This window comes from Allobosea sp. 2RAB26 (assembly GCF_052115465.1).
Taxonomy (GTDB): Bacteria; Pseudomonadota; Alphaproteobacteria; order Rhizobiales; family Beijerinckiaceae; genus Allobosea.
On the sequence record NZ_JBFRGS010000006.1, the window covers coordinates 113537 to 171207 of the forward strand.

49 protein-coding genes and 1 tRNA gene (2 of these 50 running past the window's edge) are annotated in these 57671 nt (G+C 65.9%); 24 read left to right on the top strand and 26 right to left on the bottom strand.

The genetic code is table 11. The features are described from left to right. The 6 genes from AB4118_RS13055 to murA all read right to left on the bottom strand — a co-directional run. Positions 1-360 carry the 5' portion of a hypothetical protein gene (locus tag AB4118_RS13055; RefSeq protein ID WP_441490132.1) on the bottom strand. It extends 81 nt beyond the left edge of the window, so only the first 360 of its 441 coding nucleotides appear in the window; its start codon is at positions 358-360; its stop codon lies off the left edge, out of view. A gap of 66 nt (positions 361-426) precedes the next feature. Further along, the gene (locus tag AB4118_RS13060) at positions 427-831 is read right to left on the bottom strand and encodes an arsenate reductase/protein-tyrosine-phosphatase family protein (protein ID WP_441490133.1); all 405 of its coding nucleotides are present in this window, start codon (positions 829-831) and stop codon (positions 427-429) included. 47 nt (positions 832-878) lie between these two features. Beyond that, entirely contained in the window at positions 879-1352 is a 474-nt protein-coding gene (locus AB4118_RS13065; protein WP_441490134.1) for a UPF0262 family protein, read from the bottom strand. Positions 1353-1381: 29 nt separating this feature from the next. Next, complete coding sequence (hisD, locus tag AB4118_RS13070; RefSeq protein ID WP_441490135.1) at positions 1382-2674, bottom strand: histidinol dehydrogenase; 1293 nt, start codon at positions 2672-2674, stop codon at positions 1382-1384. Between the two features lie 27 nt (positions 2675-2701). After that, positions 2702-3148, bottom strand: a complete 447-nt coding sequence (locus tag AB4118_RS13075; RefSeq protein WP_069877660.1) for a DUF2948 family protein — start codon at positions 3146-3148, stop codon at positions 2702-2704. A gap of 31 nt (positions 3149-3179) precedes the next feature. Then, on the bottom strand, positions 3180-4469 hold the full coding sequence (gene murA / locus AB4118_RS13080; RefSeq protein WP_441490136.1) for a UDP-N-acetylglucosamine 1-carboxyvinyltransferase: 1290 nt from the start codon (positions 4467-4469) through the stop codon (positions 3180-3182). Positions 4470-5207: 738 nt separating this feature from the next. Between murA and AB4118_RS13085 the strand changes: the two genes are divergently transcribed. The 4 genes from AB4118_RS13085 (at position 5208) to AB4118_RS13100 (ending at position 11727) form a co-directional block, all read left to right on the top strand. Then, positions 5208-6170: an enoyl-CoA hydratase-related protein gene (locus AB4118_RS13085; protein WP_069877662.1), complete on the top strand. Its 963-nt coding sequence runs from the start codon at positions 5208-5210 to the stop codon at positions 6168-6170. Positions 6171-6320: 150 nt separating this feature from the next. Beyond that, positions 6321-8648: a putative bifunctional diguanylate cyclase/phosphodiesterase gene (locus tag AB4118_RS13090; protein WP_441490137.1), complete on the top strand. Its 2328-nt coding sequence runs from the start codon at positions 6321-6323 to the stop codon at positions 8646-8648. Between the two features lie 157 nt (positions 8649-8805). Beyond that, positions 8806-10266, top strand: coding sequence for a dihydrolipoyl dehydrogenase family protein (locus AB4118_RS13095; protein ID WP_441490138.1), 1461 nt, complete (start codon positions 8806-8808; stop codon positions 10264-10266). Positions 10267-10275: 9 nt separating this feature from the next. Beyond that, positions 10276-11727 carry a sensor histidine kinase gene (locus AB4118_RS13100; protein WP_441490139.1) on the top strand — a complete coding sequence of 484 codons (1452 nt, stop codon included), beginning with the start codon at positions 10276-10278 and terminating at the stop codon, positions 11725-11727. Between the two features lie 5 nt (positions 11728-11732). Here AB4118_RS13100 and AB4118_RS13105 read toward each other — a convergent pair whose 3' ends face one another. Next, entirely contained in the window at positions 11733-12362 is a 630-nt protein-coding gene (locus AB4118_RS13105; RefSeq protein WP_441490140.1) for a S24 family peptidase, read from the bottom strand. A gap of 168 nt (positions 12363-12530) precedes the next feature. Between AB4118_RS13105 and AB4118_RS13110 the strand changes: the two genes are divergently transcribed. Both AB4118_RS13110 and AB4118_RS13115 read left to right on the top strand, forming a co-directional pair. Then, complete coding sequence (locus tag AB4118_RS13110) at positions 12531-12875, top strand: DUF952 domain-containing protein (RefSeq protein ID WP_441490141.1); 345 nt, start codon at positions 12531-12533, stop codon at positions 12873-12875. Beyond that, complete coding sequence (locus AB4118_RS13115; RefSeq protein WP_441490142.1) at positions 12872-13963, top strand: quinone-dependent dihydroorotate dehydrogenase; 1092 nt, start codon at positions 12872-12874, stop codon at positions 13961-13963. The genes AB4118_RS13110 and AB4118_RS13115 overlap by 4 nt, the downstream gene beginning before the upstream one ends. Before the next feature lie 126 nt (positions 13964-14089). On the opposite strand, the gene AB4118_RS13120 is transcribed toward AB4118_RS13115, so the two are convergent. From AB4118_RS13120 to AB4118_RS13130, 3 genes are all read right to left on the bottom strand, one after another. Next, positions 14090-14359 carry a DUF6460 domain-containing protein gene (locus AB4118_RS13120; RefSeq protein ID WP_069877667.1) on the bottom strand — a complete coding sequence of 90 codons (270 nt, stop codon included), beginning with the start codon at positions 14357-14359 and terminating at the stop codon, positions 14090-14092. 85 nt (positions 14360-14444) lie between these two features. Continuing rightward, positions 14445-15125, bottom strand: coding sequence for a response regulator (locus AB4118_RS13125; RefSeq protein WP_441490143.1), 681 nt, complete (start codon positions 15123-15125; stop codon positions 14445-14447). A 174-nt stretch (positions 15126-15299) separates the two neighbouring features. Further along, the gene (locus tag AB4118_RS13130) at positions 15300-16934 is read right to left on the bottom strand and encodes a cisplatin damage response ATP-dependent DNA ligase (protein ID WP_441490144.1); all 1635 of its coding nucleotides are present in this window, start codon (positions 16932-16934) and stop codon (positions 15300-15302) included. 155 nt (positions 16935-17089) lie between these two features. On the opposite strand from AB4118_RS13130, the gene AB4118_RS13135 reads away from it, so the two are divergent. Continuing rightward, on the top strand, positions 17090-17872 hold the full coding sequence (locus AB4118_RS13135) for an SGNH/GDSL hydrolase family protein (protein ID WP_441490145.1): 783 nt from the start codon (positions 17090-17092) through the stop codon (positions 17870-17872). Positions 17873-17888: 16 nt separating this feature from the next. Here AB4118_RS13135 and AB4118_RS13140 read toward each other — a convergent pair whose 3' ends face one another. Next, entirely contained in the window at positions 17889-18932 is a 1044-nt protein-coding gene (locus tag AB4118_RS13140) for a ligase-associated DNA damage response exonuclease (protein WP_441490146.1), read from the bottom strand. 42 nt (positions 18933-18974) lie between these two features. On the opposite strand from AB4118_RS13140, the gene AB4118_RS13145 reads away from it, so the two are divergent. From AB4118_RS13145 to AB4118_RS13160, 4 genes are all read left to right on the top strand, one after another. Next, entirely contained in the window at positions 18975-19931 is a 957-nt protein-coding gene (locus AB4118_RS13145) for a class I SAM-dependent DNA methyltransferase (protein WP_441490147.1), read from the top strand. An 80-nt stretch (positions 19932-20011) separates the two neighbouring features. Further along, positions 20012-22501 (top strand): ligase-associated DNA damage response DEXH box helicase, encoded by a 2490-nt coding sequence (locus AB4118_RS13150; protein WP_441490148.1) that lies wholly within the window; start codon positions 20012-20014, stop codon positions 22499-22501. Positions 22502-22548: 47 nt separating this feature from the next. Continuing rightward, positions 22549-23211, top strand: a complete 663-nt coding sequence (pdeM, locus tag AB4118_RS13155) for a ligase-associated DNA damage response endonuclease PdeM (protein WP_441490490.1) — start codon at positions 22549-22551, stop codon at positions 23209-23211. A 252-nt stretch (positions 23212-23463) separates the two neighbouring features. Beyond that, a tRNA-Thr gene (locus tag AB4118_RS13160) sits at positions 23464-23538 on the top strand. 244 nt (positions 23539-23782) lie between these two features. Here AB4118_RS13160 and AB4118_RS13165 read toward each other — a convergent pair. The 8 genes from AB4118_RS13165 to AB4118_RS13200 all read right to left on the bottom strand — a co-directional run bounded on the left by AB4118_RS13165 (position 23783) and on the right by AB4118_RS13200 (position 36613). Then, on the bottom strand, positions 23783-25807 hold the full coding sequence (locus tag AB4118_RS13165) for a CHASE2 domain-containing protein (RefSeq protein ID WP_441490149.1): 2025 nt from the start codon (positions 25805-25807) through the stop codon (positions 23783-23785). Next, entirely contained in the window at positions 25807-29472 is a 3666-nt protein-coding gene (locus AB4118_RS13170) for a FecR domain-containing protein (RefSeq protein ID WP_441490150.1), read from the bottom strand. The genes AB4118_RS13165 and AB4118_RS13170 overlap by 1 nt, the downstream gene beginning before the upstream one ends. Before the next feature lie 209 nt (positions 29473-29681). After that, a complete protein-coding gene (locus tag AB4118_RS13175; protein WP_113515048.1) occupies positions 29682-30167 on the bottom strand; it encodes a Pycsar system effector family protein in 486 nt (161 codons plus the stop codon). A 152-nt stretch (positions 30168-30319) separates the two neighbouring features. Further along, positions 30320-30958, bottom strand: a complete 639-nt coding sequence (locus AB4118_RS13180) for a CGNR zinc finger domain-containing protein (protein ID WP_441490151.1) — start codon at positions 30956-30958, stop codon at positions 30320-30322. 171 nt (positions 30959-31129) lie between these two features. Beyond that, positions 31130-32383, bottom strand: a complete 1254-nt coding sequence (locus tag AB4118_RS13185; protein WP_441490152.1) for an aminotransferase class III-fold pyridoxal phosphate-dependent enzyme — start codon at positions 32381-32383, stop codon at positions 31130-31132. Next, positions 32380-34503, bottom strand: coding sequence for an ABC transporter permease (locus AB4118_RS13190; protein ID WP_441490153.1), 2124 nt, complete (start codon positions 34501-34503; stop codon positions 32380-32382). The genes AB4118_RS13185 and AB4118_RS13190 overlap by 4 nt, the downstream gene beginning before the upstream one ends. Beyond that, the gene (locus AB4118_RS13195; protein WP_441490491.1) at positions 34500-35627 is read right to left on the bottom strand and encodes an ABC transporter ATP-binding protein; all 1128 of its coding nucleotides are present in this window, start codon (positions 35625-35627) and stop codon (positions 34500-34502) included. Before AB4118_RS13195 ends, AB4118_RS13190 begins: the two co-directional genes overlap by 4 nt. A gap of 14 nt (positions 35628-35641) precedes the next feature. Then, complete coding sequence (locus AB4118_RS13200; RefSeq protein ID WP_441490154.1) at positions 35642-36613, bottom strand: extracellular solute-binding protein; 972 nt, start codon at positions 36611-36613, stop codon at positions 35642-35644. Positions 36614-36711: 98 nt separating this feature from the next. On the opposite strand from AB4118_RS13200, the gene AB4118_RS13205 reads away from it, so the two are divergent. Beyond that, the gene (locus tag AB4118_RS13205; protein WP_441490155.1) at positions 36712-37602 is read left to right on the top strand and encodes a LysR substrate-binding domain-containing protein; all 891 of its coding nucleotides are present in this window, start codon (positions 36712-36714) and stop codon (positions 37600-37602) included. A 113-nt stretch (positions 37603-37715) separates the two neighbouring features. Here AB4118_RS13205 and AB4118_RS13210 read toward each other — a convergent pair whose 3' ends face one another. Beyond that, positions 37716-39050, bottom strand: a complete 1335-nt coding sequence (locus AB4118_RS13210) for a dicarboxylate/amino acid:cation symporter (RefSeq protein WP_441490156.1) — start codon at positions 39048-39050, stop codon at positions 37716-37718. A gap of 213 nt (positions 39051-39263) precedes the next feature. On the opposite strand from AB4118_RS13210, the gene AB4118_RS13215 reads away from it, so the two are divergent. Continuing rightward, complete coding sequence (locus AB4118_RS13215) at positions 39264-41084, top strand: sensor histidine kinase (RefSeq protein ID WP_441490157.1); 1821 nt, start codon at positions 39264-39266, stop codon at positions 41082-41084. Then, positions 41081-42448 carry a sigma-54-dependent transcriptional regulator gene (locus tag AB4118_RS13220; protein ID WP_441490158.1) on the top strand — a complete coding sequence of 456 codons (1368 nt, stop codon included), beginning with the start codon at positions 41081-41083 and terminating at the stop codon, positions 42446-42448. The genes AB4118_RS13215 and AB4118_RS13220 overlap by 4 nt, the downstream gene beginning before the upstream one ends. Positions 42449-42595: 147 nt before the next feature. Here the strand turns inward: AB4118_RS13220 and AB4118_RS13225 are convergent, their stop codons facing one another. Next, the gene (locus tag AB4118_RS13225; protein ID WP_441490159.1) at positions 42596-42871 is read right to left on the bottom strand and encodes a hypothetical protein; all 276 of its coding nucleotides are present in this window, start codon (positions 42869-42871) and stop codon (positions 42596-42598) included. Positions 42872-42879: 8 nt separating this feature from the next. Next, the gene (locus AB4118_RS13230; protein WP_441490160.1) at positions 42880-43647 is read right to left on the bottom strand and encodes a DUF899 domain-containing protein; all 768 of its coding nucleotides are present in this window, start codon (positions 43645-43647) and stop codon (positions 42880-42882) included. Between the two features lie 130 nt (positions 43648-43777). On the opposite strand from AB4118_RS13230, the gene AB4118_RS13235 reads away from it, so the two are divergent. After that, positions 43778-44998 (top strand): helix-turn-helix domain-containing protein, encoded by a 1221-nt coding sequence (locus AB4118_RS13235; protein ID WP_441490161.1) that lies wholly within the window; start codon positions 43778-43780, stop codon positions 44996-44998. A gap of 8 nt (positions 44999-45006) precedes the next feature. Continuing rightward, entirely contained in the window at positions 45007-45648 is a 642-nt protein-coding gene (locus AB4118_RS13240) for a Vgb family protein (RefSeq protein ID WP_441490162.1), read from the top strand. A gap of 39 nt (positions 45649-45687) precedes the next feature. Here AB4118_RS13240 and AB4118_RS13245 read toward each other — a convergent pair whose 3' ends face one another. After that, complete coding sequence (locus AB4118_RS13245; protein ID WP_441490163.1) at positions 45688-46209, bottom strand: cysteine dioxygenase; 522 nt, start codon at positions 46207-46209, stop codon at positions 45688-45690. 193 nt (positions 46210-46402) lie between these two features. Here AB4118_RS13245 and AB4118_RS13250 point away from each other — a divergent pair, with 193 nt between their 5' ends. Next, the gene (locus AB4118_RS13250; RefSeq protein WP_441490492.1) at positions 46403-46873 is read left to right on the top strand and encodes an Lrp/AsnC family transcriptional regulator; all 471 of its coding nucleotides are present in this window, start codon (positions 46403-46405) and stop codon (positions 46871-46873) included. Between the two features lie 108 nt (positions 46874-46981). Here the strand turns inward: AB4118_RS13250 and AB4118_RS13255 are convergent, their stop codons facing one another. Next, positions 46982-47398: a MerR family transcriptional regulator gene (locus AB4118_RS13255; RefSeq protein ID WP_441490493.1), complete on the bottom strand. Its 417-nt coding sequence runs from the start codon at positions 47396-47398 to the stop codon at positions 46982-46984. Between the two features lie 103 nt (positions 47399-47501). On the opposite strand from AB4118_RS13255, the gene AB4118_RS13260 reads away from it, so the two are divergent. The 4 genes from AB4118_RS13260 to AB4118_RS13275 all read left to right on the top strand — a co-directional run bounded on the left by AB4118_RS13260 (position 47502) and on the right by AB4118_RS13275 (position 52239). After that, entirely contained in the window at positions 47502-49946 is a 2445-nt protein-coding gene (locus AB4118_RS13260; RefSeq protein WP_441490164.1) for a heavy metal translocating P-type ATPase, read from the top strand. Positions 49947-49968: 22 nt separating this feature from the next. Further along, a complete protein-coding gene (locus AB4118_RS13265; protein ID WP_441490165.1) occupies positions 49969-50598 on the top strand; it encodes a methyltransferase family protein in 630 nt (209 codons plus the stop codon). Between the two features lie 159 nt (positions 50599-50757). Further along, a complete protein-coding gene (locus AB4118_RS13270) occupies positions 50758-51402 on the top strand; it encodes an outer membrane protein (protein WP_441490166.1) in 645 nt (214 codons plus the stop codon). A 153-nt stretch (positions 51403-51555) separates the two neighbouring features. Further along, positions 51556-52239, top strand: coding sequence for a response regulator transcription factor (locus tag AB4118_RS13275; RefSeq protein ID WP_441490167.1), 684 nt, complete (start codon positions 51556-51558; stop codon positions 52237-52239). Between the two features lie 142 nt (positions 52240-52381). Here AB4118_RS13275 and AB4118_RS13280 read toward each other — a convergent pair whose 3' ends face one another. Further along, positions 52382-53752, bottom strand: a complete 1371-nt coding sequence (locus AB4118_RS13280) for a sensor histidine kinase (protein ID WP_441490168.1) — start codon at positions 53750-53752, stop codon at positions 52382-52384. A gap of 222 nt (positions 53753-53974) precedes the next feature. Here AB4118_RS13280 and AB4118_RS13285 point away from each other — a divergent pair, with 222 nt between their 5' ends. Continuing rightward, positions 53975-54604, top strand: coding sequence for an EipA family protein (locus AB4118_RS13285; RefSeq protein WP_441490169.1), 630 nt, complete (start codon positions 53975-53977; stop codon positions 54602-54604). 40 nt (positions 54605-54644) lie between these two features. On the opposite strand, the gene AB4118_RS13290 is transcribed toward AB4118_RS13285, so the two are convergent. Then, positions 54645-55283: a lysophospholipid acyltransferase family protein gene (locus tag AB4118_RS13290; RefSeq protein ID WP_441490170.1), complete on the bottom strand. Its 639-nt coding sequence runs from the start codon at positions 55281-55283 to the stop codon at positions 54645-54647. A gap of 215 nt (positions 55284-55498) precedes the next feature. Between AB4118_RS13290 and AB4118_RS13295 the strand changes: the two genes are divergently transcribed. Both AB4118_RS13295 and AB4118_RS13300 read left to right on the top strand, forming a co-directional pair. After that, on the top strand, positions 55499-57139 hold the full coding sequence (locus AB4118_RS13295; RefSeq protein ID WP_441490171.1) for a DCC1-like thiol-disulfide oxidoreductase family protein: 1641 nt from the start codon (positions 55499-55501) through the stop codon (positions 57137-57139). Continuing rightward, positions 57136-57671: the 5' portion of an SDR family oxidoreductase gene (locus tag AB4118_RS13300; protein ID WP_441490172.1), read on the top strand. Its footprint extends 1153 nt past the window's final position; only the first 536 of its 1689 coding nucleotides appear in the window; it begins with the start codon at positions 57136-57138; the stop codon falls past the right edge of the window. The genes AB4118_RS13295 and AB4118_RS13300 overlap by 4 nt, the downstream gene beginning before the upstream one ends.

Below are 57671 nucleotides of genomic sequence, written 5' to 3' on the forward strand. Positions count from 1 at the left end.
CGGTTTCGCCTGTTTGACGCCCGGGTCCACGGAAGGCGCCGTAATGACGATGAAGTGAGCGATCCCGCTGCGCAGAACGCGATGCCCGGCCGCCATCGTCATCGCTAGCGCGTCGCGCTCAGAGGTCCATGGCGAAAAGACAATTGCGCGCGATGGAGCGGCGTCATCCGAGCCCCGGGGCAGGCTGAGCGCTGCCGCCAGGCTGACCGCCACGAGCGCAATGACAATGATGAGCGCATCCCGCAACAACACGCCCCGGCCCTGATCGGCCGGAATCTCGTTCAGGAATCCGGACGTCATGGGAACTCGGTTTCTCCGCGCTATCCGGCAGGCCATATCGGGCCGGACGAAGTCGCTCACCACTCGTAAAGTTTCACTTAAAAGTACGCGTGGTGCAGGTGGGGCCGTGCGTGTCCAGGCGCAGCGTCAGGCCCGCAGGCGCTGCTTGATCCGCCGCATCAAGCCGTCCCGTACGTCGCGATAGGCGTCGAGCACCTGCTCACGCGAGCCCTGGACGATGGTCGGATCCGGCGTCGGCCAGTACTCGACATCGGCGGCGAGCGTTCTTGTCAGCTCAAGGGCCTTGTGATGCGCCTCCGGTGAGAGGGAGATGATGAGGTCGAAGTTCAACCCTTCCCACTCCTCGAGATCCTCAATCGATTTTGGCCTGTGGCGATGAGCGTCGATGCCGATCTCGTCGAGCACGGCCAGCGCGAACTTATCGACGTCGCCCTTCCTCGCTCCGGCCGACTGGACATAGATCGATTTGCCGAAGAAGTGCTTCGCCATGGCTTCCGCCATCGGGGAGCGCACCGCGTTATACGCGCACATGAAGAGCACGCTGTGGATCTTGCGCGGCGGCGCTCCCTCCACCGAGCCTAGCCCTTCCAATGCAAGGCATAGATCAAGGTGAACAGGCGACGCGCCGTGTCGTGGTCGATCTCGACCTTGCTCGCCAGGCGCTCGACCAGCATGTGGGCCGCCTCGTCATGCAGCCCGCGCCGGCCCATGTCGATCGCCTCGATCTGCGCAGGCGTCGACGCCCGGATGGCGGCGTAATAGCTCTCGCAGACCAGCCCATAGTCCTTGATGATACGCCGCAGCGGCGTCAGCGAGAGATGATGCGTGACAACCGGCGCTCCGTCGGCCCCCTTGATCTCGAATACGAGGCGTCGCTCGACCAGCGCGAGATGGGCGAGATAGGGGCCGCCTTCATGCCCGGGCAACGCGAAATGGTTGCGCTCGACGAGGTCATAGACCGCAACCGCGCGCTCGTGTTCCTGATCCGGACTGCCACGCCCCAGCGAGGCTTCGTCAAAAGTCACACCGACCAGGCATTGCCTTTCCGACATGCAGCCTCCGGACACAGGGCGCGCGGGACTCAGAGATTGAGCCTGATCGTCACGGATCGGCCATGCGCCTGCAAGCCCTCGGCCTCGGCCAGTTGCGTCGCGGCCGGCGCCAAGGCGCGAAGCCCATCGATGCCGCACTTCAGCAACGAGGTTCGCTTCATGAAATCGGCGACACCGAGCCCCGAGGAGAAACGGGCGGAGCGGGCGGTCGGCAGAACATGGTTGGGACCGCCGACATAGTCGCCGATCGCCTCCGGTGTATGTCCGCCCAGGAAGATCGCGCCGGCATTGCGAACCTTCTTTGCCAGGCCGTCGGGATCTGCGGTGACGATCTCGAGATGCTCGGGCGCCAGCCGGTCGACCAGCGGGAGTGCGCGCTCTAGGTCTTCGACCAGCAGGATGGCGCCGAAATCCTGCCAGCTCTTGCCGGCGATCGCAGCGCGCGGGAGCACTGCCAGCTGGGCGATCACCGCCTTCTCGACCTCGGCTGCGAGCGCTGCATCATTGGTGAGCAGGATCGACTGGGCGGATTCGTCATGCTCCGCCTGCGCCAGCAGATCGGCCGCGACCCAATCCGGATTTGCACTTGAATCCGCGATCACCAGAACCTCGGAGGGGCCGGCGATCATGTCGATACCGACCTGTCCGAAGACGCGGCGCTTGGCGGCTGCCACATAGGCGTTGCCCGGTCCGACGATCTTGGCCACCGGCGCGATCGACTGCGTTCCATAGGCCAATGCCGCTACCGCCTGGGCACCGCCAATCCGGTAGACCTCGTGGACGCCGGCGAGGCGCGCTGCCGCCAGGACCAGCGGGTTCGTCTCCCCGCGCGGGGTCGGCGCCACCATGACGATGCGCTCGACGCCGGCAACCCTGGCCGGCACCGCGTTCATCAGCACGGACGAGGGATAGCTCGCGGTACCGCCGGGAACGTAGAGCCCGACCGTCTCGATCGCGCTCCAGCGCCACCCGCTCTCGACACCGAGCGCATCGCGCGTCCAGGAATCCTGCGGCTTCAGGCGGAGGTGATAGGCCTCGATGCGCGCACGTGCCGTCTCCAGCGCGGCCAGCAGTTCGGCGGAGCAGGCCGCGACGGCCGCATCGATCTCGGCTTCACTGACCCGCAGGGTCAAAGGAGTCAGATCGAGCTTATCGAAACGGGAGGTGCAGGCGATGACGGCCTCATCCCCCTTGGCGCGAACATCGGCAATGATGTCGGCGGCAACGCGGTCGACGTCCTCGGACACTTCGCGCTTGGTCGTCAGCAGCGCGGCAAAGGCCTGCTCGAAGCCTGCGTCTCGTTGATCGAGCCTGATCGGCATCGCAAATCCTGAAGCTGAAAGAAGAGGTCAGGCGCCGTTCGGGTGATCGGGCTTGGCGACTGCCTCCCAGACCGGGCCCAGGTCCTTCATCTGGGCCTCGATGCACTCGACGCCCAGGCGGATAGCGGCACCATCCGAAAAATGCAGCGTGACCTCTCCCGCCGGCGCCTCGGACTCGGTGAAGGTGATGGCGAGGAGATTGAGAACGGCTCCTGTCGCCGTCGGGTCAACCTTCGTGCTCTTGGCGTGAACGACTCGTTCGAAATGCAAGGCGGCAAGGCGCCTGCGCTTCTGGCCATGCGGCACGCCTTCCCAGTCGAAGCGTCGCGCGGCCAGCGCGAAGCGCTTCTGCGCTGGCAGATAGGCGACATCGCCGACGCGCAGGACAGCATCCTGCAAATGTGCGGAGATGATCGCGAGATCCTCCGCGTCGAGCGCGATCAGCTTCAGTGGGTCTGCGGTATCGTCCGACATCGACCTGTTCTGGCGAGCGGACGGTTCGGCGTCAACCGCTGATCCGCTCGACCTCTGCGCCACAGCGCGTCAGCTTGGCTTCCAGCGCCTCGAAACCGCGATCGAGATGGTAGACCCGGTTGATCATCGTGTCGCCCTCGGCCGCGAGGCCACCAATGACGAGCGAGACCGATGCACGCAGATCGGTTGCCATGACCGGCGCACCGGTGAGCTTGCCGACACCCTCGACATAGGCGACGTCACCATCCAGCCGGATCTTCGCGCCGAGGCGGACGAGTTCCTGGACGTGCATGAAGCGGTTCTCGAAGATCGTCTCGCGAATGCGCGAGGTGCCCTTGGCCCGCGTCATCAGCGCCATGAACTGCGCCTGCAGATCGGTCGGGAAGCCCGGGAACGGGTCGGTGTCGACATCGACGGCCTCCAGTGCCCCGCCGTTGCGGCGCACGCGGATGCCTTCATTGGTCTCGCTGATATCGACGCCAGCCTTGACCAAGATATCGAGCGCCGATTGCAGCAGATCGGCCCGCGCTCCTTCAAGCAGCACGTCGCCTCCGGTCATCGCGACAGCCATCGCATAGGTGCCGGTCTCGATCCGGTCCGGCAGGACAGCATGGTGCGCGCCCCCGAGCCGTGAGACCCCCTTGACCACGATCTGCGAGGTGCCGGCGCCCTCGATCTTGGCGCCCATCTTGATAAGGCACGCGGCGAGGTCCGTGACCTCGGGCTCACGCGCCGCGTTCTCGATCACTGTCGTGCCGTCCGCAAGAACCGCAGCCATCAGGGCCGTATGGGTGCCGCCGACCGTCACCTTCGGGAAGACGATCTCGGCGCCCTTCAGGCCCTTCGGCGCGCGCGCCAGCGCATAGCCATTCTCGATGCTGATTTCCGCGCCGAGCCGTTCCAGCGCCATCAGCAGGAGGTCGACCGGCCGCGTGCCGATCGCACAGCCGCCGGGCAGGGAGACCTTCGCTTCGCCCATCCGGGCCAGGATCGGAGCAATGACCCAGAAGCTCGCGCGCATGGTCGAGACCAGTTCATACGGCGCGCAGGTGTCGACGATCTGGCGTGCGGTGAGCGCGATGGTCTGGCCCGTCTCCGCCGACTGACCGATGCGCTTGCCAGCGATGGAACGGTCGACGCCGTGGTTCGAGAGGATGCGCGACAGCGCAGTCACGTCCGACAGTCGCGGGACATTGACCAGAGTCAGCGTCTCATCCGTGAGGAGGCTCGCGATCATCAGCGGCAACGCGGCATTCTTCGCGCCCGAGATCGGGATCGTGCCATTGAGGCGCTGGCCACCGGTAATGCGGATACGGTCCATCTGGATGTCCTGCTGGAGGTCGCGGCTATCGGCCGCGCGGCGCGATTGAGGGCGGGATCAGGACCGGGGAGTCTCGGCCTGGGCAGGCAAGGCTTCGTCTTCCCGCTCCGCTTCATCCGCCCGACGAGCGCGCGCCTGCGCCTTGCGGCGCTTCAGGTTCTCGCGCAGGGCTGCGGCCAGGCGCGCCCTCTTTTCGTCGTCTGCGGTTGGTTGGCGACTCAAGGGATCAAACTCGGCTTACGCGGTTCAACGCTGGGATCGCGGCGAAATCGCGGCGCATGGTTAGCTCTGCAACGTCCGTTGGACAAGTTTCCAAAGCGGCGGCACGTCAATCAGCGGTCCCTCGCTCGCCAAGCTGAGACGAAACTGTGCCGCAGCGAGGCGCCGACCCTTCGGGGCTCGCGTTTGCAGCTAGCCCTCAGGACCTCCAGCCGCCGCGCCCGCCGCTCGGCTGCACGCTGAAACCGCCTGCATTTTCCGTCTCTTGCGCTCGGCCGGCATTCGCCTGCGCCGCGCGTTTCGTGCGCTCTTCCCCGGCGGCACACGGCTTGCCTTGCCGGCTCGGCGCGCCGCCTCAAAAGCCCGCAACATCGCATTGAGACAGGCTCTCCAGCAGCACAACTTAGACGACAAAGTTTAATGAAATTAACCATTTCTGCCGGTTATCGTTTACAGTTCATTAACTTCTTCTACCCTGCGGAGGCGTTCCAAATTGTCTGACCTGACGGGATTTGCGGCATGTTCCAGGCCTTCGCTTCACAGACCCATTCGGTGCCCGCCGTCGCTCTGGAATGTTGCGAGGTCATCGACGCGTTGCGGCACAAGGCGGGTTTCCTGCCCGAGGTGCAGCTGGCCTACGAGGCCGAGATCAAGACGCTGTGGGTGACGATCAAGCCGGAGCTGAAGCCGGTCTTCACGCTCCAGCTGCTTGACAGCCTCGGCAAGATCCAGAAGGCGATCTATGCTCTCTGGGGGGCGCCGGATCAGTATCACGGCGCACCAGTGCGCTTCCTCGCCTTCCGCGGGACCGGCCCCTTCTTCACCCTCGGCGGCGATCTCGATTTCTATCTCGACTGCCTCGCCAAGAATGACCGCGCCGCCCTGGCGGAATATGCGCGTCTCTCGATCGAGGGCGCGGTCTGGAACGCCAGCGGTCTCAACGGTCTGGTGATCACGCTCTCGACCATTCACGCCAAGGCGATCGGTGGCGGCATCGATGCGCCGCGCTCCTGCAATGTCATGATCGCCGAGGAGCAGGCTTCGTTCGTCTACCCCGAGATCAAGTTCAACCACTTCCCGATCACGGCGGTGGCGGTGTTGTCACGCCGCATGGGCTCGCGTGCAGCGGAGCGCCTGCTGCTCTCCGGCGAGGAGATGAGCGCCGCCGAATTCATGGCGGCCGGTGCGTTGGAAGCGGTGGTGCCGACCGGCACCGGCGAAGACTGGATCCGCAAATATGCCAGCGACTCCCTGCCGGTGCATGCGGCCAAGACCGCGCTGTTCTCCGCGTTCAATCGCCGGGCCGGCGACCTGCGCGAGGAACTGGAGCATCTTGGCGATATCTGGACGGATTGCATGCTGCGCCTCAACCCGAGCGCCATCTCGAAGCTGCAGCGCATCGCGCAGACGCAGGATCGTATGCTGACCCGCGTCTACCAGCGGCCGGCGAGCCCGGTCCTGTCCAGCGCAGCGGCCCTCTGATCCTGCAAAGGCGCCTTCGCGGAGACGCAAGGCGGTTGCAGCCCCCCTCACGAAACATTTACCTGTTCCGCTTAAAGGGTTTATCCGGCGCGAACTCGGGCTCGTGAAAAGCTCGTGTCGCGCGCCTGAAGCCTTGCAAGGCGGGACTGGATGGCGGGTGTTTTCAAAGGGCTTCTCAGCGACAGACCGGGCGACGTCCGCGAGGATTTCGACCTGCCGGACTATCGTCTGCTGGTCAGCTCGCTGTTCTCCTCGCCCGGCTCGATCATTCCGGGCGGCATCGCTGGTATCCTGACCCCCTATCTGTGCTGGCTCTCGACGGGCGCCAGCATTTTCATGACCCTGACCGCGCTGGTGACTCTGGTCGTCGCGCTCCGGATCATGACCGTCATCAGCTATCGCAGGCGCGATCATTCGGATGACAGCTTTGCCGAGACACGGCGCTGGGATCGCGAATACTTCCTCGGCGCAACGGTTTTCAGCGCAGTCCTTGGCTACAGCTGCTACATCGCGCTGACGCAGACCGAGGACCCCGCCGCCCATATCACTTCGGTCGCCTCGACCATCGCGCTGGCCTCGGGCTATGTCTCGCGCAACGCCGGCCGGCCGAAATTCGTCGCCGTACAGCTCCTGACCTTCTGCGTGCCGATGGCCATCGGCCTCGTCCAGGCCTCCAACGATTACTATCACTATATCGGCTATTTCGCGTTCCTGTACGTGGCGGCCAACATCGCCATCACCAATTCCCTGCACCGGAATCTCCTCGCGCTCAGCGAAGCGACCAAGCAGTCACGAGGGTTGGCATCGGCGCTGCATTCGCAGAACCTGACGCTCGACGCCGCGCTCAACACGATGATCCATGGCCTCGCCATGTATGATCGCAGCCTCAAGCTCGCGATCTGCAACGCACCGCATCGCACGCTCTTCGGCATCCCCGAGACGCTCGCCCTCCCCGGCACGCCCTTGACGGCGATCGCCCGCTTCCTGATCGAGCGCCAGGTCATCAGCGCCGACCAGGTTCGCGACATCAGAAGCGCACTCAGCGAGGTTCAGCAGTCGCAACAGGCGGTCACCCGCGAATTGCAGACCCGTGGCGGCCGGCTGCTGGTGGTCACCATCGCGCCTGCGGCCGAAGGCGGTGTGCTGATGCTGACCGAGGATGCGACCGAGAGGAAGGCGACGGAAGCACGGATCGAGCGGATGGCTCGCTTCGACGAGTTGACCGGTCTCGCAAACCGCTTCGAATTCAACAACCAGCTGTCCGAGTCCTTCCGCAAGCTGGAGCGGACCGGAGAAGCCTTCGCGCTGCTCTATGTCGATCTCGACGGGTTCAAGCAGGTCAATGACAGCCTTGGCCACGATATCGGCGATCGCGTCCTCTCCGAAACGGCTATGCGCCTGCGCGGTGTCATTCGCGGTGGCGACCTGCTGGCCCGCTTCGGCGGTGACGAGTTCGTTCTGATCTTGCCCTCGGCCAATCTCGCCATCGTCACCACGATCGCCCAACGCATGATCGATGCGATGGCCAAGGCCTTCCTGCTTGAGACCAAGACCGTCTACGTGACGGCCAGCGTCGGTATCGCGATGGCGCCGCTCGATGCCGCGACGCCGGCCGATCTGCTGCGCCACGCTGACACCGCCCTCTACAAGGCCAAAGCCGCAGGCCGCAACACCCTGACCTTCTTCAATCCGGCGATGGCCGAGGAGATGCTCGATCGGCACGAGATCGAGGTGGATCTGCGCCGGGCTTGCGAGAACAAGTCGCTCGAACTGTACTATCAGGCCATCATCGATCTGAAGACGCAGGATGTCGTCAACCGCGAGGCGTTGATGCGCTGGCGGCACCCCACCCGCGGAATGATCCCGCCTGGCATCTTCATCCCGATCGCGGAGAGTTCCGGCCTGATCGCCGCCATGGGCGACTGGGCCATCAGACAGGCCTGCCATGACGCGGCTTCCTGGCCTAACGACGTCGGCGTTTCCGTCAACATCTCGCCGCTGCAGTTCCGTGAACCCCGCCGGATCGTCGAGACCGTCAAGGAAGCGCTCATCGCGTCCGGGCTCGGCTCCCATCGGCTGACGCTCGAGGTGACCGAATCCCTGCTGATCGAGGATAACAAAGGCACGCTCGCCGCCATTCACGAACTGCGCGCGCTCGGTGTGAAATTCGCACTCGACGATTTCGGCACCGGCTATTCCTCACTTGCCTATCTCTCGACCTACCCCTTCGCCCAGGTGAAGATCGACCAGAGCTTCAGCCGCGACGTGCACGCCAATGAGGCGTCGAAAGCCATCATCGAGGCCGTCTGCCAGCTCGCTCGACGCCTTTCGATGAATGTCGTCGTCGAAGGCATCGAAACCGAACAGCAGCGTATCGCAGTGCAGTTGCTCGGCGCGCACCGGGCACAGGGCTATCTCTTCGGCCGGCCGGAGCCGGTATCCGCCTTCTCACCCGACAGGGGACGTCACGTCGCCTGAGGAATGTCGCTGAGACGCCGCACGCGCGATACCGATCCCACCGCGACAATGCCTGTTCAACGGCGCGCTGCTCCAGTACTTCCGGCGCGCCGGCCTTGATTCCTGCACTCTGACAACGCATCAGCAGGTAGCGGAAGGCAGATCAGGGAGAGGCGATGTGACCGGCAGTCCGGCGACGGCATCCAATACGACGCCGCTGACCCCCGACATCTGCGTTATCGGAGGCGGCGCCGCCGGACTTTCCCTTGCGACAGCAGCGGCGCTCTTTGGCGTATCGGTCGTGCTGGTGGAGCGCGACCGCCTGGGGGGCGGCAAGGACGCTGTCATCTCGAACGCGCTGATCGCCGCCAGCACACGGGCGAGACTGCTCCAGGACGCCGGCCATTTCGGCATCGCTGCCGGTGCGCTGGATATGGATTTCGTCAAGGTGCAGGCGCATATCGCCGGCGTCGTCGCGGCACTGGCCCCCAACGAAACGGCCGAGCGCCTGGCGGCATTGGGCGTCACCGTGATCAACGGCGAGGCCCGGTTTCGCGACCGCAACACCGTACAGGTCGGCGATCGGGAAATCAGGGCAAGGCGCTTCGTCATCGCAACGGGCTCGCGCCCGGCGGCTCCGTCAATTCCCGGCCTGGACAAGGCCCCTGTCCTGACAGTGGCATCCGTTCTCACCCTGAACCGCCGCCCGGAACGTCTGATCGTGCTCGGATGCGGCTCGGAAGGGGTTGAACTCGCGCAGGCGATGCACCGCCTCGGCAGCAGCGTCACGATCGTTGGAGCCGAAGACCTGCTTGCCGACGAGGACCCGGAGGCCGTGATGCTGATCCGCCGCGCTCTGCTGCGTGACGGGATCGCGCTGCACGAACGGGCCAAGATCCTGCGTGTCGAAACCCCGCGCAATCGCGTGCGCCTCGTCCTGGCCGGGACGAAGAGTGAAGCGGAACTCCCCCTGGATGGCACGCACCTGCTGGTCACGAGTGACCGGCAGCCGGCGATCGCCGCGCTCGATCTCGAACTTGCGGGCATTGCCAGCGATGCCGGCGGCATCCTCGTCAACAAGGGCCTGCGGACGGCCAACCGGCGTGTCTTCGCCATTGGCGGCTGCGCCAGCGGAAACCGACACAGCGCTCACCTTGCTCATGCAGCGAGCCACCAGGCGAGCCTGGTTCTCCGCAATATCCTGTTCCGCCTGCCGGTGAAGACGGACGCAGCGGCGCTACCAAGAGTGACCTCCTGCGAGCCTGAGCTTGCCAGCATCGGCCTGTCGGAGGAGCAGGCCCACAGGGCGGCGCGGGACATCCGGATCCTGCGCTGGCCCTATGCAGAAAGCGACAAGGCGCAGGCCGAACGGCAGACGGAGGGCTTCGTCAAGCTCATCACCGACGGCAAGGGCCGCGTTCTCGGCGCCACCATCATTGGTGCCAAGGCCGGCGAGCTGATCGCGCCCTGGTGCCTGGCAATCGAGAAGGGGCTGAACGTCAAGGATATGGCCGGGCTGGTCCTCCCTGCTTCGACCTTCTCGGAACTCTCGAAGCGGGCTGCCCTCTCGATCTACTCTCCGCTTGCGTCCCGGCCGGGCATTCGCCGGCTTATCGGCTTCCTGCGCCGCTTCGGATAAGCTCGCCGCATGGAGTCGCCACGCCTCGACAAGCAGTCGCTTTCCGTCAGCGTCCCACGCAGCCTGACGCGGCTCGGCCTTTCCGCAAAGCTGCTGCTGCTGACCGTGCTTTTCGTGATGCTGGCGGAGGTGCTGATCTACTTGCCGTCCGTCGCGAATTTCCGGCGCAACTGGCTGAATGACCGCCTCGCAGCCGCACAGATCGCCGTGCTGGTTCTTGAAGGCGCTCCGCCGGAGGGGCTGCCCGAAGGCAGCGAGAGCCGCCTGTTGATGGGCGTCGGCGCACGCGCCATCGCCGCCCGTGTCGGCGGTGCGCGGCGCCTTCTCAGCCTCGATTCCATGCCACCCGAAGTGGCGCGAACCGTGGATCTGCGCCAGATGGGCTGGCTCACCTCCATCATCGAGACTCTCGACACTCTGATTACGCCTGCCCATGACACGCCGATCCGGGTCATCGGCGAGGCGGTCGGCGGCGCCGACTTCGTCGAACTGATCATCGACGAGGCGCCGCTGCGCCGCGCGATGCTGGTGTTCTCAGCCAATATTCTGCTGTTGTCGCTGCTGATCTCGGGGCTGACGGCGGGACTGGTCTATCTTGCCCTGAACTGGCTCATCGTCGGCCCGATCCGCCAGGTCGCCGCCAATGTCATGGAGTTCGAGGCCGACCCGGAGAACCCGCACCGGATCATCACGCCGAGCCAGCGCGCGGACGAGATCGGCGAGGCCGAACGGGCGCTCGCACGCATGCAGATGACGCTGGCGGACGAGCTGCGCACCAAGAAGCACCTCGCCGAACTCGGCCTGGCGGTCAGCAAGGTCAACCACGACCTGCGCAATATGCTGGCTGCGGCCCAGTTGATGTCGGACCGGCTGACCGAAACGCGGGACCCGAAGATCAGGCGCTTTGCGCCGCGCCTGATCGCCACGCTCGACCGCGCCATCGCCTTCTGCCAGGCGACGCTGGCCTATGGCCGCGCCGCCGAGGCGACGCCGACCCTGCGCGAGGTCGCGCTTCGGCAGCTTGTGGCCGATGCGGGCGAACTGCTCGGCCTCGCGGAAAGCCCGACCGTGAGCTTCGCCAACGAGGTTCCGGCGGAACTCATCCTGCCCTGCGACCCCGACCAGATGGCGCGCGTCCTGCTCAATCTCATGCGCAATGCCGTCGAGGCGCTGACCCGTGCGGGCGCCGAAGCCGGCCGCCAGCCGACCCTGACCATCAGTGCGGCGCGCGAGCTTCATGAGGTCGTTCTGCGCGTCTGCGACAATGGTCCCGGCGTTCCGGAACGGGCAAAGGCCAATCTGTTCCAGGCCTTTCGCGGCTCGGTCAATCCCGGCGGCACCGGGCTGGGCCTCGCTATCGCGGCGGAACTCGTCCGCCTGCATGGCGGCTCGATCGCGCTCGAACCCTCGAAGATCGGAGCCGTCTTCAAGGTGGCGCTGCCGATCAGAGGCGGGAACTGAGGGCCCTACTGGCTCGCCCAGATCACCCGCGCCATGAAGGCGATCTCGGATGATGCGAGCACCCGGTCGGGCTGCTCGGGATTGAGCGAGGCGAGTTCGACGGTCCTGGCAGTTTCGCGCTTGAGCTGCCTCGCCAGCACCTCGCCTTCAATCGTCATGACCACGACCCGGTCGCCTCGCCTCACGGCAGCCGCCGGAGAAACGATGATGATGTCGCCATCGCGGTAGATCGGCAGCATCGAATCGCCGGCGATCTCAAGCGCATAGGCTTTCTCGTCGGACAGGCCGGGAGACGCGACCTCCTCCCAGCCGGAGCCGGCGGGCAGGCCGCTGCCATCGAAGAATCCACCCAACCCCGCCTGTGCGAAACCGAGCAGGGGAATGGTGGGCGCGGGCGCCGCGGCGCGGTGCATCACCACGCTCATGAACTCGTCGAGCGAAGCGCCAGTAGCCCCCAGGATCTTGGCGATCGACTCGGTCGAGGGCCAGCGCTCGCGGCCATCCGGGCCGATGCGCTTGGAGCGGTTGAAGGTCGTGGCGTCGAGGCCGGCCCTGCGCGCCAGCCCCGACGGCGTGAAGCCGTAGCGCTGGGCCAGTGCATCGATCGCGCTCCAGATCTGGTCATGGGACAGCATCGGACAGGCCTCTGATCCTGATGTGCCGGGAGAGCAGGACAAGGATAGGAAATATCCCCTACTCGATGAGACCTCAATCTGATTTCCGATGAACGGGTCCGGGATGATTTGCCCGGAGCCGGTTGCACCCGCTATGGCGTGTACAACGCCGAACCAACGAGACGTCCCGTGCCCCTCATCTACAAGATCTGCCCCGAACAGCTCTGGCGTGACGCTGAGCTCGCCGGGTCATTCAACGGCGCTGCCATCGATCTCGCCGACGGCTACATCCATTTCTCCACAGGCGGACAGCTTCGCGAAACGGCAGAAAAGCACTTCGCCGGTCAGAGTGGCCTCCTGCTGATCGCGGTGGACGATACGGCACTCGGCTCGGCGCTGCGCTACGAACCCTCGCGCGGCGGCGCGCTCTTCCCGCATCTCTATTCGGCCCTCGCCCCCAAGATCGTGCGCTGGATTGCGCCGCTCGCCACGGGGACGAATGGCAGCCCCGTCATTCCGGAGGACATTTCGTGATCGGCAGCCTCTTCAACCTCGCCCGGCCCCTGATCCACAAGCTGGATGCCGAGATGGCGCATCGCCTGACGGTTGCCGCACTGGCGGCCGCACCGGCGTTGAAGCCGGCTGCCGACGATCCGATCCTGGCGACCGAGGCTTTCGGGCTCGCCTTCGCGAACCCGATCGGCCTGGCGGCCGGCTTCGACAAACATGCTGAGGCGGTCGATGGCGCCCTGGGGCTCGGCTTCGGCTTTGTCGAGGTCGGTGGCGTGACGCCGCTGCCGCAGCCCGGTAATCCGCGCCCGCGTGTCTTCCGGTTGCCCGAAGACGAAGCCGTCATCAACCGGTACGGATTGAACAGCGAGGGCATGGAAGCGGTCGCGGCCAGGCTCGCAGCCCGCCGCAAGCGCGGCGGCATCGTTGGCGTCAATCTCGGCGCCAACAAGGACTCCGCCGACCGCGCCGCCGACTACGCCATCCTGGCCAGGCGGCTCGCGCCGCTTGCCGATTTCCTCACGGTCAACGTCTCCTCGCCCAACACGCCCGGCCTGCGGGATCTGCAGGCGGAATCGGCGCTGGACGACCTGATCGCGCGAGCGCTCGCCGCCCGCGACGAGGCCGGACAGGCCACAAGCCGCCGCACGCCCGTTCTGCTCAAGATCGCCCCTGACCTGACGCTGCCTGAACTCGACGGCATCGTGGCCGTGGCTCGCAGGCGTGCGATCGACGGCATGATCGTCTCCAACACCACTGTCGCACGGCCGGACAGCCTGCGGGGAGCCTCTCGCGGCGAAACCGGCGGCCTCTCGGGCCGACCGCTCTTTGCGTCCTCGACCCGCATCCTCGCCGAGACCTATCGGCGCGTCGAGACGCAGTTCCCGCTGGTCGGTGTCGGCGGCGTCGACTCCGCTTCCGCCGCCTTCGCCAAGATCAGGGCCGGCGCCAGCCTGGTGCAGTTCTATTCGGCGATGGTCTTCAAGGGGCCCGCCCTCGTGAGCGAGGTCAAGACGGGGCTGGTGCGTGAGGCCCGCCGTGCCGGGGCGAGCCGGATTGCGGACCTAGTCGGCCGCGATGCCGAGGCGATCGCGCGGGGAGAGGGGCTGTAAGGCGCAGCCAGCGTCTCGGGCCGTGGCGCTCACGCCATGGCCGGCTTGCGCCGCATCCGATGTTCTAGCCTTCTGTGTTTGCATCGGCTTTCCCGAAAACCGCAATCCACTTTTCGGGCGGATGCTTTAGCGCCGCGAGGCGAACAGGCGAGAGAGCAGCCAGATCGGGACCACGACCAGCGCTCCTGCGAGCACCCATTGGCCGACCTCGCGCACGGCGCCAAAACCGAGATCACCAAGCGACCGCAGGAAGCGCGCCACGGCGTCGAAAAGTCCGCGCGGCGTCAGCCCGAGAAAGGCCATGGCGGCGCCGACGAGCAGTGAAATGAAGATCAGCCGGACAAGAACGCTGAGAAACGAACCGCCCAGGAAGTGATCGAGATTGCCATTGGCCATTGCCGGAATTCCTATCGATAGACGAGACGGGCCATAGAACGGTTGAACCGCGCCTGAATGGCGAACAGCCGCCTCATCGGAACGCTCAGATCGTCGCCGACGCGCCCGCCGTCGCCCATGCCGTTCCCGCGATCTTCGAGGCGGCTATCACGGCCTGCGTACGGCTGTCGACATTGAGCTTGGTCAAGATGGCCGAAACATGGGCCTTCACCGTCGCCTCGGAGACCCCGAGCTCATAGGCGATCTGCTTGTTCAACAGCCCTTCCGAGAGCATCATCAGGACACGGACCTGTTGCGGCGTCAGCGTCGACAGCCGCCGCACCATGTCGGCGATCTCGGCATCGACCGGCGCTGAAAGATCGACCCCCGGCGGAGTCCAGACGTTGCCCTCGAGCACCGCTCGAATGGCCTCGCCCATCTGCTCGACCTCGGCCGTCTTCGGCAGGAAGCCAAGCGCCCCGAACTCGATGCAACGGCGGATCACAGCCGGGTCGTCATTGGCCGAGACGACGATGACCGGGATTTCCGGGTGATCGGCCCGCAGGAACAGCAGGCCGGAAAAACCCTGGACGCCGGGCATCGTCAGATCGAGCATGACGAGATCGGCGTCCCCGTCCTCGGCCAGCGCTTTCGTCAAAGCCTCGAGCGAACCAACCTCGCTCACTTCCGCCCCTTCCAACGCATGCGATACGGCCTGACGCAAGGCGCCGCGAAAGAGCGGGTGGTCATCTGCGATGACGATATGCGTCGGTGTTTGCCGGTTCATGCTGTCATCCCCTCCACAGCCCTGCCTATTCTGCCCTATAGGCGGGCGCAGGCTCAAGCATTTCAAGCCGATAAGACGGTATGAGCGCTGCAAACCGGCACGGAAGCCTGTGAACCAGAATGGCGCTTGCGGCAACGCAACAGAATATTCGCCTTTAGACTCCGGACCGACACTTCAGCCCTGCACCGGCAGGAGCGTCTCCAGCGCCTCGATACGGTCCGCCTCACGCGGCGGCTTATCCCAGCGAATGCGGCTGATCCGGGGAAAGCGCATGGCGAGTCCGGATTTATGCCGGGTCGAACGCTGCAGCCCCTCGAAGGCGACTTCCAGCACCAGTCCCTTGTCGGCTTCATGCGTGACCTCTCGCACCGGGCCGAAGCGGTTCAGCGTGTTGCGGCGCACGAAGCGGTCGAGCTCCAGCAACTCCTCGTCGGTGAAGCCGAAATAGGCCTTGCCGACCGGCACGAGTTCCTCGCCTTCCTCCGTCGTTCGCCAGACGCCGAAGGTGAAATCCGAATAGAAGGACGAACGTTTGCCGTGACCACGCTGGGCGTACATCAGCACGCAATCGACCAGCCGCGCATCCCGCTTCCACTTGTACCAATACCCTTTCGGCCGGCCGGGCAAATAGGGCGAATCAAGGCGCTTGATCATGCAGCCCTCGACGGCTTCGGCATCGACGCCGGCTCCAGAGGCCTCGGGGTCTGCGCGCGCGGCCGCCAGTTCCTCCCAATCGCTGAAGGCGATCGGCGGTGACAGATCCACCACTGCGGAGGACAGCCGCGCGACAAAGGCCACGAGCCGCTTGCGGCGTTCGGCGAGCGGCAAGTCGCGAATGTCCTCCTCGCCATCGACGAGCAGGTCATAGGCCCGGATATGAGCCGGATACTCCGCCAGCATCTTCGCGGTGACGCTCTTGCGGTTCAGCCGTTGCTGAAGCGTGTTGAAGCTCTGGACGGCATTCTCGCGGCGCACCAGCAATTCGCCGTCGAGTGCGCCGTCGAGAACGAGCGCCTCCGTGACATCCGGGAAGGAGGCGCCGATATCCTCGCCGGTCCGTGAATAGAGCCGGGTGATGCGGGCCCCATCGGCGCGCGTGCCGCTGACCGCCTGAACGCGGATTCCGTCCCATTTCCACTCGGCCTGGAACTCCGCCGGAACGAGCTTGTCGAAATCGCCCTCCTCGATCGGGTGCGAGAGCATGGCGGGGCGGAAGGGCGCCGGATCCGTCGCGGCCGGCCGCGGTCCCCTGCCTTCCAGCCAGGCGAAGAGCGGCTCATAGGGCGGCTCCAGCCCGTGCCAGACCTGCTCGATCTCGTCGGGCTCGACACCGCCGAGGCTCGCCGCTGCCGTCTTGGCGAGCCGGGAGGAGACCCCGATACGCAATGCGCCGGTGATGAGCTTGAGCAATGCCCAGCGTCCGGTCTCATCGAGCGCATCGAGCCAAGACGCGATCAGGCGGGGCAAGTCCGTCTTGCCGGAGTTTCGCAGGCCCGAGACGACATCGGGCAGGTGTGGCGCAGCATTCGCACCGTGCCGGGCCGGCCACATCAGGGCTATGGTCTCCGAGAGATCGCCGACATAGTCGTAGGATAGCGCAAACAGCACCGGGTCCGTACGCTCGGCGATCAGCGCCCGGATCAGGCCCGGCTTGGCGTTCTGGAACACCAGGCCGCCGGTCATCGCGGCCAGTGCCAGCCCCCGGTCCGGATCAGGCGTAGTGCGCAGGTAATCCGCGATCAGCGCGAGCTTCGCATTGCGGCGCGGTTCATAGGCAAGCCTGTCGAGCAACCAGGCGAAACGGTTCATCCTGCCCTCCCCCGCAGCAGTTTCAGGCAAACGTCAAGGCTGGCGCCGGGGCCCTGCCTGTCCCGAAATTCCCTCATCAGGCCATTCACCGGCGTTCAGTCTCCATTCATGAACGAAACCTTACCAGCCAAGGGAGCAGTCATGAGGATGTCGGGATGCGCGCCGCGATGCGGTTCTTTGCCGTGAATCTCATTGTGGCCTTGGCATTCGCAACGTTGCAGATCGGCAGCGCTGCAGCCGCGTCCTTTGAATGCCGGGAAACGCCGATGATGCAGGCGGCGATACCGCTCCCTGCCGTCGCAGCCAAGATCAGCCGCGAGCATAAGCTCGACATCCTGGCCATCGGCTCGTCTTCCACGGAAGGGATCGGCGCGTCCTCCAAGGACAAGAGCTACCCCGCCCGTCTGCAGAAGCTGCTTGGTCAGAGCTGGCCCAATGCCGCCATCAGCGTCACCAATGCCGGGATCGGGGGCGAAACCGCCCCGCAGACGATCGCGCGCCTGAAAAGGGCCCTGAGCGAGCGGCGCTATGATCTCGTCATCTGGCAGGTCGGCACCAATGATGCGGTGCAGGGTGGTGATCTCGCCGCCTTCGAGGCCATGGTCTCCGACGGCATCACGGCAGTCCGCCAGGCCGGCTCCGGTCTCGTGATCCTCGACCCGCAGTATTTTCCGACGGTGAAGGATCCCGAACGGTATCGCAGCTTTGTCGAGGCCATCGCAGACACGGCACGCAGCCGCTCGATCCCCGTTCTCTCGCGCTACAACACGATGCGCGACTGGCATCGGCGCGACGCCAATGCGTTCGCCGCGGTGCTCGCCAGTGACGGCTTCCATATGAGCGACACCGGTTACGATTGCCTGGCGCGGGACATGGCCGTCTCGCTGCTCGGCATGACGCTGCCCGGCCGCTCCCACACCGCGCAGGCCGCACAGTAGAGGCGGCTGCCGGCTGCTAGAGCTGCGCGGCATCGGCCGTCTCGCTCACGGTTTCGGCCTCGCCCTCGTCGCCATAGCCGACAAGATGCAGCGGCTTCGCGTTCAGTCCGACCGTCCCGCACCAATGGACCAATGCGTCGGCCTCACCATGGGTGACCCAGATCTCGCCGGCGCCGGTTTCTCTGATCGTTGCCTGAAGATCGCCCCAGTCGGCATGATCTGAAACGATCAGCGGCAATTCCACGCCCCTCTGCCGCGCTCTCGCCCGGATCCGCATCCAGCCAGACGCGAAGGCGGTCACGGGGTCCGGAAATTTCCGCGCCCAGAGATCCTGAATCGAGCTTGGCGGGCAGATGACGATCTCTCCGGCCAGCGCCTTCCGATCGCTCGCCGAAACCAGGCGCGTCTCCCCGACGGGAACTCCTTCCGAAGCGTAGAACTCCGTCAGGGTCTCGAGCGCACCATGGATATAGATGGGCCGCTCGTAGCCGGCCTCGCGGATCAGAGCCATGACACGCTGCGCCTTGCCGAGCGAATAGGCGCCGACGATATGCGTCCGCTCGGGAAAGAGCCTGACCGATTCCAGCAGCTTGGCGATTTCGGCACCGGCCGGCGGATGGCGAAACACCGGCAGGCCGAATGTCGCCTCGGTGATGAAGACATCACAGGAAACCGGTTCGAAACCGGCGCAGGTCGGGTCGCGTTCGCGCTTGTAATCGCCGGAGACGACGATCCGCAGCCCCTTGCTCTCGACCACGATCTGGGCGGAGCCAAGGACATGCCCTGCCGGGACGAAGCGGATATCGACCGGACCGATCGACGTCATCGCGCCCGGCACCGCCTCCTGCCGGCTCTGCGTAAAGCCCTCGCCATAGCGCAAGGCCATGATCGCCAGCGTCTCGCGCGTCGCCAGGACGGCGCCGTGTCCCGCCCGCGCATGGTCGGAATGGCCATGGGTGATCAGCGCCCGCGCCACCGGGCGAACCGGATCGATATGAATGTCAGCCAGCGGGCAATAGAGGCCGGCCGGCGTCGGGATCAACAGCTCCGAAGGGCGCATTGTCTGGTCTGGTGCATGGGCGTGAGATAAAGTCGATCGCTCATGGAAAAAATCCAGCCTCGTTTCTCGACGTCGTCCGGCGATCCCCGACTCGACCGCCGCTATGAATGGGCGGCCGCCGCGCTCTCCGAGGGAGACGCTGCAACAGCCGTCGATCTCCTCGATCAAACGCTCGGGGAGGCGCCGGGTTTCGTCGCGGCCTGGCATCTCTACGGCAAGGCCAAGGCGAAACTTGGCAGCAAGGAGGAGGCCGCGGAAGCATGGCGGCAATGCCTGGTTCTCGATGATGCGGATCATCTCGGCGCCAGGCTCGATCTCGCGCGCATCGGCGCGATTCCGGCGGAACTGGCCGCCTCCGATGCATTCTCCGGCCGTCTCTTCGACGAATACGCCGAACGTTTCGACAGTCACCTCGTAGAATCCCTGTCCTATCATGGTCCAGCCCTGCTGAAGGACGCACTTGCGCGGGCCTGTGCAGCGCAAAACCGCGCCCTGTCCTTCGCCATGACACTCGATCTCGGTTGCGGCACCGGGCTGATGGGCGAAGCGATCAGAGCCGAAACCGAGTTTCTCGCCGGCTGCGATCTCTCGGCCCGGATGATCGAGAAGGCGCGCGCCAAGTCACGCGATGACGGAGGCCCGCTCTATGACAAGCTCGCCGTGGCGGGCCTCGTCGAATTCCTCGCAAGCCGCCGCGATGCGTCGGCCGATCTGGTCATCGCGGCCGATGTCTTCGTCTATCTCGGCGAACTTGCGCCGGCCTTCGCTCAAACGGCGCGGGTTCTGACAGCCACGGGCCTGGTTGCCTTCACCGTGCAGGATCATGACGGCGAGGACGTGATCGTCGGTGAGGATCGTCGTTTCGCCCATGGCGAACGCTGGCTCCGGCGGCAGTTGTCCGAAGCTCGGTTGACGCCGCTCCTGCTGGAGGCCGCAAGCACGCGGAAGGACCGCGGGAAGCCGGTGCCGGGGCTGGTTGTGGTGGCGGCGCGCGCTTAGGCCAACGCAAGGTCTCAGGGTCCCATGGCCCAAAGGGGCGGGATTTCACTCTCGCCCCGCACCGCCTATCTCTATCCCGCATGGATGCCCCCGCCGCCTCCCTCCCGCCAGGATTCGCCGACTGGTTCGCTTATCGCGGCTGGACTGCACGCCCGCATCAGCTTGCATTGCTGGAAGAGGCGCGCGCCGGGCGCTCGACCCTGCTCGTCGCGCCGACCGGCGCCGGCAAGACGCTTGCGGGCTTCCTGCCCTCGCTGGTCGAGCTCAGCGAGGGCAATGGCCGCCGTGACGGCCTGCACACCCTCTACATCTCGCCGCTCAAGGCTCTCGCTGTCGACATCGCCCGCAATCTCGAGACGCCGATCCGGGAGATGGCGCTGCCGGTCACGGTCGAGACCCGCACGGGAGACACCTCCGCCGCCAAGCGCACCCGGCAGATCGCGCGACCGCCGGACATCCTGCTGACCACGCCGGAACAGCTCGCCCTCCTGGTCTCGCACCGGGATGCGAAGCCGTTCTTCGCCAGCCTCAGGCGCGTCGTGCTCGACGAGTTGCACGCGCTCGTCACCTCGAAGCGCGGCGACCTGCTTTCGCTCGACCTGGCGCGGCTGCGCAAACTCGCGCCAAAACTCTCGGCTGTGGGCCTCTCGGCGACGGTGCGCGAGCCGGCCGACCTGCAGCGCTATCTCGGCGGGGTCGGGACTTCGGCCGGGCTGGTCGCCGTCAAGGGCGGGGCAAGCGCGCGGATCGGCATCCTGCAATCCGCCAACCGCCTGCCGATGGCCGGGCACACCACCGGCCATGCCATTCGCGACGTCTACAAGGCGATCGGCGATCACCGCCTGACCTTGGTCTTCGTCAATACGCGCATGCAGGCCGAGTTCATGTTCCAGGGCCTGTGGAACATCAATGACGACAATCTGCCGATCGCGCTGCATCACGGCTCGCTCGACGCCCAGCAGCGCCGCAAGGTCGAGGCGGCGATGGCCGCGGGCAAGCTGAAGGCCGTCGTCTGCACCTCGACGCTGGATCTCGGCATCGACTGGGGCGATGTCGACCTGGTCATCAATATCGGCGCGCCGAAGGGCGCGAGCCGGCTGATGCAGCGCATCGGCCGCTCGAATCACCGCATGGACGAGCCGTCGCAGGCCCTGCTCGTTCCCTCCAATCGCTTCGAACTTCTGGAATGCCGCGCCGCCCTCGACGCTGTCGCTGAAGCCGCTCGGGACACGCCTGAGCCCCGTATCGGCGCGCTCGATGTGCTGGCCCAGCACGTGCTCGGCATCGCCTGTTCCGACGGTTTTGCTCCGGACGCGCTCTACGAGGAGGTGCGCACCGCGTCGCCCTATGCCGGCCTTGCGCGGGTCGATTTCGACGCCGTGGTCAATTTCGTCGCGACCGGCGGCTATGCCCTGCGCAGCTATGAACGCTTCGCCAAGCTCCGGCGGGGCAAGGACGGGCTCTTCCGCGCAAGCAACCCGCGCGTGATCCAGCAATATCGCATGAATGTCGGCACCATCGTCGAATCGACCATGCTCAAGGTCCGGCTTGGCCGGCTGCGCAGCGCAAGGCCCGGCCAGCCCGGCATGCTGAGCCGCGGCGGCCGTATCCTGGGTGAGATCGAGGAGTATTTCGCGGAGACGATGACGAGCGGCGACACCTTTGTCTTCGCAGGCGAGGTGCTCCGCTTCGAGGGTATCACCGAGAACGAGGTCGTCTGCTCGCGCACCAATCCGGGCACCGACCCAAAGATCCCGTCCTATGCCGGGGGCAAATTCCCCCTCTCGACCTTCCTCGCGGCCCGCGTGCGCGCCATGCTCGCCTCGCCGCAGGAATGGGCCAGGCTGCCGGACGAGGTGTCCTCCTGGCTGCATGCGCAAAGGCTGAAGTCGCGCCTGCCCAAACCCGGCGAGTTGCTGATCGAGACCTTTCCGCGCGGTGGGCGGTTCTATCTTGTCGCGTACCCGTTCGAGGGCCGCCTCGCCCATCAGACGCTCGGCATGCTGCTGACGCGGCGGCTGGAGCGGGCCCGCATGAGACCGCTCGGCTTCGTCTGCAACGATTACGGTATCGCGGTCTGGACGTTGGGCGACATGTCGGCGGCGGTCGCCCGTGGAGCGCTCTCGCTCGACGAACTGTTCGCCCAGGACATGCTCGGCGACGATCTCGAGGCATGGCTCGCCGAATCCGCGCTGATGAAGCGCACCTTTCGCGCCTGTGCCATCATTGGTGGGCTGATTGAACGCCGCTTCCCCGGGCAGGAGAAGAGCGGCCGGCAGGTCACGATGTCGAGCGATCTCGTCTATGACGTGCTGCGCCAGCACGAGCCTGACCACGTGCTGCTGAAAGCCGCATGGGCCGACGCCGCAACAGGCTTGCTCGATATCCAGCGGCTCGCTCAAATGCTGACACGAATCAGCGGCCGAATCGTGCATCAGCCGCTGGACCATGTTTCGCCGCTCAGTGTTTCGGTAATGCTCGAAATCGGGCGCGAGGCGGTTCATGGCGAGGCAGCCGACGAGATCCTGGCGGAGGCTGAAGCGATGATGCTCGAAGAGGCGATGGCGTGACGCTGCCCGCAACCAACGAATTTTCAGCCCGTGAGGCGGGAGCACTCATGCTCGGGCGGCTCGCAATCGTCCCCGATCTCTCGGGCGCGCTGTGGCTGCCCGAAGAGCGCACGCTCGTCGTAGCCGATCTGCATCTGGAAAAAGGCTCGGCCTATGCGGCGCGCGGCATCTTCCTGCCGCCCTATGATTCCGCGACAACGCTGGCGACGCTGACGGCTGCGATCCTGCGCCATGCTCCGGCCCGCGTCATCGCGCTTGGCGACAGCTTTCACGACCGCGGCGCGGAGGAGCGGATCAGCAGTGATGATCTGCGCTCCCTGCACCTGCTGCAGAAGGGCCGTGACTGGCTCTGGGTGACCGGCAACCACGACCCCGCGATCAGCCGGGCGATGGGCGGCGAAACTGCGGCCTGTCTCGCGATTGCAGACGTCATGCTGCGTCATGAACCCGACGCGGCTGAGGCCGGCTTCGAGATCGCCGGGCATCTCCACCCGGCGGCCAAGATCAGGATGCGCGGGCGGGCCCTGCGGCGCCGCAGCTTCGCGCTCTCCGGGCGGCGCTGCATCCTCCCGGCCATGGGCGCCTATGCCGGCGGGCTGAACCTTCGCGATACCGCCTTCCGTCCGCTTTTTCGCGACGGTCTGACGGCGCATATGCTCGGCGACGGCAGGCTCTTCCGGATCGATCGGCAGCTGCTGCTGGCGGACTGATGCGGGGCCATCGTTCCCGGAGAGCGCCAGCGCACCCGGCTCTGAGCTGAAGCAATCTCTCCATTACCAATGGAGTGCTCGACAGCAGCAGGATCGCCGAGAAGGACCGGTTCCGACTTTTTCACATGCTGTTCGCCCGCTACGGGTTGCGTCCGGCGGGGGCTTGTGGCATCAGGACGCCGCTTCGGAACGACGCCGCGCCCGCCATTGCCGATTTCGCGATTGAACAGGCGCTTCAAGGCTTACGATCCTGCTGCGGTAGCTCAGTGGTAGAGCACTCCATTGGTAATGGAGAGGTCGAGAGTTCAATCCTCTCTCGCAGCACCAGCCCCAAACGCCTGAAGTCACGCAAATCAATGTGAGCATGGGTTCCACACCCGCTTGGCGGTACGTGGGCGGCCGGGATGCCTGTTCGCACAGCTCGCGATCGACGATCTCCAAAGACCGGCATCCGTCCCTTGGAAACACCGATCGGACAGCCACCCCATCACGGGTGGTCACATTGCTCTGAAACCGAACCTCACGGACTGATCGCTCCGTCCTCTGATCGCACTCGCGGTCGCTCCTGCCGTCAGACCCGCGCTCCTCGCGCCATCATGGCCCCGCGCATCTTCGCGCTGTAGTCCGTCAGGCTCGGCCAGACCGAGGCGATGACGTCGAGTTCGGCCAGGGACGACATCGTATCTCCCTGGGCCAATGCAGGACGCAGTCGTGTCTGGGCTGACAGGAGCGCTTGCCCCTCTGGCGTGTTGCGCATGCTTGCCTCGCCCAGCACCGTGAAGATCGGCGTCGCTTCGCTACGCCCGCGAACGGCGATGCGGTCGAGTTCAAAGACAAAGAAGGCGTCCTCGATCGCGCGTGCGGTGCCTTCTCCGATGACGACCGGCACCGCGTAATCCTTGGTTACGCCCTCCAATCGCGACGCGAGGTTCACGGCGTCGCCCAGAACGGAGTAGTCGTAACGCCAGCGCGACCCGATATTGCCGACGACGCACATGCCGGTATTGACCCCCACTCCGACGGCAAGCGGCGACAACCCGGGCTCCTCCATCTGAAGTTCGGCATTCAGGCGCTCGACGGCCTGGGACATCCTTAGCGCAGCGGCGATGGCAGCACTCGCATGGTTCGGATCCGGCAACGGCGCGTTCCAGAATGCCATGACGCAATCGCCCATATATTTATCGATCGTGCCACGGGCCTCCAGGACCTGTTCCGACAGCGCATCGAGAAGGCGGTTGATGATGCTGGTCAGCCGGATCGGGTCATCTTTCAGGCGCTCCGACAGGCTGGTGAAGCCACGCACGTCGCAGAACAGGACGCTGATCTCGCGCCGCTCGCCGCCCAGCTTCAACGAATCGGGATTGCGCGCGAGTTCCTCGACCAGATCGGGCGTGACATAGCGGGAAAAAGCCTGCGAAACGGCGGCGCGCAGCCGGCGCTCGCGGGCGTAGTCGATGCCAAAGCGTGCGCCGAACCCTATGAAGGCCGCAAGCGTCGGCGTCACCGGCGGCAGCCAGATTCGGCCGTAGCGCAGCAGGAGCCAGCTGCCGGCGGCAATGGCAATGACGCTTGCCGCCGCGATCACGCCCGTGCGCCAGGTGATGGCCGCCGAGCCCGTGCCGCAGCCGATCAGGGAGCAAACCAGGACGACGGCTGCGATCGCGCTGAGTGGTGCGGGTCTGATCCAGAGCCCATGCCTGAGATTATCGAGCAGGGTCGCGTGGATCTCGACGCCCGACGTCAGTGTTCCGGTTTTCGTGGTGTAGGGGGTGGAAAACGCATCGTTCGCACCGGAAGCGGCAGTCGGGGCCGCCTTCAGGTTGAACCCAACCAGCACGACCTTGTCTTTGAGGAGGCCTGGCGGAAGAAAGGCTGCCGGGTCGAGCGCCTGATAATAGGAGACCGTCGGATAGGTGCGTGGTCCGCCGAGATACTGGATCAGGACACGCTCGGGGATAGCGGGCAGGGGTTCGCCAATCGGGCCAAGGAGCGCGGCGGCAAAGCTGCCTTCGATGCGTGGCATTCGCCGCAGGACGCCGTCGCTGTCGAGATCGACGGAGGTCACACCGGTTTCCGCGCCGTTTTCCGTGAACGCCGGCAGGGGCTCGACCAGCGAGACCTGCGTGCCATGGTCCATGGCGATGACTTCGCGATCTGCCGCCAGCACCATGCCGGGTGCGAGCGCAGCGGCAAGAGCGGCATCGGCGGCTTCACCCGACGGTTCCGAGAAGATGATATCGAGGCCAATGACCTTCGCGCCTGCCTGCTTCAGGCTCTGGACCAGGCGGGCGTGAGTTGCGCGCGACCAGGGCCAGCGCTCGGACAATTCGGCGAAGGACGGCTCATCGATTGCGACGATCACGGCCCCGGGCTGATCCGGCTGGGGCGGGGCGATCATGGTCAGGATATCGAAGACCCTGGCCTCGACGATCCTGATGCCGGCGCGGCCATGCAGCGGCACGATGAGAAGCGAAACCAGCGCTGCCAGTAAAATGTTGCGCAGGCGGGGGCGCCCGCGCAATTCGATCTGCAGGGCCCTGTAGCGGTGAAGCAGAGCCGCGGCGACCCGGCCTTGGGCAGGCGCTGCGCGCGCCATCAGAACCGGACCTTGAGCGAGCCGGCAATCGTGCGGCCCGCACCGAGGATCGCTTCGCTGGTGCCGACGCGCGCGGCGACCTGCTCGTAGCGCCTGTCGAAGACGTTGAGCAGGGAGAGCCCCAGCAGAAAGCGCCGATCCGGCGTTTCGTAGCTGGCCGCGAGGTCGGTGGTCCAGAAAGGATCGAGCTTGACGCCGCCGGGACTGTCGTAGCGCTCACCGATATAGTTCTCGATCACCGAGAACTTGATGCGGCTGGGATGGACGAAAGTCAGCCCGGCGCGCGCGAAGCGACGCGGCACGAACGGCACGTCGACTTCCAGGCCGTTCGCGTCGATCGTACTGGAATTGGCCATGCCGATGGTGCCGAAGACGCCGATGCCATGCGTCAGCCAGATATTCGCGGTCGCCGTGACATAGTCGATCCTGGCCTTGTTCAGGTCGAAGCTGTCGAGCGTGTCGGGGAAATCGAGCCGCAGGTTTCGGGCTCGCTGGTTCTGGTACTCGACTGCGGTGAAAATGTTCAGGGTCCATTCGGCGTCCCAGCGCAGGGCCACCGTTTCCTTGTTGCCGCCGAGCTGGACCGGCAGGGCGTTCGGAACCAGCCCCACCGTGGTCACCGGTGACAATGTGAACCCGTTCGGCAACTCGGTGTCGCGCCGCCAAGCCGCGCGCAGCCAATGGTTATCGATCGGGGAGAAACCTATGCCGATGCGCGGATCGGCATAGGTCTTGGACCGCGACGGCCCCATATCGGCGCCGAGCAGCTGGATGCCACCCTCGATCTGGATCTTGTCGGAGGGCTGCCATTGCAGATTGGTATAGGCGCGACCGGCCGTGAAATTGCTGCGGGTGCCGTCAAAGATGTCGTTGCTTTCCAGGAACGAAATGAGGGGAATGGACAGCGTCGCGCCTTGCGCGATGAAGCTGCGAATGCGTCCGCTCTGGCCTTCGAGGCCGCTGCGCAAGGTGAAATCGCCGAAGCCGAAGGTATGGCTGAGCGCGGCCGTGACTGAATCGACCTTCGTGTCCTTCCGCTCGCGCGTGTCGAGCGACAGGAAGAACGGCCCGAAGGTTGGATCGTCGATGACGGCGGCATTCGTCACAGTCCGACGCTGTGACTGATCAGCCCCGGTCGCGACCACTGCACCGGTCAGCACGTTGCGGTAGCCGAATGTGTGGCTCCAGCCGGCGCCGGCCTGATAGGTCTTCACGGAATTGGTATCAGCGTCGAAGAGGTTGATCGCCGGAGCGATCAGATCCGGCTTGGCTGAGTTCACCGTGCCCCAGAGCAGGAAGCGATCGGCCGCACTGGGCGCGATACCGACGAATGCCGCCGCCGACTGGCCGTCTTCGCCGCCGGCCCGGCCGCGGCGATTGCCCGTGTCGATCCGGTTATAGGACAGGGAAACCGATGTCGGCACCGGCTCGTTGCTGAAGGCCTGGACCATGGCCTCGCTTTGCCAGCCGTTGCGGCCGTTGCGGCGTATGAGAGAGCCGCCGAACTCGATGTCGATGAAGGGCCGGCGCAGCAGATCGATGCGGCCGATACGGCCGGAGACCGCCAGCGGATCGAAGAACAAGCCCTGCAGGATGAGGTTGCCGGCGACATCGGCGGTACCGCCTTCGATCTGGTCGAGCGTCGGGCGGGCGAAGAGCGGCCGGGCGCGGCGCGCTGCCGATTGGTCGAAATAGCTCGTGGCGCTGAACGGATCGGCGACGCGGTCGGTGTAATAGCGCCCCCAATCCTCGAGGCTCAGCAGGCGATAGGCCTGCCCGAGATAGGAACCACCGGTCTTCGTCGTCGCCAGCGCCGCGAAATAGCCCCCACGGTTGCGATAGCGTCTCACAGCCTCGCGCGCATTGATGATGGCGGCATCGGCCTCGAGCTGGTCGACGGCGATGGCAGTCCGGGTGATGGATATGATGGGATCGTTCTTGTCGAGACGGTCGGCATTGTCGAGCGCCTGGCCAGCCACTTCCAGGTCACCACTCTGATATTGGGCAATGGCGACCGCGAGCAGACTCTGCGCGTCAGCTGGATTGGCGGCGCTTCCGGCGAGCGTGAACTCCAGCGCCTTCGCCATGTCGCCCTTCTGCAGGTAGTAGCGCCCCTTGGCGGTGTAGGCGGCATCGAGCGAGGGATCGAGCGCCAGTGCCTTCTCGATCAGCCTTCCGGCTTCATCGACGCGGCTCTGGTCGAGCAAGAGAGTGGCGAGATTCGCATAGGCAACAGGATCATCGGGATCGACCGCGATAGCCCGCCGGAAGGCACGCTCGGCCTCAAGCGGCGCATCGCGGGCGCTCTCGGCGAGGCCAAGGCCGTTCCAAAGCGTGGCCTCGCCGGGAGCAACCTCCGTGCCGCGCGTGAAATCGGCAACGGCCCCATCGAGATCGCTGTCGATGCTGCTCTTGAGGTAACCGGAGGCCAGCAGCGTCTCGGGGCTGTCGGGATCGATGGTGCGCATGCGCTCGACGGTGGCCCGCATCTCGTCGCGTCGGTTCAGGAGCAACGAGACCTGCGCCGACACCATCGAGGAGAGCAGGTGGCGGGGCGCCGCCTTCTCCGTCTGACGCAGCACGTTTGCCGCCTCTTCCAGGCCTTTGCCGAAGCCCATGACATAGGCGGCACAGACATTCTGGTCCGCTCCACCGACGCGTGGCATCGGCAGCACGCGCTTGGGTTCGGCCATCGTGGCGGCGGCGTAATAACCGCATCGCGCCGTCAGTTGCTGGCGCCCCGTCGTGCCACGTGCCGCCCGCGCGAACAGCGCGGCTGCTTCCTTGTAGCGCTTGGCCGAACCCGCGAGCATCGCCTCGACGAGATCGAGGCGGGCGCTCTGGCTGGAACGGTTCGCCTGCGTCTCGCCCGTACCGCGCCGCGCCGCAGCCCAGTCCTCGTCCGGGCCCGGGATGAAAGCCGGACGCTGGCCGAGGCGCCGGCGCGCCTCCGCCACCGCCTGCAGCACGATCTCGCGTGGATCATGACCCATGCCATTTTCCGCAATCGCGACCCAATCCTCGGTCGTGCGCGCCGGGACCGGGATGGCGGCGAGGCGTGTGCGCTCGCTGCGCCGTGCCGCGCCATCGAGGCGGGTCGCCGGCAGACCACGGAACAGGCCGCGCAGCTCCATGTAGAACAGCATCTGCTCGCGATCGTCGGACTTCACGAGAACGGTCTTGGTGGGGCGTTCTCCGATACGCGCCGTTGCGCCTTCTCCCTGGCGGACCGTGACCGAGCCCTGCGGGTTGCTGAACTCGACTGTGCCTTCCAGCACGACCAGCGACGTACGGTCGCCCTGGACCGACAGCGACCAGTCGGTGCCGCGGATCGCGGCCGAGGCGGCCGGCGTCTTCACGGTCACGCCAGTACCGCCGCGCGAGGCACGAGCCCAGACATTGCCATTCGGCACTGTCAATTCGGTCGTGCCCGTCGCCGCTGCGACCTGGTTGACGACGAGCGTCGATTGGCGCCCGACGCGGATCGTCGTCTGGTCCTGAAAGGTGATGCCGAGCGTCCCGATCTCACCGGTGCGCAGCGTATCGCCACCAACCACGTCCTGGCGCACGACGGCCGGGTGCCAGCGCGGCTCTCGCTGCAGCTGGAGTTCTTCGCCCCCCTTTGCGGAGACGATGGCGCCGGCGCGAGGGGTCGATCGCGCCAAAGGCTCTTGCGCGGAACCTGCCGTCGACGTTGCGGCCACAACCATGAGGCCGGCAAATCCCCGGCGAACGACGCGGCGGAACATGGTGAAGCCCCCGGAGCAATCTAAAACCGTCTAACTAGCTTTTGCTGGTTACAGGTATTAGGGGATGACCTACCGTCCGGCTGTGCCTTTTAGGCAACATGCCGGAGAAGATTTCCAAGCTCCGATTAAAGTGACTTGGCCAAGGATATGGCCCATGTCCACGGGACGGCAGTCAACAAGAGTGCAATCAGCCCCCGCTTGAGGCAGCGAAACTTCGAACGCAGTATCCGTGCGTTGACGTAACACTGGTTCAACACGTCATCGAGATATTCTTCCTCCGTCATCTTGACGAACCGAGAACGAAACTCGTCCTGCGGGAGGCCTGCGACGGTACCGAAAAAGGAGAGCGATGGTTTTCCAGCCCGCAGGCGAGGAATCTGCCCGCGCATCAACTGGTATAGAACCGTGGCGAACCCGCCCGCGGCAATGGCCAGGGCAAACATAAAAATGCCGTTCCATTGCTTTACGGCAGGCGTTGCAGCCGAGAGCGCGCCCATCATAGCAACTGTGATGCCCATCAGCCCGGCGCTGCGGCTGTCATGCCGCCCGATCCAGTCGATCATCTGCGAAAGCGACTTCTCGGCCCGCTCCCTGACCCAGTCTTCAGCCATTTTCTGCCCTCGCCCCCACCAAGTCCCTTTGCGTCAATCCACAATCACGCGCAAGTACTCTCAGTATCGACCCGACGTGCGAGAGAGATCGGCATCGTTGCTCATTCCATCGCGGCATCAGGCGCCAGGACGTCTTCGGTTGGAATACAGCTTCAGCTGGCTTCGAACTTCCGGGCTCGAAACGCGCGCATTTTCGCGCGGTTGCCGCAAACCTCCATCTCGCACCAGCGTCGCCGCCGATTCTTGGTCGTGTCGAACATGAGCCAGCCGCAATGGTCTCCCTCGCAGCGCTTGACCCGCGCGAGATCTTGCTGGGTCATCACGGTGAGAGCCGAGAGCGCAATCGGCCCGAGCACCGCCTCGACGAGGGCCGTGTAGGGGTCCCATGTCCAGGCGAATCCACCGCCTGAGGTCGAGAGCCGCGCCCGGCTCAGGCAATGGGCATGAACCGCCGTCAACGCCGCGCGATCCTCCTCCCGCGGCGTATCGCGCCGGGCCAATGCCGCGCCGATCTCGTAGACGGTTTCCCGAAGCGCATGGGCCTCGCTCAGCAGCCGGGAAGCGAGAACCTCGTCGGCAGCGACCATTGCCAGGGCCGCATCCCTGTCCGTGTCACTAAGCAGTTTTGCGAGATGCGCCCAGAGGACGATATCGGCCCCGTTATGCAGATACTCGGCATGCTGCGTCCCTCCCCGATCCGCGACAGAATTGACAAAATCGAAGGCGAGCTCGCTGGCGATAAGCGGCAAACTCACAGCGCGGCTGGGGGGCGGCAGGTCGTTGGCATCCATGTAACCGCCTATACCCGTTTAAAAGGTTCTATCAAGCGCTTTCCTCGCGCTCCCTCCCGTAGCGGAGAGCCAGCGGGACACTTGCCCTCGGGGATGCCTCTGACCATGTTGCTGGCCCTCCCGCAGACCGGACGCGGCATCTTGCAGGTACGCTGCGACAGCAGTGCGATTTCAGCAAGGAGGCGCCGCGGCCACCCTTTCGAGCCGTTCGAAACACAGTTCGAGTTCGGCATCGGTCACGGTCATGGGCAGAGAAAAGCCGATGCTGGCCGGCCCTTTGGACGTCGTCGAAAGGCCGAACTCGAAACAGCGCGACACGAGCCTGGCCGCGAATGCCGGGCCGGGATTCATGCCGAAAGCGGCGGGGTCGAACTCGATGGCGAGCAGCAATCCGCACCCTCGTACGCCGAGAATGGCGGGGGCCTCGCTTGCGAGAGCGGCGATGCGCGACCTGATGCGCCGTTCAAGCTCGGCAGCGCGCCGCACCAACCCGTCACGCTCGACGATATCGATCATGGTCAGGGCGGCTCGCGTGGTGAGCGGGTTCTTCTCATGCGTGTAGTGACCGAGATCGAGCTCGGGGGCGCTGTCCAGCCGCGCGTCGGCGATGACGGCGGCGATCGGCAGGAGCCCACCACCCAGCGCCTTACCGAGCACCACCGCGTCGGGTATGGCGCCGACATGTTCAAAGGCGAAGAAGCGGCCGGTCTTGCCGAGGCCTGATGGAATCTCGTCGAAGATCAGCAGTGCGCCGTGCCGGTTGCAGAGATCGCGCACTTCGGCCCAGAGCCCGTCCGGCGGGACATGGCAGTTGGAACGGATCGGCTCAGCGACAACGGCCGCGATGCCGGTCTCGGACCTCCCAAGAGCTTCGCGCATCTCCGCGAGCATGCGCTGCGCGCCGTCCGGCGCCCAATAGGGCGTCACGTGCCGACGCCCCGGCAGGAAGGGGCCGAGGCGCGGGTCCGCTGCGGCTTTCGACAGGCCAAAACCGCCGAAGCCGTGCCCGTGATAGGAGCCTTCCAGCGAGATCGTCTCGTGGCGGCCCGTCGTCACGCGCGCCAGCTTCAGGGCGATCTCCATGGCGTCCGAACCGCCGGTCGCGAAGAGAACCTTGGCCCGCGCACCGGGCCAGTACGCCAGCAGCTTCTCGGCCAGCCCAACTGCGGGTTCGTTGGTGAAGCGGCGCGGCGCGAAGGGCAGCGTATCGAGCTGACGCTTCAACGCCGCGATCACCTCGGGGTGACCATGCCCGATATGGTGGACGGTGTTGCCGTGCAGGTCGATGAAGCGCCGCCCCTCGTCGTCTTCGAGCCAGACGCCCTCCGCGGCCCGCAGTGCCGACAAACAGGGGCTCGATCCCTTCTGGTGGAAGAAGGCAGTTGCGTCGCGCGATACGAGATCGTCTTCCATGGCCATCGTCATTTCGAGAATGCTGAGAAGCGCGGCAACGTCGGCCAACGCAGTGGCGAGAGCCGGTGCCGACCAGGCTCCCTGCGCTTCTCGATCAATCTTGCAAGGCCGATGGCGGCGAGCGCGAAGGCCAGCAGGACGAGGCTCTTGGCGGCGGCGTAGCCAAATTCACCGGAGCTGGCGTGGTTGAAGATCGCCACCGCAGCGAGCTTGTGGTTGCCGGAGACCAGGAAGATGATCGAGGACAGCGTCGTCAGCGCGTCGATGAAGACATAGAGCATGCCGAGCAGCAGGGCGGGCAGCAAGATCGGCAGCGTGACGTTCAGGAAGCGCAGGACGAGGCCGGCGCCAAGACTCTCCGCCGCTTCGTCGATGGAACCGTCGACACGCTGCAGGGCTGCACGGGCCGCCAGCACGCCGACGAAGATGTTCGAGAACAGGATATTGACGACGAGGATCGCCGAGGTTCCGGTCAGCGACAGGCTCGGAATGCCGAAGGGGATGTTGAAGGCGACGATATAACCGATGCCGAAGATGATGCCGGGCAGGATCGCCGGCACCAACACGAGGAAGACGATGAGGTTGGCGCCCGGCGGCCGCAGGCGCTCGACGACATAGGCGATCACCACGGCGAACAATCCACCCACCGGGCCCGCGATCACACCGATACGCAGGCTTTCCCAGACGAGTTCGAGACCGCGCTCGGAGCTGCCGTAGCCCGTGCCGGCAAGGCCGACCTTTGCGCCTTCTCCCGTGAAATGGCCGAGCGTCAGGCTCCAGTCGGTGCCCCAGACCTTTGTCACAGCACCCAGCGCCATGGTGCCGTAGACCGCGAAGATGAGCGCGCCGACCATCCCGGCCAGCGTTGCCAGGCCGATGCGCCAGGAGCGCGGCATCGGCAGCTCTGAGCGCCCCGCGATGCTCGCGCTCGAGTAGCCCTTGCGGCGCCCGAACAACTCGAGGCCGAGATAGAGCAGAAGGGAGGGGATGATCAGCCAGACACAGAGCGCCGCCGCGAGCGGCGTATTCCTGTAGGCGGTGATCTCGTCATAGACGATCCCGGCGAGAACAGGGGTATCCCGGCCGAGAATCAGCGGATTGCCGAAATCCGTCAGGCTCATGATGAAGACGAGCACGATCGCGCGTTTGATCGCGGGCAAGGCCAGCGGCAGCGTGACATGGCGAAAGGTGGTGAAGTGACCAGCGCCAAGCCCGGCTGCGGCCTCGTCGATGCGCCCGTCCTGCCGGCGCAGGACGTTGTCGAGAATGATCAGCGTCGCCGGCATGAAGGACAATGTCTGTGCCAGCACGACGCCGAGAAGACCGTAGAGATTGGTCTCATCAGCGTCGATCAGCCCGAGGCCCTGGTCGAGCAGCGAATGCGTCACCAGCCCGCGCCGGCCGAACAGCATCACGGTCGCGGTCGCGATCAGCACCGGTGGTGCGACCAGCGGCATCAGGAAGACGCCTCTCATCACAGAGGGCCAGGGCACACCGCCGCAATTGATGCCGTAAGCCAACGCAAACGCCAGGGGCACCGTGAAGACCACCGACAGGCCGGCAAGCGTCAGGCTATTGAATGCAGCGTTTCGAAGATAGGAATCCTGGAAGACCTTCAGGTAGTGGTCGAGCCCCCAGCGCTCCTCGGAGCCATTGCGCAGCGTGTCGAACGCCTGCTGGCCGATCAAGCTCTTCACCCTGAAGGCGAGCGCAGTCCGTTTGTGCAACATCACATGCGCGAGCGCCTGATTGTCGGCCACCTCGGCCCTGTCCTGCGGCCCAAGGGCGGTGAGTGCGGCCTGCATCGCCTGAGCCTGTTCGGAATAGGGCGCGGTGCGATCCCAGGGCGGGGTGAGCCCGGCGAGCCGGAAGGCCGCAGCGCTCCCTTCGACGCGTTCCGGCTCGGTCGCCGTCTCGCTCCAGCGGCGCATCAGGATTGCCCTGTCTTCCGTCGGTAGCTGGTCCAGGGCCTCGACCGTGACCGCCTTCAGGCGCACCAGAGGCATCGGACCGGAGATGACGAAGCTATTGACGAGCACGGCGCCGATCGGCACGCCGATGAAGACCAGCAGCAGCAGCGTGACGACGCCGCTCGCGAGTGCACGCGGCACTTGGCGCAGCAGGCGCGTCATGACCGGCCCCGCGCCGGTATCAGCGCCGCGCGCCGAGCATCTGGCATGACGATGACCGGCGCGCCGCGTGTGCCGATCCGCTCAGCCTCGTGCGACGGGCAATCGGCAATGACGGTCCGCCCGGAGTCCAGCGTCACGGTGAGGCGCACGACGGCACCAAGGAAGGCCGCGCCCGCGATCCGCCCAGGGAGCCCGCTTACCCCAGGGTGGGCAGCTGAGGCGACCCCAATATGCTCGGGCCGATAGACAGCGGTGACGCGTTCGCCGGATCGGATATCGGGCGGGAGCGCCATGGGCCAGATCTCGCCATAGGCGTCCACGCCGCCGGCCACCGCATGCCCTTCGATCAGGTTCGAGACGCCGATGAACTGCGCGACGAAGAGGGAACCGGGGCGGTGATAGATTTCCGCGGGCGTGCCGATCTGCTCGAAGCGTCCGTTGCACATCACCGCGACCCTGTCGGACAGGGCCAGGGCTTCTTCCTGATCATGCGTCACATAGAGGGTTGTGATGCCGAGCCTGTCGATGATCGACCGCAGCTCGTTACGCAGCTTGACGCGGATGCGAGCATCGAGTGCCGACATCGGCTCGTCGAGCAGCAGCACCTCGGGATCGGATGCGAGCGCGCGCGCCAGTGCGACGCGCTGCTGCTGACCGCCCGACAATTCGTGCGGATAGCGTTCGAGTAGTCGCTCCATCTCGACGAGTCGTGCCAATTCGACGACGCGGCGCTCCCGTTCATCGCGGCCGCGCGAGGCGATCGTGAGCGCGAAACCGATATTCTCGGCGACGGTCTTCGTCGGAAACAGCGCATAGGACTGGAAGACGAAGCCCATGCGCCGCCGCGCTGGAGCCATGTCGGTGACATCCTGCTCCGCGCGCAGGACGCGCCCGCCATCCGGCCGCACGAAGCCGGCGATGATCCGGAGCAAGCTCGTCTTGCCGCAGCCGGAATCGCCGAGAAGGGTCACGAATTCTCCCTTGGCGAGATCGAGGGAGACGGCATCGACCGCCCGGGCGGAACCGCCATAGGATTTGACGATGTCGCGCACGGCCAGATGCGGCCGGCCCCTCACGAGGGCCGGTCGCTCTGCGGCAAGGGGCGAGGCCGCCAGTTCGATCACGGTGGCCAAATCCGTCACTGCTTGAGGATGCGGCTGGCGAATTCGCGCCGGAACGCTGTCATGTCGACGGGGCGGCGCATCTGCCAGAGCGTGATCTGCTTTAGATCGACCAGACCGTGCCCGGGCACCGCGGTCGCGCCCACCACCTTGCCGAGCACAGCGGCGGCATCGTCGCTCGCCATGAAATCGAGGAAGACCTTGGCCTCGGCCGGGTTGGGACCGCCGGCAACGAGACCACCGCCCTCGGTGACGTTGGGCGTGATCCGGCCATAGACGATCTCGACCGGCTTGCCCGAGGCCTTGGTCTCGAAACAGGTGGTATCGAAGGTCAGGCCGATCGCGACTTCGCCCGCGCCGGCCAGTTGCGCGCCACCGGAACCTCCATCGGAATACTGGTAGACGTTCTCGTTCAGGTTCTCGACGAACGGCCAGCCGAAAGCGTCGACGAAAGTGGTGAGGATGGCGCCGCCGGTGCCCGATTTGAGCGGCGACGGCAGCGAAATCTCCTTGCGATAAGCCGGCCTGATCAGGTCTTCCCAGGTCGCGGGCATCGGCAGGCCCTTCTGCGCCAACCGTTCCTTGTTGACGACCATGCACATCGTCGTGGCGAAGTACTTGTTGTAGAAACCATCAGCGTCGCGGAAGGCGGGCAGGATCTTCGAGCCCTTCGGCTCGTAGGGCTCGAATACGCCGGCCTGCTTGAGTTGCTCCAGAGCGGCGTTGTTGACGAGATAGACGACGTCGGCCTGCGGCTTGGCCTTCTCGGCGATCGCGCGCTCGGCGATCGGGCCGGTCGAACCCGATACGAACTTCACCTCGATATCAGGATGCTTTTTCTTGAAGGCGCCGACCAGCGCGGTGTTGACGCTGTCGGAGGCGTTGTAGATCACGACCTCCCTGGCGAGTGCGGCGCCGCCTGCCAGGGTGAACGCCGCCGCTGCGATGGCGGCGATCCGTGTGAGGCCTTTGATGCTGGGGCTTGGCATGAATGTCTCCGTGCCTTTAGGAGCTGTCGTGATATAAGTGTTGCTAAATTGTGTGACACTGAAATGAAGCTCCACTTATTCTAACGCCGGCCCGCCCCATGAACCTGTCCCAACTCCGTGCCTTCCACGCCGTCGCGAGCCATCGCACGTTCTCAGCCGCCGCCCAGGCGCTGGGCGTCAGCCAGCCTGCGATCACCCAGCACGTGAAATCCCTTGAGGATGCCGTCGGGACGCGCCTGTTCCTGCGCATGGCGGGCGGTGTAGAACTGACGCCGGACGCACTCGACCTGTTGCCGAGAGTCCGGCAGGCAATCCTCATGCTCGACGATATCTCAGCCCGGATGAGCAACGGCCGCAGCCTTGCCGTGGGCCATCTCTCCATCGGTCTATGCGCGCCCTATGTGGCGATGCCGATCCTGAAGCGCTTTGCCGTCGAGCATCCGGGAGTGCAGCTCGACCTGCGGCTCGAAAATTCCAGCAACCTGCTGGACCTCGTCGCGCAGCACCGCGTCGATATCGGCATCGCGACCCTGCGCGAGCCGCATCCGGATTTTGCCTGCAACTTTCTGCTCGATCAGCGGCTGGAGATCCTGGTGCATGCCGGCCATCCCTGGTGGGAGCGCAGCCAGATCGAGGCAGCCGAACTGGTGGGTCAGCGCCTCGTCACGCGCGAGGCCGGCTCGATGACCCGCCATCTCTTCGAGACGGCGCTGGCCGACCACGGCATCGAGATCACCCCGCATCTGATCCTTGGCAGCCGGGAGGCGGTCAAGGAGGCCGTAGCGGCCGGCATCGGCGTCGGAATCGTGCTCGACCGCGAGCGCGGCTTCGACCCCCGGCTGCGCGCGCTGACCGTCCGCGACTTCGATGTCATGGCCGGAGAGTATCTGGTCACGCGCCGGGAGACCCGCAGCCTCGGAAGCGTCGGCGCCTTCGTCGCCATCGCGCTCGCGGCCTTCAAGGGAGGAGCGGCCGATCGCCGCCTGTAGATCGCAGCCCGGCTGGGGCCGGGCCGCGGGCTGCCCTGCGCTGCGGACTGGCCAGCCGGTGGCTGGCACATTCCGCAGCTTCAGGTCCGCTCACGTGCCAGCGGCGGCAAGGATCACTCGGCCGGGGCGAGCAAGGGCTCGTCGAGCAGGTCCGGCAGATCGCCGCTCAGCGCGGCCTTGAGCCGGTCCTGATCAAGCTCGCCCTCCCAGCGCGCCACCACGATCGTGGCGACGGCGTTGCCGATGAAGTTGGTCACCGCACGGCATTCCGACATGAACCGGTCGATGCCGAGGATCAGCGCCATGCCGGCAACCGGGACGGCCGGCACGACGGACAGGGTGGCGGCCAGCGTGATGAAGCCGGCGCCCGTGATCCCGGCCGCTCCCTTCGAGCTCAGCATCGCCACCAGCAGCAGCAGGATCTGGTCGCCGAGCGGCAGGTGGATGTCCATGGCCTGGGCGATGAAGAGCGCCGCCAGCGTCATGTAGATATTGGTGCCATCGAGGTTGAACGAGTAGCCGGTCGGCACGACGAGGCCGACGACGGAGCGCTTGCAGCCGGCCTGCTCCATCTTCTCCATCAGGGTCGGCAGCGCTGCCTCCGAGGAGGACGTGCCGATCACCAGCAGGATCTCTTCCTTGATGTAGCGGATCAGCGCCAGGATCGAGAAACCGTTATAGCGCGCGACCGCACCGAGCACGACGAGCACGAAGATCGCCGAGGTCAGGTAGAAGGTGCCGATCAGCATCGCCAGATTGGCGACGGAGCCGATGCCATAGCGGCCGATGGTGAAGGCCATGGCGCCGAAGGCGCCAAGCGGGGCCGCCTTCATCAGGATGGCGACGAGCTTGAAGATCGGCGCCGACAGGGCCTGCAGGAAGTCGACCACCGGCTTGCCGCGCTCGCCCACCATCGACAGCGACAGGCCAAACAGCACCGAGAAGAACAGCACCTGCAGGATGTCGCCGGAGGCGAAGGCGCCGACGATCGTGTTCGGGATGATGTTCTGGAGAAAGCCGACCACGCTGGAATCATGCGCCTGGGTCGCGTAGCCCTGCACCGATTTCGCGTCGAGGCTGGCGGGGTTGATGTGCAGGCCGGCGCCCGGCTGCAGCAAGTTACCGACCACAAGCCCGATGATCAGCGCCAGCGTCGAGAAGGTCAGAAAGTAGATCATCGCCTTGCCGGCGACGCGCCCGACCTTCTGCATGTCGCTCATTCCGGCGATGCCGGTCGAGACCGTCAGGAAGATGACGGGCGCGATGATCATCTTCACCAGCTTGATGAAGGCGTCTCCGAGCGGCTTGAGGGCAGCGCCCTGCTCCGGCCAGAAATGGCCGAGCAGGATGCCGGCCGCGATGGCCGCGAGCACCTGCACATAGAGATGCTGATAGAATTTCCTGGCAGGGGCCGGCTGGGCCGGCGCCTGGTCGAGCGTGATCGCCATGACTTCCTCCTTGGGGTCGGTCTCGCGGTGTTCTTGCTGTTCTGGACGCCGCTTGGCCGCGCTGTTGGCAATCGCCGTGCCAAGCCCTGAAGACGAATTTAATTGCGTATATTCAAAGACTTGACCGGCCACGCGCTTCTCGCGGCGATGCACCCTGGCGATCCCCCGCACAGCGAAAGGTTGATTTGTGCGGATTTCCGCACATGATGGGACATGACCATACCCCCGCCGGAAGAGCGCGACCGCTGGGCGGCCAGGCGCCCCTGGATCGCCTTCGGGCTGCTTGTCGCGGTCATCGCCGTCGTCGCCTTCGTGATCGCCGGCGATATCGGCCGCAACCGCGCCATCGCGACCACGCACGCTCGCGCCGAGGATGCCGGCACGCTGGCGCTCGCGATCCTGCGCGGCGAATTGGAGAAGCAGCGCGCATTGCCGGTCATCCTGGCGCGCGATCCCGATGTGCGCGCGGCCCTGGTCGATGGCGACAGGCAGGCCCTCGACAGCAAGCTGGAGGCGATCGCGCGCGAGACCCGCGCCGCCGTGATCTATGTGCTCGGCAAGGACGGGATCACGATCGCCGCGAGCAACTGGCGCGAGCCGACGAGCTTTGTCGGCAACGACTACGCCTTCCGCGACTATTTCAGCGCTGCCGTCTCCGGCGGCGCGGCCGAGCAGTTTGCGCTCGGCACAGTCAGCAAGCGCCCCGGCCTCTACATCACCAGCCGCGTGGATGACGGCGAGACCGCGCTCGGCGTGATCGTGGTCAAGGTCGAGTTCGACCAGGTCGAGGCCGATTGGCGGGCGCTCGGCGGGCAGACCTTCGTCGTCGACAAGCGCGGCGTCGTGCTGCTCTCCACATTTGCGGACTGGCGCTTCCGGGTCGAAGAGGCCCTGGCCCCACAGACGGCAGCTGAGATCCGGCAGTCCCTGCAATTCGGCGCCGCGCCGCTGACGCTGCTGCCCTTGCAGCGCGAGGGCGAAATCGTCCGCGGCACCGGCGCTGTTGCCGGAGCGCATGTCGCCTCGGGTATCCCGATCCCGACCACCGACTGGAGGCTCGAAGTGCTCCTCCCGGTCGACCAGGCGATCCGCGACCAGCGGGCGGAACTGCAGACGCTCATCGCGCTCCTGCTCATGCCGGGCGCCGCGCTCGGCGCGCTGGCGCTGCGCCGCCGTCAGGTCAACCTCGCCAGGCGCAGCGCCGAGGCGCGGATCAAGGACGAGCTCGAACGGCGCGTCGCCGAGCGCACCGCCGCGCTCGCCGGAGCGAATGCCCGGCTCGTCGAAGAGATGGCGGAGCGCACGCGGGCGCAGGAGCGCCTCTCCGATGCGCGCGAGGAGTTGGCAAAGGCCAACCGGCTCGCAACCTTGGGCCAGGTCACGGCCGGCGTCGCCCACGAAATCAACCAGCCTCTCGCCGCGATGCGGACCTATGCCGAGAATGCCCGCGCCTTCCTCGAGCGCACGGATGCGGCCAGCGTCGACGGCGCGCTCGGCAAGATCGTCAGGCTGACCGAGCGGATCGGCACCATCACGGACACGCTGCGCGGCTTCGCGCGGCGCGGCGGGGGGCCGCTTGGGCCGGTCGATCTTCGAGAGGCGATCGACGGCGCGCTGATGATCCTCGATGCCGCGCTGCGCCAGGCCGGCGTCACGCCGGTGGTCCCGGCGCTGACCCCGCCGGTCTCGGTGCTTGCCCGCCCGGTCGAACTCGAACAGGTCCTCGTCAACCTGATGCGCAACGCCGTCGAGGCCATGGCCCAGCAGCGGAACGGGCAGGCACCGCGGCTCGCCATCAGCATCGCGACTGAAGCCGAGCACGTCGAGATCGCCATCGTCGATAACGGACCGGGGCTCGACGCGGAGGCCCTGGCGGCGCTCTTCACCCCGTTCCGCACCACGAAATCGCGCGGCCTCGGCCTCGGGCTGGTGATCTCCCACGACATCGTCGCGGCCTTCGGCGGCACGCTCAATGTCGCCAGCCGCGCCGGAGAAGGCAGCACCTTCACGATAAGCCTGAAGAGAGCCGCATGACCGGTCCCGACAGCACCCACAGCATCATCGAGGTCGCCTTCGTCGATGACGATCCCGATCTGCGTGACGCCAATGCGCAGGCGCTGCGCCTCGCCGGCTTCCGTGCGGTGCCACTGGGCTCGGCCCAGGCCGCGCTCGACCGTATCGGCCCGGACTATGCCGGCGTCGTCGTGACCGATGTACGTATGCCCGGCATGGACGGCATCGCCTTGTCCAGGCAACTGCGCGCCCTCGATCCGGACATTCCGGTGATCGTGATCTCCGGTCATGCGGATATCGCCATGGCGGTCGAGGCGATGAGCGAAGGCGCTTATGACTTCATCGCCAAGCCCTATTCGTCCGAGCGCCTGGTCGAGACCTTGCGCCGTGCGGTGGAGAAGCGCGCGCTCATCATCGAGAACCGTCGCCTGCGCGCGCTTGCCGCCAGCTCCGACGAGGAGACTGCGCTGCTCGGCGAGGCGCCTGCCATCCTGCGCCTGCGCCAGACCATTCGCGATCTCGCCGATGTCGATGTCGACGTCCTGGTGCTGGGCGAAACCGGCACGGGCAAGGAGGTCGTCGCCAATCTGCTGCATCGGCTCGGTCGCCGCCGCGACAAGCCCTTCGTCGCGCTGAACTGCGGCGCGCTGCCCGAGAGCGTCATCGAGAGCGAGCTCTTCGGCTACGAGGCCGGCGCCTTCACCGGCGCGCAGAAGCGACGGATCGGCCGCATCGAACATTCCAGCGGCGGCACGCTCTTCCTCGACGAACTGGAGAGCATGCCGCCCGCAGCCCAGGTCAAGCTGCTGCGCGTGCTGGAGATGCGCGAGATCACGCCGCTCGGCTCCAACGACCTGCGCCGCGTCGACCTGCGCGTCGTCGCCGCGACGAAGCTCGACCTCGGCGACCCCGCCCAGCGCGGCGATTTCCGCGAGGATCTCTATTACCGCCTCAACGTGGTCACGTTGCGGATCCCTCCCCTGCGCGAGCGGCGCCGCGACGTGCCGCTGCTCTTTGCCCAGTTCCTCGCCCGGGCGGCGCGAAAATACGGGCGCGAGGTGCCGGCGCTGGACCGCAGCGTCGAGCGCCACCTGGTCGAGAATGCCTGGGCGGGCAATGTCCGTGAGCTGGTCCATTTCGCCGAACGCGTGGCGCTCGGGCTCTCGGGCGAGATGCCGGCTGCGCAGGCGCGCGAGGATGCAGTGCCTTCCAGCCTGCCCGAGCGCCTCACCGCGATCGAAGCGAACCTGATCCGCGAGGCGCTGGAAGCCAATCGCGGCGATGTCCGCGCAACCCTCGAGATGCTGGGCATCCCGCGCAAGACCTTTTACGACAAGCTCGCCCGTCACGGCATCGACCGCGCGGCTTACGCGATGCCCGAGTGAGCTCCGGCGGGGATAACCGCCCGCGCACCGGCGTGCGAGGGATACCAACGGCACGAAATCGCTTGATGCCCCCCCGCAGGGAGGCCGTTGTGGCGCAAAGCCGGACTCGGGCATTATGGCCGGTGTCCGCCATCGTCATCGTGAACGTCAGCGCCAAGTCCTCAGCGTACGCCGCCGCTCCTGCCGACTGGCGATCAGCTTCAGCCAGGGCGCCATGTGGAAAGCGCTCATCAGCACGTACATCGGCACCATTCCGTTCAACGGAGATGCGCCTTGTGCGGCCGTGCAGAGGATATCCTGCTGACCACCGCCATTCATGCCGGTGAGCAGCGCCATGACCGCGAAGGTCGGCGCTGCCGCGAGGCACAGCCAGTCGGCGGCACCGTGAGCCGCCGCGCTGCCGCTTTCGGAACGGATCGCCATGACCTCACTCACCCCTGTCCGTATTCGTCGTGGCGGCGCCACCAGGGACCACCGGCCTCGTTGCGCCCCTTGGGTGCGCGGTCGAGCCAGGGATACATGCCCCAGATGCCATCCACCCCGCGCGCATAGGTGGAATAGGTGTGGTAGACGACGCCATTGTCGCGCACGAAGGCGCTCATGCCCGGCCTGTCGCGCGTATATGTCGGCACATCGGTTCCGGACATGGCTGCGAAATCGGCGACGGGCCCAGTGACTGGCAGTGCGTCCATTACGAAACCGCCGCGCCGATAGTTGTAGTCTATCGCCCCCGCGCGCTGCACGTCCTCGGTGAACGAGACGTTGAAATCATAATTGAAGTCGCCGCCAGCCGAGGATGCCCAGGGAAACGTCCAGCCCATCCGCTGCTTGTAGGCCTGCAGCTTGGTGAGCGGCGCGCGCGACACCGCCGTGAGCGTCACATCGTGGTTCGCGAGGTGCAGGTAGAAGCCGTTGAACCCATCGGCGATCGCAGAGCAGGACGGGCACCCCGCCTTGTAGTCGGGCCCGAACATGAAATGATAGACGAGGAGTTGCGAGCGCCCTCGAAAGAGGTCCGTCAGTGCGGCGCTGCCATCATCGGTCTCGAAGCGGTACTCCTTGTCGACCTGCACCCAGGGCAGTTCCTGGCGCCGCCGCGCCAGTTCGTCGCTGCGCCGTGTCAGGTCCTTCTCGTCATCGAGCAGCCCGAGCCGGGCGGCCAGCCACTCTTCACGCGTCCCGGTGATATGTATCGTCATTGTCGCAGCTCCTGTCGTCAGGTGACCTTCGCCGCTCGCCCCTCTTGCGAAGCGAGGGGTGGTCGGCGGTGATGAGATTGATAGGGACAGCGCCTCGAGGGGTGGGAGTGACAAATGTGACGGGATTCCGATGGACTCTCTGATCACCGCGGCGGCGCGCGCGCTTGCCGCAGGCGATCCCCTCGGCGCCTTGAACCGGGTTGCGCTGCGCGACGATGCGCCCGCGCTCGCCCTGCGGGGCATCGCGATGGCCCAGCTCGGGGATCTCGTTCGGGCGAAGGGTCTCCTGCGGCGCGCGGCCCGTTCCTTCGGCCCGAAAGAGGCCGTGGCGCGAGCACGGTGCATTGTCGCCGAGGCCGAGATCGCGCTCGCCTCCCGCGACCTCGGCTGGCCTGCGAAGGCGCTCGATGCAGCGCGCGCGACACTCGAGGAGCACGGTGACCGGCTGAACGGCGCCCATGCGCGGCATCTCGAGGTGCGCCGGCTCCTGCTGATCGGGCACCTCGACGAGGCCGAGCGCAAGCTTGCCGAACTCGACCCCATCCCCCTTCCGCCCGCATCGCGGACCGTCCACGAACTGGTGGCGGCAGGAATCGCGATGCGACGCCTCCGGACGAAGGCGGCGCGTGTTGCGCTTGCGCAAGCCGAGGATGCGGCGCGCCTTGCCGGTATCCCGGCGCTGACCGCAGAGGTCGAAAGCGCGGCCCTCCTGCTGAGCACAACGGCAGCACGGCTGATCGCGCGTGGCGAGGAGCGCCCGCTCCTGCTCCAGGATGTCGAGGCGCTGCAGGCGTCGGATGCTCTCGTGGTGGATGCGTGCCGATATGTGGTGCGCGCCCCGCACAGGGTCGTCTCACTCGCCACCCGCCCGGTCTTGTTCGCATTGGCACGGACACTGGCCGAAGCGTGGCCCGGGGACGTATCGCGCGACATGCTCGTCGCGCGGGCCTTCGGAGCGAAGCAGGCCGACGAATCGCACCGCGCCCGGTTGCGGGTCGAAATCGGGCGGCTGCGCCGATTGCTGCGGGGGCTGGCCGGCTTAAGCGCGACGAAACAAGGCTTCTCGCTAGCGCTGCACCACGCTGGCGATGTCGCCGTCCTGGCCCGGCCCGTTGAGGAACGGCATGCGGACGTGCTGGCTTTCGTTGCCGATGGTGAGGCGTGGTCGAGCTCCGCGCTCGCGCTTGCGCTTGGCGCCAGCCAGCGGACCGTGCAGCGGGCGCTGGACGCGCTTGCGGCAACCGGAAAGGTGCAATCCTTCGGTCACGGACGGGCGCGGCGCTGGATCACCCCGCCGATGCCGGGATTCACGACAACCTTGTTACTCCCCGCTCCGCTGCCAAGCGACTAGGATGAGGCATGGAAAAATCAGCAGCCGAAATTCTCCGTGAGTATGGTCCCTTTCCGGGTGTCGACCAGGTCCACGGATTGACCTTCGATGGCCAGCACGTCTGGTTCGCGTCCGGCGACAAGCTGAGCGCGCTCGACCCTGCCAGCGGGAAGACGGTTCGCTCGATCGAGGTGGCAGCACATGCCGGAACGGCCTTCGACGGCCAACACCTGTTTCAGCTTGCCGAAAGCCGCATTCAGAAGATCGATCCGAAGACCGGCCATGTCCTTGCGACGATCCCCGCTCCGGGCGGCGGCGGCGACTCGGGGCTCGCCTGGGCCGAAGGGACACTCTGGGTGGGGCAGTACCGGGACCGCAAGATCCATCAGATCGATCCCGAGACCGGGGCGATTCTTCGCACCATCGAATCCAATCGCTTCGTCACCGGAGTCACGTGGAGCGACCAGGAACTCTGGCACGGCACCTGGGACGGTGACGAGAGCGACTTGAGACGAGTCGACCCTCGAACGGGAGAGGTCCTGGAGGTGCTCGATCTGCCGCCCGGCATGGGCGTGTCAGGGCTCGAGGCCGATGGCGGTGATCAGTTCTTCTGCGGAGGCGGAAACAGTGGCAAGGTGAGAGCCATCCGCCGACCGAGGCGCCTGGCCTAAGTCTCGATCCCTGCCGGCCGCGCTCGCCTGCAGCGCAGTTCAGTTCGTCAGGACGGTGAACTCAGTCTCGATCGACGAGGCGTGGCGTTGATGATCGAAGCCGTAGATATGGATCGAGATCGCGTCCGTGCTGCCGAGGTTCTGCATGCGGTGGATATTGGGACCTGAGGGCAGCATGCAGCCCACGAAGCCCGGCATGCGCGCATGCTCCTGGGTGGGGACGGCACGGCTCTCGTCGACGGCGCGATACCAGGTTTCGGTGACCGTTCCGCTGACCACCCCGAAGCAGCAGGAGCAATGGTGATCGTGGATCGACGTCGCTGCGCCGGGGCTCCAGACCATCGCCCAGACGCTGACGCCATCGTCACCCACGAGAAGGTTCCGGGCATAGCTGCCGGGCTTGCGCTCCAGGGGCAGGCGCAGAATGGCTTCCGGATTGGCAACGATCTCTTCGAGCACCGCGCGGGCCGCCTTGAGGTAATCGCGGGAAAGCGTGCCGCTATCCGTCCGCAGGACCTGCAGCACGTCTGCGCGCCTGCCCTCGCTCAAAAACCCCTGCATGACGCGAACTCCCCTCTCCATCGCTTGCAGCAAGGATAACTCGGGAGACGGGAAACGCGTTTGCGATCTCGGTCAAAAATTCCCCACTTCTAGAAACTCATACCAATTTGTTCTCTGTCCTTGAAATCTGTTACCCATTCTATGATCAAATGGGCAACCGGATCGCGCGATCGCATGAGGGACCATGGCCAAGCTGGATGAGTTCGATCTCAGAATTCTCTCCTGCCTGCAGAGGGACGCCAGCATGCCGCTGGCCGAGCTCGCCGCAGAGGTTGGCCTCTCGGCCACTCCATGCTGGCGCCGCGTGCAGAAGCTGGAAGGCAGCGGCCTCATTCGAAAGCGGGTGGCGCTGCTCGACCGTACAAGGCTGGGAGCCGGCGTAACCGTCTTCATCGCGGTCAAGACGAGCCGCCACTCGATGGAGTGGCTCGAGCGCTTCCACGCCGCCGTCGCCGACCTGCCCGAGATCGTCGATTTCTATCGGATGAGCGGCGAAATCGATTACCTGCTCAAGGCTTTCGTGCCCGATATCGCGGCCTATGACGCCCTCTACAAGAAGCTGATTTCACGCGTCGACCTCAACGACGTGACCTCCATGTTCGCAATGGAGGAGCTCAAGTCGACAACTGCGATCCCCCTGGCCTTCGCCAAGGACGGCTCCTGAGCCCGGAGCAAGCGCCAGTGGCTGTCGACCCCCGGTCCTCCGGTCGCGCAATGCTCTGCAACCGCCGGCAATCCCGGACGGTTCGCGTCCGGCTCGGGCTCAACCCTGTCAATGACCGTGGCGACATTGTCCGTGATCGGCCAAGGCCTCGATGATCGCACAGTCGCAAGCCTTGACGCCGCCCGAGCAAGTGGTGGCGATGCGAGCGAGCTCGGTCTCCAGCGAGCGCAGCTTCGCGATCTTGTCGCGGACCTCGTCGAGATGGCTGACCGCGATCGCATGGGCTTCATCGCAGGCCATCGCCGGATTGTCGGAGAGGCGGAGCAAGGTCCGGATGCCTTCTACGGGGAAACCCAGATCTCGCGCGTGCTTGATGAAGGCGAGCCGCTCGATATGGCGTCGTCCGTAGCGGCGCTGATTGCCTTCCGAACGCTCGGGTGGCGGCAGCAGCCCGACCTGCTCATAATAGCGAATGGTCTCGACCTTGACGCCGGTCCGATCGGAAAGTCCGCCGATCGGAACCACCCGTTCGAGTTTTTTTGCCTCGAGCATGATTTCCCTCTTGAACCTCTAGTCACTCCAGATTGTACATGGGGTGTCTCACAAGCCCGTCAAGCGGAGACAAGTCATGTCCAGCACTGCCCAAGCCAAGCCGCAGCTCCTGAGCTGGAAGGTTGGCGGCATGGACTGCGCAAGCTGCGCGGCGACCATTCGCGGCGCGGTGGAGCGCCTGCCCGGCGTCAGCGAGGTCAAGCTTTCCGTCATGGCCGAGACGCTGTCGCTGGCCCTCGACGAGAGCCGCACCAAGCCGGCGGCAATCGAAAAGCGCGTCGCAAGCCTTGGCTACACCACGACCTCGATCCAGGCGAAAGCAGCGCCCGTCGCTGAGACCGCTGCGCCCGGAGGATGCGGGCACGATCATGGCTCCGAGGCCCACGACCATCATAGCCATGCTGCACCCAAGCCGGCCCATGTTCACGGTCCCGGATGCTCCCATGACGACCATGATCATCACAGCCACGCCGCACCCAAGCCGGCGCATGTTCACGGCCCTGGCTGCTCCCATGACGATCATGGCCACCATGATCATGATCACGGCCACGCGCATGCCCGTTCGGATGCAGGCGAAGCGAAAGCTGCGGCACGAACGGCTGACCAGGGGCACGGCCTGCCCGGCCATGTTCACGAAGCGACGCCGAAGGGCGTCTCCTGGTATCAGACCAACAAGGGCCGGCTCGTTCTCGGCACCGGCGCCCTGCTCGGCGGCGCCTGGACCGCGGGCCTGATCTGGCCGGCCGCAGCCCATTGGGCCTTCATTCTCGCCTGCGTGATCGGCGTCACTCCCGTGGCACGCCGCGCCTTCGCCGCCGCCCGCGCCGGCATGCCCTTCACCATCGAAATGCTGATGACAATCGCTGCCGCCGGCGCGCTCTTCATCGGCGCAGCGGAGGAGGCGGCCCTCGTCGTCTTCCTCTTCGCCGTCGGTGAGGTCCTCGAGGGCGTCGCCGCCGATCGCGCGCGTGCCTCGATCCGCGCGCTTGGCGACCTCGTTCCCAAGACCGCCCTCGTCGAGGAGAACGGCGCAACCCGCCAGGTCGATGCGGCCAAGCTCGCGATCGGACAGACGGTCCTCGTCCGTCCGGGTGACCGCATCCCTGCCGACGGCGACATCACCGACGGTATCTCCGGGATCGACGAGAGCCCGGTCACCGGCGAATCCGTGCCGCAGACGAAGGGCGTCGGCGAACCGGTCTTTGCGGGCTCGGTCAATCGCGAAGCCGCGCTGCGTGTGCGGGTGACCAAGGCGGCGCAGGACAACACCATCGCCCGCATCATCCGGCTGGTCGAAGAGGCGCAGGAAGCACGCGCACCGACCGAACGCTTCATCGACCGGTTCTCGCGTGTCTATATGCCTGCGATCGTCGGTCTTGCGCTCGCCGTCGCACTCGTCCCGCCGCTGTTCTTCGGGGGTGAATGGGCGGTCTGGGTCTATCGGGCCCTGGCGCTGCTGCTGATCGGCTGCCCCTGCGCGCTCGTCATCTCGGTTCCAGCCGCGATCGCCGCCTCGCTCTCCTCCGGCGCCCGACAGGGCCTGCTGATGAAGGGCGGCGTCGTCATCGAAACCGCCGCAAAGACCGGGATCGTCGCCTTCGACAAGACCGGCACGCTGACCGAGGGGCGCCCGCGCGTCACCGAGGTCATCAGCCTCGGCAAGACCGAGGCCGATGTGATCGCCCTGGCCGCTGCGGTCGAGACCGGTTCGAGCCATCCGCTGGCAGAGGCGGTTCTGGCACGTGCGAAGCAGGATGGCATCACGGTCCGCCCGGCCTCCGAGGCAGCCGCCATCCCCGGTCAGGGTGTCACCGGCACGCTCGATGGCATCTCGATCTTCGTCGGCGCACCGCGTCACGCGACCAGGCGCGCCGAATTCGACGCCAAGGCGAGCTCTGCGGTCGAACAGCTCGAATCGGCTGGCAAGACGGTGGCGGCCGTGATCGCGAACGGCGCGCTCGCCGGTCTGATCGCGCTGCGCGACGAGCCCAGAGCCGATGCCGCGACAGCCGTCGCAGAGCTGAAGGATCTCGGCGTCCGCTCCATCATGCTGACCGGCGACAATGCCCGCACCGGCGCGGCCATCGCCCGCGCACTCGGCCTGGATCACAAGGCCGAACTGATGCCCGACGACAAGGTCACGGCGATCAAGGCGCTAGGCGCCGACGCGCCTGTGATGATGGTCGGCGACGGCATCAACGATGCCCCGGCGCTCGCGGCAGCATCGGTTGGCGTCGCCATGGGGTCCGGCACCGATGTCGCCCTGGAGACCGCCGATGGCGCAGTGCTCAAGAGCCGCGTACGCGACATCGCTGCGATGATCCGGCTGGCGCGGGCCACGATGGGCAATATCCGCACCAATATCACGATCGCGCTCGGGCTGAAGGCGGTCTTCCTGGTCACCAGCGTGCTCGGCTATACCGGGCTCTGGGTCGCGATCCTCGCCGATACCGGCGCGACCGTGATCGTCACGGCCAATGCACTGCGCCTTCTGCGTTTCGACGCAGGCAAGGCCGGCTGATCAAGGGAACGGAAGCCTGCCCATGAGTCCGATGGAGATCGCGAGCTATCTGATGGTCGTAGTCTACGTCATCAGCTTCCTCGCGATGTCGGCCATCCTGGCGAAGGAGGCCGGACGGCCGATCTGGCTGTTCGGCAAGGGCTCGGAGCCGCAGGGCGTGCCGGCCCTGCTCTTCCGGATCGCCTTCATCGGCGGCGTCCTCTGGCCCCTCGGCCTGGCGATCTTCGGCAACCCGATCAAGGCCGACCCTTTGGCAATCTGGCTCGACGGTCCCTGGTTCGACGTGTTCGGCCATCTTCTTGTTGTCGTCGGCGCCTGCATCGCCATCATCTCGCAGCGTTTCATGGGCGTGTCCTGGCGTATCGGCGCGGCCGAGGGCGAGCTTGGACCCATCGTCGATGGCGGTCCCTTCGCGATCTCGCGCAATCCGGTCTTCGTCGGCCAGGCCGTCCTGTTCACCGGCCTCTTCATCGTGCTGCCTAATCTGATCCAGATCGCTTTGACGCTGGCGCTCTTCGCGGCGATCGCCCTGCAGGTCAGGATCGAGGAGCGCGTGCTCGCCGCCTCGCTCGGCGAACCCTATCGCGATTATCAGCGCCGCGTCCGGCGTTGGATCGGGACCAGGCGCCCGCTCACCGCCCCCGCACGGTAGGCTTTTATTCACCATCCCAGTGCTTCTGCCGCTGCACGCATGGCGGGCAACGTTGCCGTAATCTTCGCCCGCAATTTGCGCGGTGTTCGACTGATCCGATCCACGGATTCGGGAGCAAGGAGACGCGGCGAGGCCCCCGGCTGCCGCGAGGAGTTATCGATGCATCGTTCAATCCCGATCATGAGCCTCTGCCTGCTGGCAGTGCTTGCGGTCCCAGCGGCTGCGGCGGATCGCCCGGTGCCGCGCGCCCAGCAATGGCCGACCCACAGCCAGCCGCTTCGCTATAATTGGAACGGCGTCTATGCCGGTATTCACGCTGGCGGCGCATTCGACCGGTTCACAGGAGTGACCAGGAAGAGCCGCAACGAGATGCTGCTCGGCGGCCAGCTCGGTTACAATGTCCAGACCGGCAACATGGTCTATGGTCTCGAGGGCGATATCTCGATGAACGGCTTCGGCAAGGGTTCGTCGCGCAACGCCGTCGGCACCAGCGCCGACACGCGCTATGTCGGAACCGTCAAGGCCCGCGCCGGCGTCGCCTTCGACCGCGTCCTCGTCTATGGCACCGGCGGTCTTGCCTATGGCAACATCAAGGCGACGAATAACGGCCTCTCGAAGACGAAAAGCAAGGTCGGCTATGTCCTCGGCGGCGGCGTCGAGTACGGCATCACCGAGAACCTGTCGGCTAAGGTCGAGTACAACTACGTCTCGCTCGGCAAGCAGAACTTCCAGTTCGGCTCGGCCCGCACCAAGGTCGGTGTCAATGAACATCTGGTCAAAGCCGGTGTGAACTACCGGTTCTGATCCGCTAGACTATCCGGGGCCCGGTCGCTCCGGGCCCGAATAACCTACGGCCCAGAGGGCCGTTCATGAGCATGGATGGGATGTGATGCGTTTGAAGAGCTGCCCCGAGCTTTTCTGCGACGCGTTCCAGCCATGGCCTACGGCAGGAACGACATGCGCGCTCTGATTGTCGAAGACGAACCCGAGCTGATGTCGTTCCTGTCGTCCCTCCTGCTTGGTGCAGGTTTTATTGTCGACCGCACCAGCAGTGTCGAAGCGGCGCTGGCCGCCCTCAAAACGGCGCCCTTCGACATCGCCGTCGTCGACCGGCGTCTGCCGGACGGCGACGGCCTGTCGATCGTCAAGGCGATGAAGACGGCGGAACCCCGTCCAGCCTTCCTGATCCTGACCGCGCGAGATGCGAAATCCGACGTGATCGACGGCCTCAATGGCGGCGCGGATGATTACCTGGTCAAGCCCTTCGAACCGGGCGAGCTGATCGCCCGCATCAGGGTCATTGCGCGGCGCCGCTATCCCGGCCGCTCGCTGGTGATCTCGGCAGGCAACCTCTCGATCGACATCGAGGGTCGCAACGCCTCGGTCTCGGCCGTTCCGCTCGACCTGCGACGGCGCGAGGCGCTGATCCTGGAAGCGCTGGTCCAGCGCGCCGGGCGTGTCGTCACCCGCAACGTCCTGATCGAAGCGGTCTATGGCTTCGATGACCTGATCGAGTCCAACACGCTCGAAGCCCAGATCTCGCGGCTGCGCCGCAAGCTCAAGGAAGCTGCCGCGAATGTCGAGATCTCGTCGCTGCGCGGCATCGGCTACATCCTGAGAAAGTCCGAACAGCCCGCGTGAGGCCGCCGGGCTCGCTCCCTGTCACCATTCGACCCAGATCATCAGTCCAGATATCGTATCGGGCCTGATGATCTGGCCGTCCGTGCTTGCATCGGCTTTCCCGAACTCCGCATTCCCCGTTTCGGGCCGATGCTTGAGCCCGTCATTCTCCCTCAGAGAACAGCAGGCGGACGGTCGTGCCACCGCCGCGCGTCGCCAGGACGGTCAATGTCCCGCGATGTGCGGTCATGATGTCGCGCACGATGGTGAGGCCAAGGCCCGCTCCGGTCGAGCGCGGCGACATGCGGTTGAACGCCTCCGTCACTTCCGAGCGCTGGGTTGCAGCGATACCGATCCCGTCATCCGCCACTTCCAGCACGACGCCATCGATGACCCGCACGATGATGCTGGATTTCGCCTGGGCATGACGAAGTGCGTTGTCGATCAGATTGGCCACCGCGGCGCGAACCGTGGCTTCGTTGGCCATGATCGTTCGCGTGTCGTCGCCCTCCTCTTCGAGTGCCACGTCGATCGCGTTCTGCAGGATCAGCGGCGCGAGATCGACGAGCACGTCGCGGGCCACGCTGTTGAGCTGAACCGGCTCGAACGGCAGATCGGTGCTGTGCAGCCGGGCGAGCTGCAGCATCGACGAAACGATCGTCGTCAGCCGGTTCACATCGGTCGCCAATGCGGTGCGCACGACGCCATCGGAAACTGTGTCGATCTTGGTCCGCATGACGGCGAGCGGCGTGCGCAATTCGTGCGCGACGTTGTTCATGAAGCGTCGTTGCACATCCATGTTGCTGGCGATCTGGTCGAGCGCTGAGTTCAGCGCCGTCGTCAGCGGCATCAGCTCGACCGGCGTTTCCTGTGTCGGCAGCAGGCCTCGCGGCGCCCTGGGATCGATGCTGGCCGCAGCTTCGGCCGCACTCCGCAGCCGCGCGGTGATATAGGAGACCGACATGGCGATCGCCGAGGCGATGATGACCCCGAATATGAAAGAGATGACCAGCGCCGGAATCGCGATGGCCCGCAGGAAATAGGCAAGAATCAGGTCCCATCCTGGACGTCCGCCTCCCGTCGCGACGATGACGCGGCTGCCTTCCATCTCGATGATGTCGAAGGCCAGGCCGTTGTCGCCGCCACCACCGACCCGCATCTGCGCAGCAATCGTCGGTCCATCGAGCCTGACATCGATCGGAAGGCTCGGCCGCAATTCTGGGGCATACTCGACAACGGACCGTCCGTCGGAAACCAGATACCAGAGTCTGGGGCTGGCGCTCTCGATCTTGATCAGGGTCGGCGTCTTCTCCACCCGCAACCCGTCAGCCGCAGTCTGACGCACGCCTTGCCGAATGATCTCGGAGGTCACATCGTTGCGTAGCGCCCCAGGATCCTCGGTAATGAAAGTAAAGGCCAGCACAGCGGCGATGACCGCCGCGAAGAGGGCGAAGCCGAGAAGCGTCAGCCGGATCGTCAGGGCGCGTGAGAGCGAGATCACCGGCAGCCCCCGGAGCGAAGATTTGCCGCGCACGGATCGGACAGCACCCGATTGCGCTGGGGCGTCAGGCGCTTCACTGTCGTGGTGCTCGTCGAGCTATGAATCGTCACGGAGCCTCTGTGCGGTTATGGCTTGCGAATCCGGGGACCGCGCCCGCAGTCCATGTCCATGGACTGCATCCCCATCTTCGTTCAACCCTCCCTCGAGTCTGCTTGTCTCATGAGTGCGCACAGAGCCAGATCGGGAGAGCTGCGCTTGCGCTTCGCCTTGGCCGCCATGCTCGCGCTGCTGTTCTGCCTGACGCAGGGCGCCCGGGCTGAGGAGACCATCAGGCCGGGGCAACTGCCGACCGCCCCGGGGCGCGACATTCTGGGTCTCGTCGAACGGGCCTTCGACACCGCTTCCAAGACGGTCAGCATCCCCGTGGAGCGCTCCCTTTCGCTCTTCGGAGAGCCGAACGCCTATATTGTCGGCGGAGAGGTCAGTGGCTCCTTCGTCGTTGGCGGCCGACACGGCGTCGGTGAGCTTCGCTTCGCCGACGGCATGCCCTCCCCGGTGACATGGTCGGCCCTCTCGGTCGGGATCGGGCTCGGGGCCGATTACGGGCGGGTGATCATGCTGGTCTACGGCCTCGACCGACATGAAGACGTCTTCGGGGTCTATGCCAGCCTCGGCGGCGGCGCGCATTTTGTGGCCGGCGCCAATGCGATGGTCCTCGCCTCCGACCGAGCCCGGATCGTGTTGATCTCCTCCGGGCTCGGCCTGCGATTGTCGGGGGAACTCAGCCGCATCCGCATCGAGCCTGCGAATGATCGCGGCGTCCTGCGCCCTCCTGCGAACATCTGCGCAAACCCGGCCGATTGCCCACCGCCGGGCCGACGCTAAAAGGAAGACGAGCACGGTCGGACCGAACACCTCGCGCGCGTCAGGCGCGATGTCCGAGATGCTGATGCGCCAGGGCATGCAACTCGTCGAGCCGGGCGGTGATCTCCAGCGCAGTCAGGTTGATCTCGCGTTCATCTGCGCATGCCCGGACATAGAGCGGTTCGGACCAGACCACGCACCCGCGTCCGAACGGCAAGGCGATGCTGGCCTTGTCCCAATTGTCGAGATCGACGCGTGCCGTCGTCACTGCGGCGAAGAGATAGATCGGCCGGCCCGACGCCCGCGCCAACTGGATGGCCCCCTTGCCGGCAACCCGCGAAACCTTCGGCACATCGGCCGTCAACAGCACGCTGGTGTCGCCGCGCAGCGCGTCGCGCATCTCGATGAAGGCCGGAACGCCGCGCTTGGCCTGGATCTTCAGCCGGCTCTGCGTGCCCGAGCCGCGAATGACGCGGTAGCCGGCGCGCTCCATCGCCGAGGCGACCACCGAACCGTCGAAATGGAGCGAGGCCAGCACGGCTGTCTTGGGCGCCCCGTCCAGGGCGACAAGGCTCAACATCTGCTGGCCATGCCAGGTCATGGCGATGAACGGTTCGCGGCTGCGCTCCCAGGGCCGCGCGCCGGGGATCACCGGCTTGAAGCGCGTGGTTTGCGCCACGAGATTCAGATACGCATGCAACGCGCGCCCCGCGAGGCCCGCTGATCGTTCTTCCCTGAGATGCATCGCCCCAATCTCCACGGTGAATCACCTGGAGTGGTCGGCGCGTTGGCTTGCTGGAACATTGCACGGACAGGTTGCGGCCCCCGAATGGTGAAACGGGCGGCATGCCCCGTTGCCGGCGGGGTTCGCCCTGCCTATCGTGCAACAGGTCAGTTTCCTCCAAGTCGGGTTTCATGCCAGCTAAGGATATCGCGATAGCGGGATGCGGCCCGGCAGGGCTGGCGGCCGCACTGATGCTGCATCGCGACGGACATCGCGTCAGGCTGTTCGAGCGCTTCGAGACGCCTCGTCCGGTCGGATCCGGTCTGATGATCCAGCCGACCGGTCTCGCCGTCCTCCGGGAATTGAAGCTCGCCGAAGCCACCCTCGCGGCGGGGGCCAGGATCGACCGGCTCTTCGGGCGCGCCGAACCGTCGCAGCGCATCGTACTCGACGTGCGCTATGCGGCACTTGGGCAGGATGCCGGCCATGGCATCGGCATTCATCGCGCTGCACTGTTCGACATCCTGCACGACGCCGCACGAGAGGCCGGAATTGCGATCGAGGGAGGCCGCAGCGTGGCCTCGAGCGAAATCGTCGGGGCGAACAGACGCGCGCTCATCTTTGCCGACGGCACACGGACGGAGTCCTTCGACCTTGTCGTGGATGCCCTTGGCACCATGAGCCCGCTCGCGCGCCATCAGGGCCGGCCGCTGGCCTATGGCGCGCTCTGGGCCAGCCTCGATTGGCCCGACGACGCGGGCTTCGACATGGCAACGCTGGAACAGCGCTATATCCGCGCGAGCACGATGGTCGGGGTCCTGCCCATCGGCCGGCTGGCCCAAGCGCCGACCGCAAAGGCAGCCTTCTTCTGGTCGCTGCGCTGCGACCGTCTCTCGGACTGGCAGCGCTCCGGACTTGCAGCGTGGAAGGCGGACGTCCTCAAGCTATGGCCGGCAACTGCGCCCCTGCTCGCGCAGATCGAAACGCCGGATCAACTGACTTTCGCACGCTATGCCCATAGGACCACGCCCGTCCCAACGGAGCCTGGCCTGATCCATATTGGCGATTCCTGGCATTCGACGAGCCCGCAGCTCGGTCAGGGAGCCAATATGGCGTTGCTCGACGCCTTCGCGCTCGTAAGGGCGCTGCGCGACGGGAACGAGACGACGACTGCGCCAGGCCTTGCAATCGCCGCGCGTCGCCGACATGTCCGGCTCTATCAGACCATGAGCGCGATGTTCACGCCGGTCTATCAATCCGACAGCCGGCTCCTGCCCCTGCTCCGCGATCGGATCGTCGGGCCGCTCGCCCGGATCTGGCCGGCCCCTGCCATCCTGGCGGCGATGGTCAGCGGTTTGATCGGCGCGCCCCTGAAACGGCTCGGGCTGCCCGCCCCAGCGGCGATCACGCTGGGCGACGCAATCGAGGCGCAGACCCAAGGCAGGCGCGTGATCGTGTTTGACGGTGAATGCGTGATGTGCTCGCAACAGGCACAATTCGTCATGCGCAATGACCATGAACGCCGCTTCACGCTCACCACCGCGCAAGGGCCCCTTGGCCAGGAACTCTATCACCGCCTCGGCCTTCCCAAGTCGGACTTCGAGACGATGCTGCTGATCGAGGGCGGGCGAATCCTGGGCCGGTCGGACGCTGTCATCGCCATTGCGGCAGGGCTGGGCTGGCCCTGGCGCATCGCACTGGCGGCACGCGTCATTCCACGACCGCTCCGCGACCGGCTCTATCGCCTTGTTGCCCGCAATCGCTATCGCTGGTTCGGCCGGCGCGAAACCTGCTGGCGCCCCACCCCGGATATGGCGGACCGCATCCTGTGAAGGTTCTCCTGCTCGGTGGCTATGGCGGCTTCGGTGCCCGCATCGCGCGGCGGCTGGCCGATACGGGGCACGAAGTCCTGGTCGCCGGGCGCAGCCTGGAGAAGGCGGAACGCTTCTGCGCTGGCAGACTGCGCCTCACCCCGCTTCTCCTGGACCGGGACCGCGATATCGCGCTGGCGCTCGCCGAGCACCGCCCTGCTGTCCTGATCGACGCCGCAGGCCCCTTTCAGGGCCTGGATTATGCGGTCGCTCGCGCCTGTATCGCCGCGCGGTGCCACTATCTCGACATCGCCGATGCGCGCGATTTCGTCACCGGCATCGGGTCTCTCGCTGAAGCGGCCCTGGCCGCCGACGTGGTCGTCGTCTCGGGCGCCTCCAGCGTCCCTGCTTTGTCGGGCGCTGTGGTTCGCGCCCTCGCAGACGGTATGGATCAGCTCAGCGCCGTCGAGCTCGCGATCAGCGCTTCAAACCGCGCGACCGCGGGCGCTTCGGTCACGAAGGCAATCTTCTCCTATATCGGCAAGCCGATCCC

What these genes read in the sequence shown, in the direction of transcription:
- AB4118_RS13235 (WP_441490161.1), top strand. Translation starts at nt 43,778, where the DNA reads ATGGACTCTCTGATCACCGCGGCGGCGCGCGCGCTTGCCGCAGGCGAT.
- murA (WP_441490136.1), bottom strand. Translation starts at nt 4,469, where the DNA reads ATGGACCGTATCCGCATTACCGGTGGCCAGCGCCTCAATGGCACGATC.
- AB4118_RS13105 (WP_441490140.1), bottom strand. Translation starts at nt 12,362, where the DNA reads ATGCTGTCCCATGACCAGATCTGGAGCGCGATCGATGCACTGGCCCAG.
- AB4118_RS13065 (WP_441490134.1), bottom strand. Translation starts at nt 1,352, where the DNA reads ATGTCGGAAAGGCAATGCCTGGTCGGTGTGACTTTTGACGAAGCCTCG.
- pdeM (WP_441490490.1), top strand. Translation starts at nt 22,549, where the DNA reads ATGCTCGGGCGGCTCGCAATCGTCCCCGATCTCTCGGGCGCGCTGTGG.
- AB4118_RS13100 (WP_441490139.1), top strand. Translation starts at nt 10,276, where the DNA reads ATGGAGTCGCCACGCCTCGACAAGCAGTCGCTTTCCGTCAGCGTCCCA.
- AB4118_RS13205 (WP_441490155.1), top strand. Translation starts at nt 36,712, where the DNA reads ATGAACCTGTCCCAACTCCGTGCCTTCCACGCCGTCGCGAGCCATCGC.
- AB4118_RS13180 (WP_441490151.1), bottom strand. Translation starts at nt 30,958, where the DNA reads ATGGATGCCAACGACCTGCCGCCCCCCAGCCGCGCTGTGAGTTTGCCG.
- AB4118_RS13210 (WP_441490156.1), bottom strand. Translation starts at nt 39,050, where the DNA reads ATGGCGATCACGCTCGACCAGGCGCCGGCCCAGCCGGCCCCTGCCAGG.
- AB4118_RS13185 (WP_441490152.1), bottom strand. Translation starts at nt 32,383, where the DNA reads ATGACGATGGCCATGGAAGACGATCTCGTATCGCGCGACGCAACTGCC.
- AB4118_RS13245 (WP_441490163.1), bottom strand. Translation starts at nt 46,209, where the DNA reads ATGCAGGGGTTTTTGAGCGAGGGCAGGCGCGCAGACGTGCTGCAGGTC.
- AB4118_RS13275 (WP_441490167.1), top strand. Translation starts at nt 51,556, where the DNA reads ATGCGCGCTCTGATTGTCGAAGACGAACCCGAGCTGATGTCGTTCCTG.
- AB4118_RS13090 (WP_441490137.1), top strand. Translation starts at nt 6,321, where the DNA reads ATGGCGGGTGTTTTCAAAGGGCTTCTCAGCGACAGACCGGGCGACGTC.
- hisD (WP_441490135.1), bottom strand. Translation starts at nt 2,674, where the DNA reads ATGCCGATCAGGCTCGATCAACGAGACGCAGGCTTCGAGCAGGCCTTT.
- AB4118_RS13225 (WP_441490159.1), bottom strand. Translation starts at nt 42,871, where the DNA reads ATGGCGATCCGTTCCGAAAGCGGCAGCGCGGCGGCTCACGGTGCCGCC.
- AB4118_RS13260 (WP_441490164.1), top strand. Translation starts at nt 47,502, where the DNA reads ATGTCCAGCACTGCCCAAGCCAAGCCGCAGCTCCTGAGCTGGAAGGTT.
- AB4118_RS13130 (WP_441490144.1), bottom strand. Translation starts at nt 16,934, where the DNA reads ATGAACCGTTTCGCCTGGTTGCTCGACAGGCTTGCCTATGAACCGCGC.
- AB4118_RS13135 (WP_441490145.1), top strand. Translation starts at nt 17,090, where the DNA reads ATGCGCGCCGCGATGCGGTTCTTTGCCGTGAATCTCATTGTGGCCTTG.
- AB4118_RS13265 (WP_441490165.1), top strand. Translation starts at nt 49,969, where the DNA reads ATGAGTCCGATGGAGATCGCGAGCTATCTGATGGTCGTAGTCTACGTC.
- AB4118_RS13075 (WP_069877660.1), bottom strand. Translation starts at nt 3,148, where the DNA reads ATGTCGGACGATACCGCAGACCCACTGAAGCTGATCGCGCTCGACGCG.
- AB4118_RS13230 (WP_441490160.1), bottom strand. Translation starts at nt 43,647, where the DNA reads ATGACGATACATATCACCGGGACGCGTGAAGAGTGGCTGGCCGCCCGG.
- AB4118_RS13215 (WP_441490157.1), top strand. Translation starts at nt 39,264, where the DNA reads ATGACCATACCCCCGCCGGAAGAGCGCGACCGCTGGGCGGCCAGGCGC.
- AB4118_RS13085 (WP_069877662.1), top strand. Translation starts at nt 5,208, where the DNA reads ATGTTCCAGGCCTTCGCTTCACAGACCCATTCGGTGCCCGCCGTCGCT.
- AB4118_RS13240 (WP_441490162.1), top strand. Translation starts at nt 45,007, where the DNA reads ATGGAAAAATCAGCAGCCGAAATTCTCCGTGAGTATGGTCCCTTTCCG.
- AB4118_RS13120 (WP_069877667.1), bottom strand. Translation starts at nt 14,359, where the DNA reads ATGGCCAATGGCAATCTCGATCACTTCCTGGGCGGTTCGTTTCTCAGC.
- AB4118_RS13270 (WP_441490166.1), top strand. Translation starts at nt 50,758, where the DNA reads ATGCATCGTTCAATCCCGATCATGAGCCTCTGCCTGCTGGCAGTGCTT.
- AB4118_RS13190 (WP_441490153.1), bottom strand. Translation starts at nt 34,503, where the DNA reads ATGACGCGCCTGCTGCGCCAAGTGCCGCGTGCACTCGCGAGCGGCGTC.
- AB4118_RS13200 (WP_441490154.1), bottom strand. Translation starts at nt 36,613, where the DNA reads ATGCCAAGCCCCAGCATCAAAGGCCTCACACGGATCGCCGCCATCGCA.
- AB4118_RS13145 (WP_441490147.1), top strand. Translation starts at nt 18,975, where the DNA reads ATGGAAAAAATCCAGCCTCGTTTCTCGACGTCGTCCGGCGATCCCCGA.
- AB4118_RS13295 (WP_441490171.1), top strand. Translation starts at nt 55,499, where the DNA reads ATGCCAGCTAAGGATATCGCGATAGCGGGATGCGGCCCGGCAGGGCTG.
- AB4118_RS13165 (WP_441490149.1), bottom strand. Translation starts at nt 25,807, where the DNA reads ATGGCGCGCGCAGCGCCTGCCCAAGGCCGGGTCGCCGCGGCTCTGCTT.
- AB4118_RS13125 (WP_441490143.1), bottom strand. Translation starts at nt 15,125, where the DNA reads ATGAACCGGCAAACACCGACGCATATCGTCATCGCAGATGACCACCCG.
- AB4118_RS13220 (WP_441490158.1), top strand. Translation starts at nt 41,081, where the DNA reads ATGACCGGTCCCGACAGCACCCACAGCATCATCGAGGTCGCCTTCGTC.
- AB4118_RS13060 (WP_441490133.1), bottom strand. Translation starts at nt 831, where the DNA reads ATGTGCGCGTATAACGCGGTGCGCTCCCCGATGGCGGAAGCCATGGCG.
- AB4118_RS13150 (WP_441490148.1), top strand. Translation starts at nt 20,012, where the DNA reads ATGGATGCCCCCGCCGCCTCCCTCCCGCCAGGATTCGCCGACTGGTTC.
- AB4118_RS13140 (WP_441490146.1), bottom strand. Translation starts at nt 18,932, where the DNA reads ATGCGCCCTTCGGAGCTGTTGATCCCGACGCCGGCCGGCCTCTATTGC.
- AB4118_RS13175 (WP_113515048.1), bottom strand. Translation starts at nt 30,167, where the DNA reads ATGGCTGAAGACTGGGTCAGGGAGCGGGCCGAGAAGTCGCTTTCGCAG.